The organism is Ochrobactrum sp. PL_is483, assembly GCF_055816855.1.
In genome coordinates, this window is sequence record NZ_JBVPGS010000021.1 from 55,148 (window position 1) to 112,818 (window position 57,671).

Consider the following 57,671-nt stretch of genomic DNA (forward strand, 5'->3'; position numbering starts at 1 on the left):
ACAGTTCATTGTGGTGAGGCATTCGAGCTGTTCGTTGTTTTCAACGCCCTCGACGATAATTTTGTAGGACATTGCTTTCGCCAGCTGAACGATGCCTTCAAACAATTTGCGCTGCCTGTCGTCATCTACGATATTGCAGACAAAGCTTCGGTCGATTTTAACGCAATCACAGGGTATGTTCTTTAAATAAGATAACGCTGAGTAACCAGTGCCGAAGTCGTCGATGGCGATCCTGATTCCATCCTCGCGGATTTCAGAGAGACGACGAATATTTTCATTGTCCTGATCGATCAGAATGGACTCGGTCAATTCCAGTTCGAGAAACTGAGCGGGGAATTTTGTGGTCTCCAGTGTGGAGCGCAAAAAGGACGTAAAGTGGCCCGACACGAGTTGTTTGGCAGACAGATTTACCGAGAGTGTTATGGGCTTGAATCCCTTGTCCAGCCACTCTCGTCCGTCTGCGCATGTTTTCTGAAGCACATAATCGCCGAGACTGACAATTAATCCGGTTGATTCCGCAATCGGAATAAACTCACCGGGTGATATGGGACCCAACTCGATATCGGTCCAGCGCGCCAACGCCTCCGCCCCTTTTAGCTCAAGCGTTCGAGCATCGAACTGTGGCTGATAATAGACTTCAATGGCCCCGTTTTCGATGGCCTTCCTTAATTTGATGCTGAGCGCGGCCTTGCGCTGGCTTCGGATGGTGAGTTGTTCCGAGTAGATGCAAAAGCTGCCTTGGCGAGTATTCTTTGCGTCGTGCAGGGCAGCATCAGCTTCCTCGATGGACGCGGATTTTTGCGAGCCAAACTTAAAACTCACGCCCGCCGTGCATGACATATGCAGGTTCAGGGTACTGGTTACCGGTATGGTTTGGCGAACTATCGCCTGAATAGCCTCTATCGTATTCGTTGCTGAAGTCGCGTCGTTGCAGAGATGCAGAATAGCGAATTTGTCGCCACCTATTCGACAGACCAGATCGTAAGGGCCGATAGTTTTATTGCGCTCGCCCTCAAGCCTGCTCCCGATTGTACGAAGAACATGGTCGCCAGTTTCGTATCCGTAGGAGTGATTAATGTCCTTGAACGCATCAAGATCAATTATGACCAATGCATAGTGTTCTTGTTCGATGTCACGGAGGGATTCTGCCAAGAAGCGACGATTGGGGAGGCCCGTCAGTCGATCATACAGCGCGAGATGGCGAAGTTGTTCGCGCGTTTCTTTCTGCTCCGTTATATCGGTCAGTGAATATACATATGCGCCAATGTCTTCGCCTTTCTCCCGGATTGGCGTGATGGAGAGGATGCCTGTTCGCTCTGCGGCTTTGCCAAAAGACACTTCGTTGCGCCATTGGGTTTCTTGCAGGGTTGGAATTTCCAGCGGAGCGCCGTTATTTCGGAATGCTGTCCGTACATTCCAAAAATTGTTTCTGCCGGCTTCCACCATTTTGTGGAAGGCAGCGTTGGCTTGATGAATGACACCCCTCGCGTCGACGATCGCGAGGCCTTCGGATGCATTTCTGAAGATTGTGTCTCCACGTTGTATATCCCGATCTTTCTCTTTCATTTCCAGTAAAAGGTCGGTGCTGCTGATCGTTAGAAGGCGCCATTGCAGCGTGTCGGCTCGTAGATAATTTCTGAATGCCGTGCGTTGCCATGCCATGAATATGGCCAGCGATATGCTGAATGCAGCAGCCACGATTATCTTCCCGGCAAGCCCTCCAAAAGTAAGCGAAATGATGCCCTTGCTGGAACCGCTTGCAATGATTTCAAATATCGCTCCATCCAGTACAAGCACGGCAACAAAAGCGCATATATAAATAAGCCCGTTAACGAGCTCATCGGCAATGTGTTTTTTGGAGAACTCGAATATCAAGAATAGAATAAGAAGTTCGATTAAAATCATGAATCCACCAATGATGATAAGGTGGGTGGAAACTTCAAATAAATGAAAAGAAACGTGGTGCGGGTTTATAATTCCGATCGTTTGCAGGATTGAACTTGTGAGGAAAGAAAATACAACGTTGAATAAGTTTACGAGGATAACCAAGCGCGCCAGATGCTTTAGAATAAAGGAATCATTTTCAATCCAGACGAACATTACGGCAGTAGCCATAAATGCTCCATAGCAGAGGTTGCCTCCAGAAATGATTATTCCGTCAGCAATCTTCATTGTATAAATATTCCCCATGAAACCTCCGATGAGGAGGAGGAGCGACAGGAAAATATAAAAATGAACTTGTCGTACGGGAGAAATCAGCCGAGTGAAGTAGAGTGGAAACGCTGTTAACGCTGTGATCTGCGCTAGTAATAGAAAATACAATGAGAGAGATTGCGGCCAGCTTGCCATGATTATACGCCAAAGCACCCAGAATGCTCTGCCAGTTGTTTTACCTGGAAAGAAATAGCTCCGGTCAGAGGGTGCGTAAGCTGACGGAGGAAGAGGCTCGACGGCCAAGGCAGCCCCCTCCCGCGCTGAATGGAGAGCGAGGGAGGGGGAGACGTTTCAAGCGATTATGGCAGAGGCGACAGGCTTGGCATCCCATGAGGAAACTGCCGAGAGTCCGTCGTTTTGCTGCCCTTTACCACTTCACGCGGAACCCAACATTACCTTTCAGCGAATAGCTGTCGGCGAAGTTGTTAAGGCTGGTGTTGATCAGGCCTTCACCGTAAATGGAATACTTGTCGTCATTCCAGTTGTAAGATCCGCCCAGGCCGACACCGCCCCAGGCACGGTCATTGCGATTAGCAAAGCTTACATCTGCGACCTCGACCTTCGTACCCTCAAGGAACTCGTAGTAGAGGTTGGCGATGCCATATACATGAGCCCGGTTCAGCATGCCGTTAGCATTCTGCCACGAGCTTTCATGATCGAGTGTGAGGCCAATTCGACCTTGCAGGCTGTCGCCCTTGCTGAGATGAACCGCAGTGCCGGTCATATCTTCACTGAAATCATCGAAATCGACGCTGGAATATACCAGTTGCGCTTGCGGCGTGAGCGACCATGCCGGATCAAGCGCAAAGCGCTTGCCGCTTTCGATGGAAAGCGCGTAGCCAAAGCCGTCATTGCCGTCCACGAGGGACTGATTGCCTCCGGAAAAGCTCAGATCGCTGTTGTACCAGGTAGCCTGCGCCTGCGCATCGACGTAAAATCCGCTCTCGCCATACCAGGTAAGCGATCCGCCAAGGCCATATCCTTCTGTACTGATCCGGCCCCCGCCGACCGACGTGTCGTAAATGGATGCGGTTTTGGTAAGCCCGTGCGCATAATGGACACTCACGCCGCCGATCAGCTTCCCGCTTTCATTCTCCATGAACATGCCGTCAACGCCGGCCTGCAATTTGAAGATATTCTGGTCATAATCGACGTCGGTTGTTGAGCGGCCAGTCTCAATGTGATTGTGCGCCCCTTCCACGCGTCCCCACACCCCGTTTCCTTCGATATGAACGCCGGCTTCTTCGGGTGCGGCATAAGGGGTTTCGATCGCATCGGCCCCTTGAGCAATCACCTTGTTTCCATTGCCAGCCCAGACGCGGTTTCCGACGCGCTGCTGCAGCGTGGAAACACCGTTCAGGGCGAGGAGAGACTGCGGATAGGCCTCGTAGACGGGGACGCCGGCCTGATAGCGGGGAGCGTCGGGTTCTTGCGGCACTCCCGGAGTTTCCGGGTTTGGGATCTGGAGCGGAGGGATGAAACGTGAACGCAGGTACCAGTCGCCATCAGTAGGTGTACTAATGCCATTCTTTTCCAGCGTATAAGCGTAAGCCCCGCCTCTCACAGCCTGCTTGCCGTCGAGCGTCTGGTATTCGCCGAGCAGGGTAAATGTCGCGCCCGAAGCTCCCTGGATATCGATGACTTTGATACCTTCGACAGTCTGCGCGCCGGTACCATTGGTGTTCTTAACGGCCACAATCCCGGTGCCGCTCGTGTTGCCATTTACGAGGAGACTGTCCGTAGCCGAACTGTCACCACCCAGAGCAGTCCACAGAGCAAGTGTGCCGCCGTTGCCAACATAGTCTTCGGTAACGGTGAGTCTGGTTCCAGCCTGGGGGCCGAAATCAACTATGCCTGCATTGCTGAGTGAAGAAATCGACTGGCTGAAGTCGTTAAGGGCAAGTTTCGCTCCCGCCGCCACTTCAAAATCGGAAGCTCCGCTGAGATAGTTTTCTCCCCCTGCAGCGAGAATTCCTTCGTTGACCGTTGTTGCGCCTGAATAGTTGCTCTGAGCGTTGATATTCAGGGTGCCAAGTCCTGTCTTTGTCAGGCTGCCCGCGCCAGTGATCGTGGACGCATAATTGAGTTCTGTTCCTGCGAGGGTTTCAAATGTGCCGCCCAGACCTTGTAATTCCGTCGCTCGATCTATCGTGAAGCTCGCCGTGGTGCGCAACGTGCCGTCATCAAGCGTCACGCCGCCGCCTGCTGCGCCAAGGTTGGAATTGTTAGAAACCTGCACGATACCGCCTTGGATAGCGGTGCCACCCGTATAGGTGTTCGCGCCATTCAAGACGAGAGTGCCTAAATCGCTTTTTACAAGTTGCGTGTTGCCCGTCAGGGCCGAATTGATCGTCGCAGTGAACGCCGCGCCCGCCTCCGTGCCATCCCCAACGCGAATAGTTGACGTTGGTGAACCTACGAGACTGATGGCGTCTCCTTCAACAACATAACCATCGCTGGCGAATTGCATGCCGGAAGCCGTTACCGCGCCCAGACTGTCATCGACAGTTACTGTACCAGCTGTCGCCATGAAAATCGCGATAGCACCGTCCTGATACGGGGCGTTGATCACGCCTGTCTGTTCTGCCCAGTTGGTGTTGAGGCCACCTGACGCCGAGCTTTGCCAGATGCCTGTGCCACCATTGACCTGCCCGTTAAATTGCGGTCCGACGTCCCAGAAATTGAGCGTGAGACCGCTCGTGTTGACAAGGTTGACCTGTTTGTCGACCGACGTCTGGACGTAGTAGTTGCTCGCGGGAATAGTGCCAATGTCAAGGATGTTGTTTGTCAGCGCGCCGTCATAGCTTATAACCCGGTAAACGCCTGTATCGAATGAGCCTCCCGGTGTTGTGACGACGTTGATCGTGCCGTCGAGCACCAGATCACCCTTGACAATCGTATGATCGTTCAGGGCTCCGCCGACGGTATTTGCTTTACCAAAGCTGTACTGCAGCGATGACCCAGCGCTCAGATTCAGATCGCCGTTGATAGTAAGAGTTCCAGGCGTGCTGCCGGCAGGGCCGGGAGACAGCTGGCCATTATCCTGTATCGCGACATCGCCGCCAATAATTCCGGTCCCGCCCAAGGTCGCCCCGGCCTGAACCGTTGTCGTGCCGGTCGCCGCAGTCTGGTCGCCCATAACGTAGAGCGTCCCCGCTGATACCGTTGTCGCTCCGGTGTAATTGTTATTGCCGCGGAGAGTTAGCGTTCCGGAACCAGTCTTGGTCAGACCGCCTACGCCGCCCATGACCGCTTGTGTGCCAACATCGAATGACTGAGTGTCAATGGTTCCACCTTGCGATTGAAACAGGATGGTCCCCGGAACAAACCCCGAGAAAAGTGAGGGTTGACTATTTGCCAGCTGAAAAATGCCGCCATCGAACGAAAGGCTCCCGCCGTTGACGCGCTGGATCTGGAGCGCGGTCAATACACCCGAACTGTTTAGCTGCACATCTCCACGCGAACCGGATTGGTACCCAAGATACAGCTGAGATGTAATCATATGGCCTTGATCACTTATCGTGAGGACGCCATTGCCGCGTTCTCCCACATGGGGCCCGGTGCTTGCGTTCCAGGTACTGCCAGCGCCAGAGATTGTTACCGTGCCTGTAACGCCAGGGCTCAGTCCTATATAAGTTTGACCGTTTGTGGTTAGCCTTCCGCCACCTGTTGCTGTGACAGAACTTGGCCCATCTTCCCCGACGTAAAGATAAGTTGTAGTCAAAGCGGACCCGGCACCGTCAATTGTGATATTCCCGCTCGTTGGAACCGGCACGTGTCCCAATTCTATTGAATTGGCTACAACATTACCGCCATTCGTGATGCGCAGAGTGCCTGTCGCCTTGTAGCCGATGTAAAGATAACCCGCAGTAAAACGCGAGCCGACACCGTCGACGGTCATCAAGCCGTCGCCGCCAAAATATCCTATGACGGCGTTGTATCCTGGTGTGATGGCAACAGTTCCGCCATTTGCTATCGCAAGCGTGCCTGCTGTCCCGTTGCCGACATACAATGAATTAGGAACCGTCCAGGTCGGCGAAGGATTGGGTGTCAATGTAGGGCTGACGGTTCCGGTGACGGTAACCGATTGTGCGTTTACGCCGGTTGCTGTCGCGATAGCTATTGCAAGAGCCGAAACGGTAACTTGCAGGGAGGAAACTGTCGCCTTTTTCGCGGTATGCATTCTCATTTATTCTATTCCCCATAAGAGAAAAGCTTGTATATTCACAATACATCAAGCGCTTTTCGGATTGCATAATTCTAAGAAAGCAAAAATTACTTGCATATCAAATGAATAATACAATTCTTATAAGGATGTGATTACGTATTATTTGGTTTACTGTATTCGTTTTCTTTCTTTTTCTACTATTCCGGCGGTGGTTGCGACCGAGATAAAGTTTGTGGAAAGAACAGAGCTCAAGCTAGTTACGAAATAATCCTCAAAGGAAAATTCTGATGAGGATTGCATTTGATTTTGTTAAGTTATTGTTATTGTTGTATTTTATGCGAATCGCTTCAGCGTCTGTTTCCTTTCACTGCATATACTACATTAGTATTCGCTGAAATAAAGAGGTTTCGTTGTTTGGCGAGGGCAGGTGCATCTCTGAATGCTCCAGCCACCCTGATATCGTGATCGACTTGGGGTTGAGTTTCAGCCGCCATTATACTGGCGGGCGCCCTTCTTCATTGATTTGAATCAATGAACCGAATTAATTCCATCTGGCGCACTGGGGGCCTGACGGTAATAGGCGTGTGAGGCTGTTCCAAATTTGGATATGGCTTTCTTGAGGCGAGGTGGGCGGTGTTCTGCGACAACCGATCACTGCAACAACGACTTTGAAATGCTGTCTCGCAGGATACTGGTGCGAAATCCGGCTCCAGGTATTTCCCATTCGCCGGTCATGTCGGTGAATAAAATCAGATGACCGGCACTACAGTCAGGATTGCCAGAACACTCCAGGCAATGCGCTGGTTATTTTCAAAAATATCCAGCAATCAAAGATGGTAGCTAAGTCTTTGATTTAATGGTCGGAGCGGCGGGATTCGAACCCACGACCCCTTGACCCCCAGTCAAGTGCGCTACCGGGCTGCGCTACGCTCCGAGCCGGGGAAAGCCGTAGAATATAACGACTTGGCACGCAAGGGCTAATTTCCGGAAACTGACAAATTGCACACCGGCGTTAATTCGCCTGCTGAGCGCCGAACAGCTCCTCAACCTGGCGTGGTTCCATTGTGACGGAATTATGAATAAATTGTGACAATCTGTCACCTTCGATGATATGTCTGTCTTTCCTAATAAATTGGGGAAAGGAGAGTCGCCGAGGGATGAGAATCAGTCACCTTTTCAGCACAATGGATTTCTGGCGGGCACATCTGGCCGTTAACCGTGAACCGGTTTGGGAGAACATATTGCCGTTGTTCTTCTACCATCGGGACGGCGTGCTTGCGATCCAGCGGCTGGCGCGTGAATGGACGCGGCTTTATGGGCTTCGGCAGGTCGACGTGTTTCGCGGGAATATCGTCCGCGAGAAATGGTCTAACCGCCGCATAGGTCAGGTTCTCGATCATATGCAGAAAACCAGCGATGCCCGCTCTGCCGGAATACGTGTGCGAACGCAGGAAATGCCCCGTTATGTGGAAGGAAGCCTCGTTGTGGTCCGCACGCAGGAGAGGGACATTCTGATCGACGGGCGGCGTCGCGCGAATTTCTGGTGCAACATGCCCGGCGAATATGATGTCTGGGTTATCGAAGTGGAACCGCGTCCGTCGTGGCTTCTTGAGCTGTTGGGTGCGAATTCCAACGCCCTCGATAAAGAGCAGGGCAGGCTTCGCGGCTGAACGTCACGTTCAGGATCGTGGTGCAAAAAGGATGATGCATGTACCGGCAAATGCTGTGCATGCGCCAACCACATCCCAGCGATCGGGGCGGGCGCCCTCGGCAAACCAGATCCACAGGATCGATGCGATGATATAGATGCCGCCATAGGCGGCGTAAGCGCGGCCCGCTACATTGCTTTCAATCAGGGTCAGAAGATAGGCGAACAAGGCAAGACACGCCATGCCGGGCACCAGCCACAACGCTGGCTTGCCGAGCTTCAGCCATGCCCAGAATGCGAAGCATCCGGCGATTTCAAACAGGGCCGCTGCGGCATATATCGCGAATTGCAAGGTTCTGCTCTCCTGACTGATCCTCGAGCTTGAGCGAAAGCTGATACTTGTATTCCAGCCCCGCACAACCCCAGATGATCCCGAAAAGCAGGTAAAAGTGACGCCAGTGATCAGTGTCGATGACATTCCCGATCAGGACGTGACCGAGATAGGTCGCGTAGGCGACCAGAAGAAACGGCTGCCACGGGCGGTTGCGGAACAGAAGCTTGAAGCCGATCCCGAGGGTCAGGAATGTCAGCGTCAGAAAGGCGATGAAGCCGGTCCAGCCGTAATCAAGCACGGCCTTGAGCCAGATATTGTGCGTGTCTTCCCCGAACATGGGGCCGAATTCCAGCGGGCCTATGCCGAGCGGGTGTTGCGTTGCGAGGATCATTCCGAGCCAATGCCGGGCGAAACGCCCAAGCCGCGCGCTGTCATAGCTTTGTTCAAGCCGCGCGCGCTCACGGAAGAATTCGCCCACACCCGGAATTTGCAGCATGATCAGGATCGCGAGGATGATCGCAACAAGGGCAAGCAGGCCAATTGCGATCAGGCGAAGCCGAAAGCGATTGCTGTTGCTTTGCAGAAAAAGCACGCCGAACAGCAGGGCGAAGGAGAGGGGAACCATCGCCCAAGCGGCGCGCGAGAAGGACACCAGAACGCCGAGCGTGAGCAGGCAGCAGAAAGGCAGATAGACGACAACATCGCGGAAACCTCCGCGCATGATGCGGTAGAGTGTCCAGGTCAGCGGCAATATCAGGAATGGCCCATAGACATTTGAGTCCTGAAATGCGCCCCGCGCGCGGCCATAGCGGGTGAACATCTCGGCACCGGGAAACAGGCCGAGATAACCGGCGATACCCAGGAGCGACGACAGCACGCCGACGAGAAGATAGGCGTTGAAGATCGTCTTGAGACGCCTGTAATCCGCCTCAATGATGGCTGCGAAGAAAACCGATGTGAAAGCCAGAAACAGCGAAACGGCAATATAGAGCGGGGCCTTCTTCACATCGGCCATCTGCATGACGGAGATTATGCCGCCGAAATTAAACACGGCAAAAAGCGCCAGCAGCACCAGGCTGGTGCGGGTCAACCGCAAGCCGAACAGCAGCGCCAGCGCGATCAGGCCGACCATGTAGAGTTCATAAGGCGCAGGCTCGCTCATCACGAAGCCCAGCAGAAAAACGCCGAAACCGATTGCCGTGTTGGCAACGAGGCGGTTGAGTGCACGTTTGCGCGCCACATCTGCCCGCAGCCCCATGGCTGGGGGCAGATTGCCGTCAAAGCTGTGCGCCACGCTGGTCAATAGGCGTTTTCCGTATTGAGAAGCCGTATGGGTGTGAGGAACAGGATTTTGAGATCAAGCCAGAGCGACCAGTTTTCGATGTAATAAAGATCGAATTCCGTGCGCATACGGATCTTGTTTTCATTGTCGATTTCGCCGCGCCAGCCATTGATCTGCGCCCAGCCGGTGACACCCGGCTTCACGCGATGGCGCGCGAAATAACCGTCGACAACCTCGTTATAAAGCACATTGTGCGAATGGGCTGCCACCGCATGCGGGCGCGGGCCGACCAGTGACAGGGAACCTGCCAGAACATTGAAGAACTGCGGCAGCTCGTCGAGGGAAGCCTTGCGAATGAAGCGCCCGACACGCGTGACGCGAGGGTCGTTTTTGGTAACGGCCTGCTTCGCAGAAGGGTCACACATCTCGGTATACATCGACCGGAACTTCCAGACATTGATGATTTCATTATTGAAGCCATGCCGCTTCTGCTTGAAGATCACCGGGCCCTTGCTGTCCAGCTTGATGGCAATCGCCGTGCCGATCATGATAGGCGACAGCAGGGCGATGCCCAAAATGCTGAACACCACGTCGAAGACGCGTTTGGCTACAGAATCCCAATCGTTGATGGGCCTGTCGAAAATATCCAGCATTGGCACCGCGCCCACATAGGAATAGGCGCGCGGGCGGAAGCGCAGGTGATTATTGAGCGCCGAAAGACGGATATCGACCGGGAGGACCCACAGCTTTTTCAGCAGAGCCAGCACGCGGGCTTCGGCGCTGATGGGCAGGGACACGATCAGCATGTCGATATGAGCGATGCGGGCGAACTCGATCAACTCATTGATATTGCCAAGCTTCGGGTATCCGGCAACGATGGGGGGCGAGCGCTTGTCATCGCGGTCGTCGAAGATGCCGCAAATGCGGATATCGTTGTCGGGCTGCTGTTCCAGCGAGCGGATGAGCGCTTCGGCATTCGGACCGCCGCCCACGATGACGGCGCGGCGTTCCATTGTGCCGTTGCGCGCCCAGCGCTTGATTTTCCAGGCGATGAAGAGCCGCGAGAGCAAAAGCAGCACACAGGCGCCCAGTGCCCAGTACAAGAACCAGCCGCGTGAGAAATCGGAGGAGGACTTCATCAGAAAACCGGCGATAGCCAGCGTCCCGAGCACGGCAGCCCAACTGATGAAAAGTCGCCGCAGATAGCGAGCGGGACTGCGCAACACATTGATCTGATAGCCGTCGTTGATTTCCATCAACAGGACAAAAAGCGCGCCGCCGGCAATGACGACGAGCGGGTAATAGAAGATGAGTTGCGTTTCAATGCCGACATAAAGCAGAAAGCTCGCAATGCCCGCCAGGACGATCAGCCCGAACTCCGCAATGCGCATGACGCCGCTCAGCATCAGCGGTGAGAACGTGTCGCGCTGGTATTGCTCGGCCATCTGGCGCGCAAGGGGACTGAGCTCCACCGGGCCTTGCGGCTTGGCCGCCTGCACATCGCTGGCTTCTATGGCTTCGCGGCCAAAAGGAGAGCGCGCATCACTATTTCGCACAACATTGCCCCTGATCGTAAAATGACGGCATAACAATTAGACCGAGAGTCCTAAGCAGAATATAAACGTCGCATGACGAGCTTTTGACCTAGGTAAACACTCAATTAAATACATGGCTGAAGGCTGTTACCATTAGCGATGACTAATATAATATGGTTTCTGTCCATACTGCTGCAGCACTGTTGGCGAAGGCCGATAGCATATCTTTATTACACCCGTCCCGGTTGCCGCAAGTCAGGAAAACGCGAGCTTTGCCTTTGCTTGATAACAATAGGTTATAGAAAAAGTCCCGTTCGACGGTATCCCCAGAGCCTGTTCCAAAAGTCGCCATTTGCAGGCCGACTTGCCGCTTTTTGATTCAGGCTCTCAGTCTGCCGGTGCTGTCCGGTCAGGATGGGCTTCAAAATAGATCGTCTCGATCGAATGTGCCATGGATTGCAGGTTGAAACGCTCGCGCATCCGTGGCGCATCGGGCATCATGGCGCGAAACGCGGTGAGGTCAACGGCGGCAACCAGCATCTTGTCCGAAAGCGCTTCGTCATCCGGCTCCACCAGCGCGGAAGAGCGCGGGCCGAATATTTCGGGAATCCCCCCGACATTGCTGGCGATGACTGGCTTTCCGGCGGCAAGCGCCTCCAGCACGATATAGGGAAATGCTTCGGCGCGCGATGGAACCACCATTATCCGCCCCATGGCGAAGGCTTCCCGCGCTGCCGTTCCCGGTAGAAAGCGGATTTGCGCGGACATTCCAAGCTCGTCGGTCAGGGCTATAAAATCCGGCTTTTCCGCGCCGTCTCCCACCACGGTCGCGGTGAAGGCGCGCTGGTTCTGGTCGCGCAGGCGCGCAAGGGCGCGGATCAGCAGGTCCGGCCCCTTCAGGTCGCGCATCGTGCCGACGAAAAGAAAATCGCTGGCATCAGGCGCGTCGGCGACAGGGATGAACTCGTCTTCGGCCAAGCCATTGTAAACGACGGCATGGAGGCCATAGGGCCGCCCTACCTTTTCTTCATAAATGCGCTTTTCGAAGTTGGAAACGAACAACACCGCGTCGGTCATGGGAGCCAGCATCCTTTCGACCAGAAAGACAGCGCCGCCACGGCGTGTCTTCCGGTCGAAATGCAGGCTACCGCCATGCGGCGAATAGATACGGGCTACGCGAGACCTAAAAACCCGTAAGACTGAGCCGAACAATCGCGCATAGACGCCGCCTTTGGCGCCATGTCCGTGCAATATGTCCGGCCGCAATTTCTTGATGATGCGATATGCTTTGTAGGCTGCCGCTGCGTCGCCCAGTCCGACGTGGCGCTGCATGGCAATGCGATGAAGGCCGAGCGCGAGCTTTGGCCGTAATTCTTCCAGAAGCGCGTCTTCCCGAGGCCCGCCAGTCGTCGCATCGCAGACGATGCCGACCGCGTGGCCAGCGTCCGCCTGCATGCCCACGAGATCGCGAACATGGCGGAACAGCCCGCCTGTCGGCTCACGGAAGCAGTGGACGATGCGTAGTGGGGAGACGTGGGTGTCATCAGCCATCAATCGCCATCAGAACAGACGTTCGCGCACATAGATCGTGTCGCCCGGCAGGATCGGATCGGAAATCAATACGCGGCCGGTCAGAACCTTGCCGTTGAACTGGCGCGTGATATCGACATTCTCCTGATTGGCGCGCGGGCTGAAACCGCCAGCAGCGGCGATTGCCTTCTGCGCGGTCATGCCCGGAACGTAGGAATACTGGCCGGCGGCACCCACTTCACCCATCACGAAGATCGGGCGATAGCGGTCGATTTCCGCGCTCACATCGGGGTCGCGCAGATAGCCGCCGCGCAGTTTCGATGCGATGATGCCTTCAAGCTGCTTGGATGTCTTGCCGCGTGCCGGAATGCTGCCGACGAGCGGGAAGGCGATGTAGCCAGCCTGATCGACGCTATAGGTGTTGGTGAGGCTTGGCTGCTCGAAAACCGTGATGCGCACGCGATCGCCAGCGTCCAGCATATAGGGCTGGTTCAGCGCCTCGTGGAAAGCGGGTGGGGCAGGCCGATAGCTGGAGCAGGCGGAAAGCGTCATGGCGGCAAGGCCCAGCGCCACCAGCAGAGTATGGCCTTTGCGCTTGTTCTGAATTGTCTTCGCCGTCATCTTCCGCCTCGGTTCTTCCGAAAAGCAATAGTCTTAACGCTCGCAATCGGCGCGCTACGCAGCGCGCGATTACGAATATCGGTTGCAAGCGTTATCGATTGATTAGGGTTAATGGCTGGTAAAGAAGACAGGGTTCGGCGGAAAAACTTTGCATCTCGCCAGAGTTGGGAGCTTATCCTGTTTAACCCTCTGGTTACCTTGTTCCTTTACTGTTCCGACTGGAAAACGGGGGGCATTCCCCCACGCGGGCGAGAGCGATCATGCGCACAGGCGCATTCGCAAAGCCCATGGAGAATGGGGAATGGCAGAAGTCGATCCGTTATCAAGGGACGCAGATATCGATATCGGCGCGCTGTTTGCCAGCCTGCGCCGTCACTGGCTGTTCATTGTCGTCGGCGCGCTTCTCATGGCGGCGTTCGCATGGGCCATCTGCCTTCTTCTGACGCCGGATTATCGCGCGGAAGCCCGCATTATCATCGAGGCCCGTGAGTCCATTTATACGCGTCCCAACGGAGAGGCCGGAACCGAGCGGCCCCTGTTCGACGCCGAAGGCGTGAAGAGCCAGGTTGAAGTATTTTCCTCCGGCGACCTGCTGCGGAAGGTTTCCGAAGAACTCAAGCTCACCAGCAACGAAGCCTTCACGACGACGGACGTGAAGCCGTGGACCCGCGTTCTCATCATGCTCGGCATGCGGACTGATCCCGCGCAACTGACCCCGGAAGAGCGCGTCTTGCAGAAGCTGCGCAAGAATATGCAGGTTTTTGCCGTTACCGCCTCGCGGGTCATTGTGGTGCAATATAATTCGGCGAATCCCGAGACAGCCAAAAACGTCGCCAATGCGCTCGCCAGCCAGTACATCCTGTTTCAACGGGCCGCAAAGCTGGAATCGAACGACGATGCCACTGGCTGGCTGGCTCCTGAAATCGATGACCTGCGCAACCGTGTCCGCGATGCGGAAAGGAAGGTCGCGGATTACCGTGCTTCGCGGGGGCTTTTGACCGGGCAGAGCAACAGCACGATTGCGACGCAGCAGCTTTCGGAAGTTTCCACCGAACTCACGCGGGTCCGCACCAGCCGCGCTTCGGCGGAAGCAAAGGCCCAAAGCATTCGCAAGGCGCTTTCCTCCGGCGCGCCCATCGATACGCTGCCGGATGTGCTTGCTTCCGGCATGATGCAGCGCCTCGCCGAAAGGCGCGTCCAGCTCAATGCCCAGATCGCCGATCTTTCAACGACGCTTCTGGACGGCCATCCGCGCATCAAGGCGTTGCGCTCGCAGCTTGCCGATCTCGATCAGCAGATTAGAAACGAAGGCCGCAAGCTTGTCGCCAGCCTCCATAACGAAGTTTCCGCGGCAAAGCTGCGCGAGGACGAACTCAATCGCGAGCTTAATCGCGTGAAGGCGCAAGCCGCGCAGGCAGGCGATCAGGAAGTCGAATTGCGCGCATTGGAGCGCGAGGCGGCGGCGCAGCGCCAGCTTCTGGAAACCTATCTCACGCGCTATCGGGAAGCCGCATCGCGCACCGACCGCAACTATGTGCCGGTCGATGCCCGAATTTTTTCTTCCGCCGAAACCCCGGCAGTGCCTTATTATCCGATGATATTGCCGATTGTCGGTGCAGCCTTTGCGGCTGGCCTGCTTTTGCTGTCGATCTTTGTTCTGCTGCGTGAATTGTTCAGCGGGCGTGCTTTCGTGACGGCAGATGGCCAAAGGGTTGCCGCCGTCGAGGAAATCGAGATGCCGGTAATTGCCGCTGCCGCCGAGGCCGCAGCGGTGCCGCCATCCAGGTCAGAACGTATGGATACTGTTTCCGAGGAAACAATTGTGGCGCCGCGCCGTTCATGGACCATGCCGTTTGCCGCAAAACCGCCGGTTTCCGAGACAAGGAAGGCCGAGGAGGAGTTTCCCATGATCAGGCAAAGCAAGACGAAGCCGCATAATCCCAATGGTGTGGAAGCCGTTGCCGATCTGCTCGCGGACGGACAGCATAAGCGCATCGTGATGGTGTCTCCCGAGGGCGATCAAGCATCGGCTGGAGCGGTGCGCCTGCTGCGCGAATTCGCCGACCGTGGCAAGCGGGCAGTCCTCGTGGACATGACCGCAAAGGGAACCCTTGGCATTGCCATGCTGGACGGTGCGCATCTGCCCGGTATTACCGAGCTTCTGTCCGGCGCGCGCCGCTTCAATGAGGTCATCCACAGCGACCGCTTTTCGCAGGCGCATGTCATTCCGCTTGGAGAGGCCGACCCGGAAATCGCCATGCGCTCCGCCGATCGCCTGCCGCTCATTCTGGATGCGCTGGAAACGGTCTATGATTTTGTTGTTGTAGAGTGCGGTCCGTCGTCTTCGGAACAGATCGCGCGCATTGCCGATGGACCTGCCTCCGTTGTTATGAGCATCGTCGATCCGGACGACAAGGGCGTGGCGCTGGCCGCTCTCGATCTGGATCAGGGCGGTTATGAGGACGTTGTCATTCTGATGGAAGAAACCGATTCAGAAACAACTTATTAGAGCATTTCCAGCAAAAGTGTGAAGCGGTTTTGCGTTCGGAAATGCGGAAAAAACAAATAGATAGAGCGGTTCCAACGATTCCGTTAAAACAGGAACCGCTCTAGGCTGCGTTCCTGAAAGAGGTTGCCAAACGGCGCTAACGCTTTGCAAGCCTGCTCCGCAATGTCTTGGCGAAGCCCCACAGGCGGGGATTGCGCTTGAGCCCCCCGGCAATTCCGTTGCGCACTGATTGAAGAGCGGTGAAAAACCTGCCCTTGGCGGAAAGCGGCACCAGCGTGTCATAGATCGTGCGCTCGATGTCGCACCATTCGCGCTTGTAGGGCTCGTCCCCGATGCCGAAACTGTAGACCGAGCGGCCTTCGTCACAACTGCGGCTGATATCCTCGAAGAAGAGAAACTCACCGGGACTTGCCGCCGTCAGCTCGTCCTCCGCGATTGCACCGAATTCAACGGTCGGTCCCGTATCGCAGAACAGTTTGCCGATGATCGAGCGCACGGTCCCGCCAACTTCGAGAAAGCGCAATTCGTTCAGTTCCTGACCTTTCGCCAGCCCTTCTCCGAAGAGAGCCTTGAAGAAGTTGCGCACATTTTCATCGGCGAATGGATCACTGATCCCCATCTTCTGGAAGCGCTGTGCCTTCATCGCGAAACAAAGATCGAGAATCTTGTCTGACTCCGCCCGGCTTTGCGGCCCGGCAATTCTCCAGCCTCCGCTTTCTTCATAGCGGCGACCATGCTGCCGGTGTTTTTTGAGCTTCCGCTTGCGATTGGCGCGATCAAGCACGGCGTCGAAGCCGCCACCGAGCGACGCAGCGAGCACCGGATTTGGGTTGGGCGCTCTCCCAAGGGCAAGCAGCGGATTGGCCGCGCCTTGCAGTTCTGAAAGCTGGCGTGTCAGCGACAGCGCATCGATGTCGGGCCGCGCCTTGCGGATTGCATCAACTAGCTGCCGGAGCACCTCGCGTCGGAGTGCGCCGCCATATTCCTTCCGCAGCCATGGGAAATTGCAATTGGCGTGGCTTCCGCCGGGATAACGCGCAATTTTCGCGCCGTTCTGGCGGACGACTTCCAACGGCACAGCCAAGATTGGACCATCGCCGTCAAAAAGCCCGACGACGAAACTGTCGGCATTGACGATTGCGCGCCAGTTATCGATCCAGGCGAATGATTGCGGCGCGCCGTGAATGGCGGCGGCGCCGTTCCAGAGCCGCCCGATCTCGCCGAAATCCGTCAGAATGCGCGCCGCGACTTCACCCGCCATCGTCTGCAGCATCCTCGATCAAGACTAATGTTGTTTATTGCGTGGGGGCTGCGCCATCCACCAGATGATGCCCATGGCAGGCAGTACCCAAAGAATGCCGGTCACGAAGAAATAAAGCAGATGCACCCAGGCGCTCGACTGGGCGAGATGCGCCACGGCGATGATGGTCGCAAACACCGCATAGATGATGACCAGTGAAACCAGCAAGAAAGTGCCGATCAGTTTCTTCAGCCGGACGGGCATGCGCATTCTCCTTTTCCCGGTTCATCACTAACCGGTGAAGGGGGCCAGCGAAAGGGCAAAAACGCGGCGGCTTGTCGCGTGACGCCAACTTGTAACTGCTCGGCCTATGCTGCATGTATCCATCGTGTCTGTTCCGAAAATCGCCATGCCGGTCTGCAAATGGCAATTTGTCTGCGTTCCGGTGCTCACGTACCTTTAAGTACGCTGCGCTCCGGTACTCGAAAATTACTATTCTCGCCGCGGCCTGCCGCTTTTTGATTCAGACACTTGAGCTCATTATCGAAGGGTGAATGGCATGACGGCAGCAGCGGCGCAGCGTATGGGGCAGGGTTCGAGGTCATCGAAAGAGGACCGCGACCGCCGCCTTGTGCGTTACTGGCTCTATGCGGTTTTCGTCGTGCTGATCGCCATCGTCATGGTCGGCGGCGCCACCCGCATGACCGGGTCTGGCTTGTCGATCACCGAATGGAAACCCATCCATGGGGTCATTCCGCCGCTCAACCACGCCGAATGGGTGGAAGAATTCGACAAATATCGCCAGATTCCGCAATACCAGCAGATCAACAAGGGCATGTCGCTGGAAGAGTTTCAGTACATCTTCTGGTGGGAATGGGCGCACCGCCTGCTTGCGCGTTTTGTCGGATTTCTGGTTGCCGTTCCGCTGGCCTTCTTCTGGGTGACGGGGCGTCTCAAGGGCGGCCTCAAATATCGTATGCTGGGCCTGCTCGCGCTGGGTGGCTTGCAGGGCGCCATCGGCTGGTGGATGGTCGCATCCGGCCTCAGCGAGCTTACCAGCGTCAGCCAGTACCGCCTGGCAATTCACCTGACGACGGCGTGTATCATCATAACGGCGGTGTTCTACATCGCGCGCGGGCTTGTCACCTATAGCGAGCGACCGGCGGAGCGCTCCATCCAGCGCTTTGCCGGATGGATCGTGTTCGCGGTTCTGGTGCAGATTTATCTGGGTGGTCTGGTAGCGGGCCTGCATGCGGGATTGACCTACAATACCTGGCCGCTGATGGACGGTGCTGTCATTCCGTCCGATCTGTTCATCCAGTCGCCCTGGTGGCGCAACCTGTTCGAAAACCCGAAAACGGTGCAGTTCGTGCACCGCATGTTCGCTTATACGGTTCTGGTTCTGGCGGTCCTGCATGCCTTGCAGGTCTGGAAACAGGCTCCCGGCACCACCCATGCGCGCCGCACCATCGTTCTCCTCGGGCTCGTTCTCGTGCAGGCTGTCATCGGCATTGCCACGCTTTTGATGAGCGTTCCGCTGCATCTGGGCCTGACGCACCAGTTTGTTGCGCTGATCGTGCTGGCTTTCGCGGTGGCGCACTGGCGCGCGGCCAAGGGTGCTTACGAGGGATAAGCGCCGTGGCGCAATTGCCGGAGTGCGGAGGCGATCTTCAGTTCCCGCGCTTCATCCGCGTCGTTGCCGTCTTCACGATGCCATGCCGCTGACAGGCAGCCATAGGCGAAGGCATAATCCAGAATGTAGGCCGGTTCGCGCCCGATGATCGGCGCGAAATGTTCGGCCATGTGCCGGGCACGTTCAAGGTCGAGGCAAAGGTCGTCCCGATCGAGCGGATTATAGAAGATATTGGCCGCGTCGAAGGCGGCATCGCCGACCAGCCCGTGCGGATCGATGGCGAGCCAGCCGCGCGGTCCCTCGATGATATTCTCATGGTGAATATCACCATGCAGCGGAATTGCCTTGTGCGGCGTCGCCAGCAGGCGCTTGGCGACCGCCGTGCCATCTGCATAGATCGGGCTTTCATGCGCCACCGCAAAGAGGCCGGAAAAGTGCTTGTCCAGCGGCTGCAGGTCAGCCGGTATCGGGGCGGGAGAGGGCGTGTGCAGCGCGCTCAGCACCTCGCCGAAGATGCGCAGGCATTCGGCATCCTTGCCGCGTTTCAGGTGCTCATCGAGGTGATAGTCGCCGGCATATTCGAGCAGCATCGATGTACCCTTGAGGCCGTATAATCGTGCCGCACCATGGCCGTCCTGCCAGTCCAGATAATGCGCGCCGCGCAGCTCTTCCATCCCGGCTGGTTTCAACTGTTTGACGACAAAAACCTCGCCCGGATGATCGATGCGTTCGACCTTCCAGACGAGGCTTGAATGTGTATCGGCCAGAGGCTCATAGGAGCCGATATTCCATTCGACAGGAAACACCGGCTGCGTCGGCATCATGCCTTGCCAAGCATGAGGTTCATGTTCTGGACGGCCGCGCCCGATGCGCCCTTGCCGAGATTGTCGAGCAGCGCCACCAGATTGACCTCGCCGTCGCCTTCGGTGCCGAAGACGAAAAGCTTCATGCCGTCCTTGCCTGCGAGCTCTTCCGCATCGACACGCGGCAGCTTCGCGCTTTCCTCAAGCGGCACGACTTCGACAATATCCTGACCGGCATAATGCTCCGTCAGCGCGGCATGAACCGTGGCAAGCGACGGCGTGCCCTTGAGTTCGCTCAGGAACAGCGGAACCTGCACGATCATGCCCTGCGGGAATCGTCCCACGCTGGGCGAAAAGATCGGGCGGCGATCCAGACGGCCATGCAATTGCAGTTCCGGCACGTGCTTGTGACGCAGCGGAAGGCCATAGAGGAAGTTGTTAGCGGCAAGATGCTCCGGATGGTTCTTGTCTTCCATCTGGGCGATGAGCTGCTTGCCGCCGCCAGTGTAGCCGGAAACAGCGTTGACGCTGACTGGATAGTCGGCAGGCAGCAGGCCCGCATCGCGCAGCGGGCGCACAAGTGCAATCGCGCCGGTCGGGTAGCAGCCCGGATTGGCAACGAGGCGCGCCTCGGCAATGCGTTCGCGCTGGCCCTTGGCCAGTTCCGCAAAGCCATAGGCCCAGTCCGGGTGCACGCGATAGGCGGTCGAGGTATCGATGATGCGGGTCGCGTTATGGCCTTCGAGCAGGGAAACCGCTTCCTTGGAGGCATCGTCCGGCAGGCACAGGATCGCAATGTCGGCAGCGCGCAGATAGTCGGCGCGCAAATCCTTGTTGCGCCGCTCGGCTTCCGGGATGGAAATCACTTCGAGATCGTCGCGCTCGGCCAGACGGGTGCGGATCTGCAAGCCGGTGGTGCCGTGTTCGCCATCGATGAAGATTTTCGGTTTCATGCGTTTTGCCTTTGAATTCAGAAAGTTACGACAATGGGTGGAATGGGTGTTCGAGATGCTTGAATCACTTTGTGAGCAAGCGTCTCATCGTCGTTCTTTCCGTTCGGCCACAAGGCCCAGATAGTACATTGCGATCGTCGCTCCCGCGATGGCTGTTATATCGGCATGGTCATAGGCCGGTGCAACCTCGACCACATCGGCGCCCACGAAGTCAAGAGCCGACAGCTTGCGCAGCACCGAAAGCATCTTGGCCGAGGAAGGGCCGCCCGCGACCGGCGTGCCGGTTCCCGGTGCGAAGGCCGGATCAAGGCAGTCGATGTCGAAGGTCAGATAGGCCTTCCTGCCATTGGTGCGCTTCAGGATTTCATCGGCAATCGCCGCCGCCGACATGTCTTCCACCTCGTGGCCGTAAATGATCCTGATGCCGCAATCTTCCGGTGCGTGCGTGCGGATGCCGATCTGGATCGAATGCTCGGGATCGATAATGCCATCGCGCACCGCGCGGGCCACGAAGGAGCCGTGATCGATCCGCTTGCCATCATCGAACCATGTATCCTGATGCGCATCGAACTGCACCAGCGCCAGCGGGCCATATTTCGCGGCATGCGCCTTGAGAAGCGGCCATGTGATGAAATGATCGCCGCCAAGCGTCAGCAGAAATGCGTCGGATTTCAGGATTTTCGCCGCTTCGCGCTCGATGGCGGCAGGGGTCTTGGTGTGATTGCCGTAGTCGAGCAGGCAGTCCCCATAATCGATGACGGCGAGTTTCTCGAACAGATCGCGTTGAAACGGATATTGCGGATCATTGTCAAAGATTGCCGAGGCCCGCCGGATCGCCTGCGGGCCGAAGCGCGCGCCCGGCCGGTTGGAAACGGCGGCATCGAAGGGAATGCCCCAGACAACCGCTTCTGCACCCTTGAGCGACTTCGTGTACACCCGCCGCATGAAGGACAGCACGCCCGCATGGGTAGGGTCGGTCGCGGCGCTGGTCAGGCTGCGGGCCGTGATCGCGTGGTCGATGGTTTTTGAAGGCATGGCTGTTATCCGGATGGTGTTCTGGCTTCTATAGCGCTTTCATTCGCTCTTGGCATCAAATCCATAGGCGCGCTCCACGCGACCGATACGCACGCGATAGGTTTCATACCATTTCTGGCGCCCGAGCTTCTGCGCCACCAGATGATCCACGTCGCGCTTCCATGCGCGGATGCTTTCCTCGTCAGCCCAGAAGGAATTGGTGATGCCAAATCCTTCCGCGTCGCGGGCGCTCTCGATACCGAGATAGCCGGGCTGTTTCGCTGCAAGTTCGCCCATCCGGACCGCCATGTCGCCATAGCCATCGTCTTCGCCAATGACCCGCTGTGAAGCAAAGGTGACGATCAGATAGGGCGGCTCTGGTGTGGCTGCGAAACGGCTGGATGCAGGCGAGGACATGGGCTTATCCGTATGTAAAGATGGCCGGGAGATGCTTCGGTCGTTCATATTCATGACGACTATCGAACCGGCTTGCAACTGTGACGAAGTCGCGCTGTCGCCCAATATATTGCGGACACAGAACAGCAATTGAGGTGCAGGAAGCCTTCAGCGCTAATGGCTCTCTTTCATGGAGGGACATGATGCGAAAGACATTTCTTGTGATCTCGGCCATTCTTGGCTGTTCGGCTTCACTTGCGGGCTGCGCAACGAACCAGAGTGGCGCGCGCTTTCAACTGGAGCAGCAGAATGTAAGCGCGATCAACTGGATGCAACAGTCCGGCGAATATGACGCGCTGGCCTATCAGGCGTTTAATGGCGCCCGTCAGGCCTTCGATGCGGCAAAACCAGCGAAGGGAAGGAAAAAGGCCGTAATCGTCGATCTCGACGAGACGATGATCGATAATAGTGCCTATGCCGGTTGGCGCGTCAGGCAAAGCATGCCCTACACAGAGAAGACGTGGGCGCGCTGGATGGCTGCCGAGCAGGCACGTCCGATTGCCGGCGCTGTGGAGTTTGCAAGGCATGTGAACGCGAATGGCGGCACGATGTTTTATGTCACGAACCGCGACGCGCGATCATTTCAGCCTACCGCAGCAAACATTAAGAAGCTTGGATTTCCCGGCGTGTCGGCAAAAACGCTTTTGCTGAACAGCGGTCAGTCAAACAAGCAGGCGCGTTTCGATAGTATCAAGGCTGAGGGATATGATGTTGTCATCTATATGGGTGATAATCTCAACGACTTCGGAACTGCGACCTATCACAAGAACAATCAGCAGCGACGCGCATTCGTCGAGGCCAATCGAGAAGCGTTCGGCACGAAGTTTTTCATGCTACCCAATCCCAGCTACGGCGATTGGGTCTCAGGCATGGCGCAGGATTATTACAAACAGACGCCGAAAAAGCAGCTTGAGATCAATCGCAAGTCGCTCCGCAGTTGGGTAGGCTGACAAGCAGCACTGCCCGCAACAAAAAAGCGGACCCGAAGGCCCGCTTTTCTGTAAGTTCTGAAGCGATAGATATTAGCGCTTGGAGAACTGGCCCTAAGCGCGTTAGCGCTTGGAGAACTGGAACGAGCGGCGGGCCTTGGCCTTACCGTACTTCTTACGTTCGACGACGCGGCTGTCGCGGGTCAGGAAGCCACCCTTCTTGAGAACCGTGCGCAGGCCCGGTTCGTAGTAGGTGAGGGCCTTGGAGATGCCGTGACGAACGGCACCGGCCTGACCGGAGAGACCACCACCGGCAACGGTGGCGACGATGTCGAACTGACCGGCGCGGTTCGAAGCGACGATCGGCTGCTGCAGGATCATCTGCAGGACCGGACGTGCGAAATACTTTTCGAACTCCTTGTCGTTGACGGTGATCTTGCCGGTGCCCGGCTTGACCCATACGCGTGCAACGGCGTCCTTGCGCTTGCCGGTGGCATAGGCGCGGCCCTGTGCGTCCAGCTTCTGGACGTGAACCGGAGCGGCAGCTTCGGTCTTGGCAACGGTGCCGAGTTCTTCGAGCGAGTTGATGCTCTCAGCCATGATTATGCATTCCCTTTGTTCTTGCGGTTCAGCGCTGCGACGTCGAGGACTTCCGGCTGCTGAGCTTCGTGCTGATGGTTCGGGCCTGCATAAACGCGCAGGTTCTTCATCTGGCGACGGCCGAGCGGACCGCGCGGGATCATGCGCTCGATTGCCTTCTCAAGAACGCGTTCCGGGAAACGGCCTTCGAGGATCTGGCGAGCAGTGCGCTCCTTGATGCCGCCCGGATGGCCGGTGTGCCAGTAATATTTCTTGTCGGTATATTTGTTGCCGGTCAGAACAACCTTGTCGGCATTGATGATGATGACATTGTCGCCATCGTCAACATGCGGGGTGAAGGTTGCTTTGTGCTTGCCACGCAGGCGATTGGCGACGAGCGATGCGAGACGGCCGACGACGAGACCTTCGGCGTCGATCAGCACCCACTTCTTCACCACTTCGGCCGGCTTCTGGGAGAAAGTTGCCATTGAAGTCTTCCTTGACTTGATCCCTGTCCTTGCGAACCGGGCTTTTTTTGTTGCTTGTGTTGGATATTCTCCAACCCGAACGGGCGTGCGAAAGTTGCCTTTCACGCGCTTCCGGCGGGTCGATATACAATGTTGGCGCTTCCGTCAAGCCCTATATTTGAAGCTTCTTTTGAAAAGAATAACAAAATCAATATGTTGCATATTTGGTATTATAATACCTCATCTTTTTGGCCGCTTATCGCGGTGGAATCGAATAGGTGGCGGTGGCATGGGCGACCAGCTCGCCGCTTGCGCCATCGGTCAGGCTGATATCGAGGACCGCAAGGCGCTTGCCGAGTTTCAGGAAGCGCGCCACGGCCTCGACCGTGCCGGGGGAGGGCTTGCGCAGAAAGTTGATATTGAGGTTGGTCGTGACGGCCAGGGCAACCGGGCCGATATGGGCGAGAATGGCGGCATAGGCGGCAACGTCGGCCAGCGCAAACAGCGAAGGGCCGGAAACCGTCCCGCCCGGGCGCAGATGTTGCTCATCGGCGTGAAGGCGCATTGCCGCCGAGCCTTCATCCACGGCCACGACCTCGAAAGCATCGCCAAGCTGCGGAAATTCACGCTTCATGAAGGCCCGCAATTCATCGAGGCTCATGACGGGGCTGACGCTTGTGCGATGTGCGGTATTGATATTCATGCATTCCTCCCAAATTTAACAATCAATAGAGGCTGCGGCGGCTTTCATGCAAGCGCCGGCTCAGGCGATTAAAGAGGACAAGATGCAAAACCCATCCGACGACCAGATCCGCGAAATTCTCCTTTCCGTGAAAACGATTGCGCTTCTCGGTGCATCGCCGAAGCCGGAACGCCCGAGCAATGGCGTGATGGAATTCCTGCTCTCCAGGGGATACCGCGTGATTCCGGTCAATCCGGGGCAGGCGGGCAAGGATATTCACGGCCAGCGCGTGGTGGCGCGTCTGGCCGACATCGAGGAACCGGTGGATATGGTCGACGTCTTCCGCGAACCCTATTCCCTGCCGGGCATCGTGGACGAGGTTCTGGCGATGAAACATCGGCCAAAGGTCTTGTGGACGCAGCTTGGCGTCGTGCACGAAGAGGCTGGAAACCGCGCCAGTGATGCCGGTTTGACGGTCGTCATGGACCGCTGTCCGGCCATCGAATATCCCCGCCTGATTTCTGAATAGGAAGTTTTGGATTTAATTTCTGCGATTCCGCCATTTGGCGGAAAAACCGCCTTTGCTTTCCTGGCGGCAACGCCTAACGTCCTGTCATCATTGGGGCTTAGAGCGACCTTTGTGCATCCTTACGGACGTACAAAGGTCGCTCTAAGTTATTGAATCGACGCATCGTGCTTCCGAAAATCAATTCCGATTTTCGGGCCGATGCTCTAGACGCTGGAGGAAATCATGTCGAAACGTTCGCCCGGAATTGAAACGCTGGCTGTCCACGCAGGCGCGAAGCCCGATCCGACGACGGGTGCGCGCGCAACACCGATCTATCAGACGACTTCGTTTGTGTTCGATGATGCGGATCATGCGGCATCGCTGTTTGGCCTTCAGGCTTTTGGCAATATCTATACGCGCATCACAAACCCGACGACGGCCGTTCTGGAAGAACGCATCGCCGCACTTGAAGGCGGAACGGCGGCGGTCGCGACGGCATCGGGCCATGCGGCACAGCTGCTCGTGTTCCACACGCTTCTGCGGCCGGGCGACAATTTCATCGCCGCGCGCCAGCTCTATGGCGGCTCGATCAACCAGTTCGGCCAGTCGTTCAAGTCTTTCGACTGGCATGTGCGCTGGGCCGACGCCACCAACCCGACCGATTTCGCCAAGCAGATCGATGACCGGACGCGCGCCATCTTCATCGAAAGCTTCGCCAATCCGGGCGGGATTGTCGTGGATATCGAGGCCATTGCCGAAATCGCCCACAAGCACGGCCTGCCGCTGATTGTGGACAACACGCTGGCCTCGCCCTATCTGGTGCGCCCGATTGAGCACGGCGCGGATATCGTCGTCCACTCGCTGACCAAGTTCATCGGCGGTCACGGCAATTCGATGGGCGGCATTCTGGTCGATGGCGGCACGTTCGATTGGGCCAAATCCGGCAACTACCCGCTTCTGACCGAACCGCGCCCGGATTATGCCGGTCTGGAGTTGCACAAGACATTCGGCAATATTTCCTTTGCTATCGCTGCCCGTGTTCTGGGCTTGCGGGATCTCGGCCCGGCCATTTCACCATTCAATGCGTTCCAGATACTGACAGGCGTGGAAACGCTGCCGCTGCGCATACAGCGCCACAGCGACAACGCATTGAAGGTTGCCTCCTGGCTGCACGGCCATGACAAGGTGTCGTGGGTCAATTATGCCGGATTGCCGCATGATAAATTCCACGCGCTCCAGCAGAAATATGCGCCGAAGGGGGCCGGCTCCGTGTTCACTTTCGGTCTCAAGGGCGGTTACGACGCGGGCGTGAAATTCGTCGACAGCCTCGACCTGTTCTCGCTGCTTGCCAATATCGGCGACACGCGCTCACTGGTCATCCATCCGGCATCCACCACCCATCGCCAGTTGACCGACGAGCAGAAGGTGGCGGCAGGCGCGGGACCGGACGTGGTACGCCTTTCCATCGGCATCGAGGATGCCGACGATATCATCGCCGATCTGGAACAGGCGCTGGCAAAGGTCTGATTGATGAGCCGTTTTCTCGCTTTCGACCTTACCGGCATCGAGCCGGAGGAAGGCGCTCCCTTGGCGGAGCGCATTCTTTCAGGCAGCCCCAAATTCCGCACGTGGAATCTGGAGGAGAATGCCGAAGGCACGCTTTACGCTGGCATATGGGAAGCGACGCCCGGCAAGTGGCGGATCGAATATGACGAATGGGAGTTCTGCCACATTCTGTCGGGCCGGTCGGTCATCCACGAAGAGGGCGGCGAAACCCGCGAGGTCAAGGCTGGCGACAGTTTTGTCATACGCCCCAGTTTCAGGGGAAGCTGGGAAGTGATCGAGACGACCCGCAAGGAATATGTCATCAAGTTATAAGGCCGATGAAAAACACCCGCCGAGGGCTTCGGCGGGTGTTTTGCTTGAAATATCCGTTATCAATTATGCGATTCGCGCCTGATCGGGCGGAATGGCGGAACCGTGTTCGGTCCCGGACGCTCCACGCTGGGTGTGTTGAACGACGGACGATCCGGACGCGGCGGGCGAGGGCGATCCGGCCTGTTGTAGCTCGGACGGTTGCGATCCCTGTCACGGTAACGATAATTGTCGCGATAGCGATAACGAGAGTCCCGATAATAGCGCGGATAGCGGCGATAATCGCGATAATAGCCGCCGCTGTCATAGATAACGCCGGTGCCGATATAGCTGCCGCGCGAATAATAGGGATCGTACCCATCGCCGTAATAGCCTTCGGACACACAACCGCTGAGTGTAAGGCTCGCAGCGCCGATGCCGAGCGCCAGTAGAATAGATTTCAATGACATGTCCGCTACTCCAGTAAAGCCGGTGTCAGCGCTGGAATACGCAACAACCACGCGGCGAACCACTATTTAGAGGGATTATGCGCATTTTTGCACCACGCCCATAATCAATAAAGATTGCAGATCGTTAGCTTGGTTAGCTTGCTTCACATCTCCACGTCCACGCTGCTCAATTTCGATCTAATGCTGCAAGCCTGTTAAATAACGCAACAACGTTCCAAAAGTTGCTTCCGGCAGGCGAAAGGCGCCCCAAAAGACAAAACCGCCCCGGAGGGCGGCTTTCTATGCAAAATATGTGTAGCTCTGTCACTTGCTTGCAGTAGAGATTGCAGTCGAAATTTCAGTAAATTTGTCGCGAATGTTGGTTCCCAGTTCCGTCGTTGCTGTGATGATGACAACAGCGATCAGGGCGGCGATGAGGCCGTATTCGATGGCAGTTGCGCCGGATTCGTTTTTACGAAAGCGTGCGATAAGCTTGGTCATGTGTTGCTCCTGAGATCATTCTTGTTTGTTTAGTGGTCGCTGTGACCTGCGAGCAAACTATCCGCCAATTATGTTCACCCTCTTAAGTTGCATGGTAAACGGAAGGTGAGTATTTCATATGATTAATAAAGTGCTGAATATAAAATGAAATTTGAAAGTTCGGCACGAGCCGATCTCAAGCAATATTGAATATGGAGTTGCAGATAGCAAAGAGCCCCGCTTGCGCGAGGCTCCATTTCCATACGGATTGTGATCCGCTTACTGCGGCAGCTGCGCGCCAGCCTGTTTGACGGCATCGGCCATCGTCTGGCAGAGCTTTTCCTCGGAGATGTTCTGCGCCTTTGCGCTGGTGGCGATATCCTGCTCCATACCCATCGCAGAGACCTTGCCCTGCTTGCCGGTTGCTTCGGCAGCATCGGCCTTGGAAGTGTCGGAAGGAGCGGGGATAAGCGCAATCATTTTCGTCTGGATTTCGATAGCGCCGCCATCGGTATAACCCTTTTCCTGGCAGTACTGGAGTACGCCGAGCTGATTGCGGGCGGCGTTATAGGCCATTTCCATCTGCTCCGGCGTTGCCTGAGCGAAGGCCGTGGCAAGATTTGCGCCAAGAAAAAGACCGGTCAAAGAAACACGTACCAGATTGCGCATGATAATTTCATCTCCATGAGTCAAATACACGTTGTGATAGAGCGAAATTTTTCCGCGATGGAAACTCAATAAAAATTAATTAGTGAAATGAAATATAAGGGAAAATGTTTCCCGCAAGGAACATATAGGCGTCATAAATATTTCATCTTGCCTGCATGCGCGATTATCCCGCCGGTTGCATGAGATTTGCGATCAAACGGAAAGCTCCGGGGACGAGCTTGTCGAGTTGATGATGCAGGACGAGGCTTGCATGCGTATGGCGGCCTTTACCAATTCGGGCTGAAACCAGTGCGCCATAGAGCGGCTGTTCTCCGTCGTCGTGCATGGAAAGCAACGGCTGATAAGCATCATCCCATGCGGAGGCGAAATAAAGTCCGCGTTCCTTGTGCCAGCCCTGCCAGTCGCTTTCATCGATGTTGTTGGGATAGGCAAGCAGGGGGTGTTCAGGGACAAGAACCGTAACCGTCGCATGCGGGTTCGTAACGCGCCAGCGCAGTGACGGCGATCCGATGGTCAGTTTTCGCGGCGGCGTTTGGTCTGGATGCCAGCCATCCGACGGCCGGTGATAGAGCGTGACCAGATGCCCGCCATCTTCAACGAAGCGGTGCAGCTTTTCCGTTGCCGCAGCAAGATCGTCGCGCACACCAAAGGCAAATATGCCGACCACGATGGTCGTGAACTCTGATAGATCACCGGCAAGATGATGCGGCTCGATGTCGGTGACATCAAATCCCATGCGTTTCAGCCACAGGCCGACATTGTCGGCACCACCGCCAATATAGCCGATATGCGCGTCGGGCAGCTTCATGTCCAGCGCCAGCACCGGCAGCGCGGCAGGCTCACGCCAGACGGTTTTGCCTGTATGCGGATAGCTGGAAAAATGTGTTTGCCACGCCGGAGTTCCATCGACCAGTGCTGGAAGAACGGTCAGGCCGGGTGCCGGATCGGAGGGACCATGCAAGACGGCATTTTGTCCGTCTTTGGTGACGCTCCAGCCGTTCTGCGACGCGAAGGTGATCTGCCTTGCCGGGCCATCGGCCAGAATCCGGATCGGCAATGGTTCCCATTTGCCCGACAGGATGACGGCTGGCGGGTCGATCTGCAACGAGACAGGCGGCACGATAGTGAGTGGTTCTTCAAGGTCGAAGCTGCACTCCGCCAGATGTTCGTCAAACTGCGCTTTCAGTCGGATATAGGCTTGTCCATTGCCCCCGAGCGACCGCCATGCCGGTTCAAAAAGCGGGGACAGTGCCGCGTCTTCTGCCAGTGCCACATCCAGAATTTCCCGTTCCGGCGTCCGGTGCCCCGGGGCTATTGAACAGCTTTCCGGCAGGACGGGTTGCGCCATTGCTGCAACATCTGCCGCACCCGGTCCATATTCGACAACAAGGCGGGTCTCGCCGCCCGTTGGCAATATAGGGGCTTCCAGATAAGCCCGCTCGAACAGCGAGGCCGCTTCGATCAGCGCGGCATCTATTTCATCCAGCTTGCGTTGCAGCCTGTGTCTGTGGCGTGCAAGAAAATCTTCCGGTGCGCTGGCCAGAACAGTTTTCAGGCTTTTCGCGGCCTCGACCAGGTTTTTGATGATGGCTTTTCTATCGGGAAAAGCTGCGATTGCCGCTTCAACAGACAGATGCGCATCAAGAAGCTGCTTGCGATTTTCAAATGCCAGACTGTCGGCGAGACTGGCTAAGGTTTCCGGGAGCCCGTCAAAAATCGTCTTTTCCGGACGGCTTTCCGGCAGTTTCAGATGCAGCGGCCATTCTGCTTTGGGCTTTTCCGGCCAGCGGCCCATGCCTTGCGTCGCATGGCAGGCCCGCGACGATTCACCGATCCGGTCGTATTCCGCGCCGGTTGCCTCGTCCCGCCCGGTCGCCCTGATCGTCAGCGTTGTATCGGGTGGCGGAAGCTCGTCATCGTAAGTGTCGCCGCCGCCCGGCCAGGCGGGAAGATAGAATTTCGCCACCTGCCACGGCGTCAGCCCTTCGGCAAGATGTTCTGGAAAGGCATGGGGATCAGCGGCAAGCCGTATGGCCGTCTCCGCCGCCCGCGTCATGGCGCGGTGGTGGCCGTGCTGGCCGGGAACATCGAGAAAGGTCGGCAGCACGATGTCGGGGCGCTCGGCGCGATAGGCGCGGACCAGCCGCTCGACGGTCTTCTCCTCGCCCCAATGGGCGAAGGTGCCGTCGCCATCCTTGGAGAAGCCGAAATCGTGGACGGAATCGTCAGGGCCATGCCCAAGCCAATGCACGTCGCAATCGAGAATGCGTGCTGCTTCTTCCATCTCGCGGCTGCGGATCGTGCCAAGCGCGCCGCCGCGTTCGGGGCCAAGCGCATTTTGCCCGCCTTCGCCGCGCGTCGAGCAGGCAATAACCACCTTCATGCCGAGCCCGAAACGCAGATAGGCCATCAGGCCGCTTTGCTCGTCGTCGGGGTGTGCGCCCGTATGCATCAGCGTCACGGTAGAGCGCAGCCTGTTCAGCGCCCGGTGCAGGCGGACAAGGGCGGAAGACGATTTCTGGCGCTCTATGCGCTGAAGGGCGGTAAGCATGGTCAGACTTCCGAATTGGTGTCGAGCTTCGGCGTCATGGCCTCGAACATGGGGAGCGATGCAGCGCCGAGCGCGGCGGTAAACTGTCCCGTCTGGCCGCGAATGACACGTGGAAGCGCGCGGGCGCGGCGGCTTGCGACCGAAATCGGCAGGCCACCCATATGCCAGATCAGGTCGTCGATGATCGCATCGGGCAACATGCCGCCCAGAATGATCGTCTCGGGATCGAGAATGTTTTCGATCATGGCAATCATTGGCGCCAGATGGTCGGCGGCTTCCTGCACCCACCCCATCAGGACCGGGTTGCGGTCTTCGTGCAGTTTCTGGAGCGCGTCGAAATCGGTGTCGTCAATCCCGGCAGCGTGAAGCTTCTCGCGCAGGGCGTGAAGCGAGGCATAGGTTTCAAGGCAGCCCTTCTGGCCGCAGGCGCAGGCGCGCCCATTGGGCGTGATGACGACATGGCCGATTTCTCCGGCATTGCCGAAAGCGCCGCGAAACGGTGCGCCGTCCTGAATCATGCCAAGCCCGATACCGGCGCCGAAATAAATCATCGCGAAACTGGAAATCGCATGGCCCGCGCCGAACAGGCGCTCGCCGACGGCGGCGGCATTGGCGTCGTTTTCGACCAGAACCGGCTCGCCGCAGGCTTCGCTCAGAACCGCTGCCGCATCGATGCCGGACCAGCCGGGCAGGGTGGTCGGGCCAACCGAACTCATGCCTTCAATGTCGAACGGTCCCGGCATCACGACGCCTATGCCGAGCAGGCGCGCGGGAAACGAAGCTTTCACGGCGTCGACTTCTTTTCGCAACTGTGCGGAAAGCCTGTCGGGGCTGACATCGTGGATGGGGCGCACATGCTGCTTGCGCGGCTTGCCGGACAGGTCGAGCACTGTCGTCACCATATGCGTCGAACCCATTTCGACGCCGATGGTCATCGCGCCTTCGGGATTGACGGCAAACTGGATCGGCGGCTGGCCGCGTCCTGTTTTCAGCCGTCCGAGCTGCATGAGCAGATTCTCCGCCACCAGCTCATCGACGATATTGGCGATGGCCTGCGCGGTCAGATGGGTAAGGCGGGCGATATGCATCCGGCCAAGCGCACCGTGGCGGCGAACGACATCAAGCACCACGCGCCGGTTATGATCGCGGATTCGCTCGGGATTCTTGCCAAGGGTGACAGCCTGCGCAGCGGCCCGCATGGTTGCCGATGCATCTTGCGATTTCGATGTCATGGTCCCTCCTGTCTCCCGTCCAAAAGAGATAGCGCGGGCCGCTTTTAACAGCAATATATTAATTCAACTAAATTATCTTATTGACAAAAGGCTCACAACATTGAACCGTAAAGGCAGGGTGGTGAAGGCTGCTCTGGCTCATGTCGGGGAAGTGGGTTCCCGCGTGGGAAAATGGGCGCCGCGCATGTTCTGCGCGGCATGTGGTGGAAGAATATGCGGACGGTGCGAGGCACTGCCGCAGCCGTGCCTGGCGACCGCATTCGAACCGGTGGGCGGGGCATTAGGGAGGTTTAAATGCGTAAGCTGTTATTGGCAGGTCTGGTCGCGGGTCTCAGCACCTTTGCGATCAATGCCGCTCAGGCTGTCGAGATCGAATATTGGCAGTATGTCTTTGAGACGCGCGTCAAGGCGATGGACAAGCTGATCGAGAATTTCGAAAAGGCCAATCCGGACATCAAGGTCAAGCAGGTCACGTTCCCATACGACGACTATCAGACGCGCGTTATCGCTGCGAAGATGGCGGGCAAGAGCCCGGACGTGATGCAGCTTTTCTACGGCTGGCTGGACAAGTTCGTGGCTGGCGGCATCTTGCAGCCGCTGCCGCAGGACGCATTCCCGCACGACAAGATCGAAAGCGAATTCTTCCCGATCGTTTCGGCGATGAAGCGCGGCGATGAATATTACGGCCTGCCGACGGCTGTGCGTTCGCTGGCGCTTTTCTACAACAAGAAGCTGTTCACCGAAGCAGGCCTCGACCCGAACAATCCGCCCAAGACGCTGGATGAAATGGTCGAAGCCGCCAAGAAGACGACGAAGCGCGACGCTTCCGGCAATCTTCTGGCCGAAGGCATCACGCTCGACATGCCGGGACAGGACCAGCATTGGTGGCGTGAGGTTCTGGTGCGCCAGTTCGGCGGCCAGCCTTACACCGACAACGACCGCAAGGTCGCCTATAACGACGCTGCCGGCGAAAAGGCGCTTGCCTTCTACACTAGCCTCCAGACCGAACATAAGGTCGGCGAAGTCAAGTTCATGGATGAAGGTCAGGCTGCTTTCCGCGCCGGCATGGCGGCGATGACCATCGACGGCACCTTCCGTCTCGGTTCGTTCCGCACCATCAAGGACTTCGAATGGGGCGTGACCGAGCTTCCGGCCAACGCCGAAGGCGTGCGCTCCAACTATGCGAGCTACTTCGCCAACGGCATCAGCGCCAAGGCAAGCGGCGAGAAACTCGAAGCCGCCAAGAAGTTCCTGAACTACATCTCCTCGCCGGAAGCCATGGAAATCTGGCTGAAGGATGTGGGCGAACTGCCTGCGCGCCGTTCCGCGGCCCTGACGGAAACGAACCTTGCCGATCCGATCTACGGCCCGTTCCTGAAAGGTTTGGAATATGCGCACACGACCATGTTCGTGGACGAGCTGAAGCAGCGTCAGGTCGCTGTTGACATGGCCAACCGCGTGATCCTCGAAAAGCAGGCGGTCAAGGACTCTCTCGAGCAAGCCGCCAAGTCCGAGCAGGAAGTGCTCGACGCGGCCAAGTAAGGCAATCGTGAAAGAGGAAGTGGCTGGAAACAGTTCTGCCACTTCCTCTCATCCTGCCTTCTAGAGCATTTCCAGCAAAAGTGTGAAACGGTTTTGCGTTGGAAAATGCGACAAAACAAATAGTTAGAGCGGTTCCGGCGATTCCGTTAAAACAGGAACCGCTCTAGGGCGCGGCTCATCCGTAGCCGAAGGATTTTGACACATGACAATGACTGTAGAGGCCGGGATGGCTGAAACAGGCGGTACGGGCAAGGGGCCTTCGGGCAGCGGCCTGACGGACCGCCTTTCCATGCGCACAAGACGGTTGATCTGGGTGTGGAGCTTTCTGGCTCTCCCGATCCTGTTCTATTCGGTCATCCGCTTTTACCCGACGATAGAAGCCTTCTGGCTGTCGCTTACCGACTGGGACCTGATGAACCCGCCAAAGTTCATCGGCTTCGCCAATTACCAGAAGCTTTTCGCCGATCCCGAATTCTGGAAAGTATTCAGGAACACTTTCACCTATCTGCTGGTCGGCACGCCGATAAGCCTCGTGGTGGCGTTCATGATTGCCTATTTCCTGGATCGCGTACGCATCATGCACGGGTTCATTCGTGCGCTCTATTTCCTGCCTTATCTCACCACGGCAGCGGCCATGGCATGGGTCTGGCGCTGGTTCTACCAGCCAGCCCCCATCGGCTTCATCAACAATATCCTGAATGCGCTGGGCCTTCCGCAGCAGGGCTTTCTGCGCTCGGTCGATCAGGGTCTCTACGCGATCATGGCGACGTCCATCTGGGCCGGTCTCGGCTTCCAGATCATCATCTTCATGGCGGGCCTGCGCGCTGTTCCCAACACCTTCTATGAAGCCGCGCGCATTGACGGCCTCGGCGAATGGGCGATCCTGCGCAAGATCACGATCCCGCTTCTGAAACCGACCACGGTATTCCTCGTCGTCTTCTCGTCCATCGGCTTCCTGCGCATCTTCGATCAGGTCTACAACATGACCACGAACGATCCCGGCGGGCCGCTCGGCTCCACCAAGCCGCTGGTGCTGATGATTTATCAGACGGCCTTCTCCTCCTATGCGATGGGTTATGCGGCAGCGCAAACCGTCGTCCTCTTCACCATCCTGCTTTGCGTCTCGCTGTTGCAGCTCTGGATTCTGAGGGAAAAGAAATGACAGCGTCCGCTCAAACGAAACCGCTCCCCTTCCAGAACCTCCGGCCCGGCCGCATCCTGACATGGACGCTGCTGCTCATCGGCGGTCTCATCATGGTCACGCCGCTGGCCTTCATGTTCTCCACCTCGCTCAAGACGGCAGGACAGGTCTATGACCTGCGCCTGATCCCGGCAGAGCCGACATTGCAGAACTATGTCACCATCCTTGCCGATGGCCGCTTCATCCGCTGGTTCCTGAATTCCATGATCGTTGCGGTCGTGGTCACGCTGTCGAACGTCTTCTTCGACAGTCTCGTCGGCTACACGCTGGCGAAATTCCAGTTCCGCGGACGCTATTTCATCTTCCTCGCCATCCTGTCCACGCTGATGATCCCCACCGAAATGCTGGTGATCCCGTGGTATCTGATGTCGAGCAAGCTTGGCTGGCTGGACAGCTACTGGGGCATCATGTTCCCCGGCATGATGACGGCCTTCGGCACGTTCCTCATGAAGCAGTTCTTCGAAGGCGTTCCCAACGACTTTCTGGAAGCTGCCCGCGTCGACGGCCTCAACGAATTCCAGATCTGGTGGAAAGTCGCCATGCCGCTGGTGACGCCTGCGCTGTCGGCGCTTGCGATCTTCACCTTCCTCGGCAACTGGACCGCCTTCTTCTGGCCGCTGATCGTCGCCACCAGCCCGGAGCTTTACACGCTGCCGGTCGGGCTTTCGAGCTTCGCCGTCGAGCAGTCCATCCAGTGGGAAATGATCATGACCGGCGCGGCCATCGCCACGCTTCCCACGCTCGTCGTCTTTCTTCTTCTCCAGCGTTACATCGTGCGCGGTGTCATGCTCGCTGGCCTCAAGGGTTGAACCATGTCCGATCTCGATCCACGGCTGTCCGATAAAAGCGTCTTCCCCGATCCGGTTTACAAGGAAACCGTGCTTCGCCCGCTTTTCGACGGCGCCAAGACCCACCATGTCGACGGCTTTCGCCGCATCGACCGCGCCCATCTCGTCATGCTGGTTGAAACCGGCATTCTCGACCGCGAGCAGGCCGCAGCCATTGCCGGTGCGCTGGAAGCCATCGACAAGGAAATCGATCCTTCAAAGCTCACCTATACGGGTGAAGTGGAGGATTTCTTCTTCCTCATCGAAAAGGAGCTGAAGGCCCGCATCGGTGCCGATATTGCCGGTCGCCTTCACACGGCGCGCTCGCGCAACGATATCGACCACACCCTGTTCAAGCTGGGCCTGAAAGCCCGCATCGACACGCTGATGGCGCAGGCGCGCAATCTGCTGGATAGCATGGTTGCCGCTGCGACACGCGAAAAACAGACGCTGATCGTCGCCTATACGCACGGCCAGCCTGCACAGCCATCGACCTTCGGCCATTATCTTTCGGCGGCTATCGAGGTTCTCGTCCGCGACATGGAACGGATGGAAGCCGCGCGCGCCATCGTCAATCTGTCGCCCATGGGGGCGGCGGCCATCACCACCTCAGGCTTCCCTATTGACCGCGCACAGGTCGCCAGCCTGTTGGGCTTTGCCGCCCCCTTGCCGAATTCCTATAGCTGCATCGCGGCGGTGGATTACATCACCTCCACCTATTCGGCGCTGGAACTAATGTTCGTGCATCTTGGGCGTCTCATTCAGGACTTCCAGTTCTGGACCAGTTTCGAAGTCGGCCAGATTTATGTGCCGAACGCTTTCGTGCAGATTTCGTCGATCATGCCGCAGAAGCGCAATCCGGTTCCAATCGAACATATGCGCCATCTGGCAAGCCAGACCATGGGCCGCGCCCGCACGGTGCTGGATGTGATGCACAACACGCCTTTCACCGACATGAACGACAGTGAAGGCGAAACGCAACAGATGGGCTATGAGGCATTCGCTTCCGCTGGCCGCGTGCTGGATCTTCTGGCCGCGTTCATCGGCGCGATCCGCATCGATCCGGCGCGTGTCGCCGAAAACATCCGCCGCTCCTGCATCACCATCACGGAACTTGCGGATTCGCTGGTGCGCATCGAAGGGCTTTCGTTCCGGCAGGCGCATGAAATCGCCGCCAGGGTTGCGCGGGCGGTCGTTGCCATGGGCGGCGGTCTGGAAAAGGACGGTTTCGAGCCTTTCCTCGAAGCTTTCCGCGAATCCGCCGGGCGCGAGCCGTCCTTCGGGCGCGAGAAATTCGAGGAACTGGTCTCGCCGCAGCATTTCGTGGCGGTGCGGGATCGTCTTGGCGGCCCGGCGCCAACCGCGATGAATGCAGCGCTGGCGCGGCACAAGGCTGAGGCCGACCGCTTCAAGGCGCTGGCCGTCGATCACGCAGCCGCCGAAGCAAAGGCTGCGCGCGAACTCAATGATAAATTCAGTGCACTTGTGGAGACACGCTGATGGCAACCATCGAACTTGAAAAGCTGGTCAAGCGTTATGGCAAGGTCGAGGCGGTCCGGGCAATCGATCTCCAGATCAAGGACGGCGAATTCGTCGTTTTTGTCGGCCCTTCGGGTTGCGGCAAGTCCACGACCCTGCGCATGATTGCGGGGCTTGAGGACATTTCCGGCGGTCATCTGAAGATCGGCGGCGAAGTCGTCAACGAACGCGATCCGAAGCAGCGCAACATCGCCATGGTGTTTCAGAACTATGCAATCTATCCGCATATGACGGTTCGCCAGAATATCGGCTTCGGGCTTTATACGTCGAACCTGTCCAAAGCCGAGAAGGACAAGCGGATCGAAGAAACCGGCAAGGCGCTCGGTCTTGAACCCTATCTCGACCGTCGCCCGGCGGCACTGTCCGGCGGCCAGCGCCAGCGCGTCGCCATCGGTCGCGCCATGGTGCGCAATCCGTCAGCCTTCCTTTTCGATGAGCCGCTGTCGAACCTCGATGCCCAGCTTCGCGCGCAGATGCGCATTGAAATCAAGCGCTTGCATCAACGTCTTAAGACGACGACCGTTTATGTGACGCACGATCAGGTTGAAGCCATGACCATGGCCGACCGCATCGTGGTCATGCGCGATGGCCGCATTCTTCAGACCGGCACGCCGACAGAGCTTTATGAAAACCCGACCGATGTGTTCACGGCGCGCTTCATCGGCAGCCCGTCAATGAACCTCATTGCAGGCCGTCGCAGCGGTGCGGGCGTTGAGCTTGCGCCTGATGGCGACATTCTGGTCGGCGTTCGTCCGCACGACCTGAAAGTCGAGGAGGGGACGGCCAATGGTCTATCGCTCACCGGCACGGTGACGGCGGTTGAGCCGCTTGGTGCGGAAACGCTGGTGCATCTTGATGTCAACGGCGTTTCGGTGATTGCAACGGCTCCGGGCAAGGTCATTCCGGCAACGGGCGGCACGCTTGCCGTGTCTGCGCCTGCCGGTAGCCTCTATCTCTTCGACGCGAAAACCGAGAAGAGTCTGGGCCGCCTATGATGCCGCAACAATTCAAGCGTCCGGCTGTCCTCAGTATCGGACGGATTTACTGCGACCTCATCTTCACCGGGCTGCAATCGCTGCCGCAGCCGGGGCGCGAGATTTTCGCCGAAAACATGAAGATGGCGGCAGGCGGCGGCGCGTTCATTTCCGCTGCTCATCTTGCCCATGCGGGCAGGGCGGTGGCGCTGGTTGCACGGCTTGGCTTTGACGGCCTGTCGCGCGGGCTGGAGCCGGACCTGAAGATCGATGGCGTCGACTTGCGCTTTCTGGAGCGCGCCGACGATGCCGGGCCGCAGGTGACGGTGGCCAGCGTGATCGGCAACGACCGCGCCTTCCTGTCACGCCGCGCCGGTTCAGCGCTTCCCGCCACGCTTTCCGCCGCTTTGGCATGGAAGGATGCCGGGCATCTGCACATCGCCGAATTTGCAACGCTGCACGAAATTCCAGGTCTCGTGCGGCAGGCAAAGGCTTCCGGACTTTCCGTCTCGCTCGATCCGAGCTGGGATGAGACTCTGATCTATGATCCCGGCCTGCTCGCGGCCTGTGAGGGCGTCGACATCTTCCTGCCCAACCGTGAGGAAGCGCAGGCCATCACCGGCCATGACGATCCGGCGAAGGCGCTCGATGCGCTTGCAGGTCATTTTCCCGTTGTCGCGTTGAAGGGCGGCGGCGAGGGCGCGTGGCTTCGCACTGCCGAAGCCGACATTCACATGGCGGCAAAAGACGTGCCGGTCATCGATACGACCGGCGCGGGCGATGCCTTCAATGCGGGCTTCATCGATTCGTGGCTTGAAGGCCATGACGTCCATCGGGCACTTGCCGCAGGGATCGAATATGGAAGCCTCGCCGTGCAAGCGGCAGGCGGCGCATCCATCCTGCGTTCGCCCGAACGACTGGTCGGATAAGACAAGGGCGGGGGCGGCTTTCATCGCCCCTCCCATACAACTCGCGAACCGGCGTTCCATGACGCGATGCATCAAATGCATGAAGTTGGACGCGAGGCAAATTGAGGCATTTTCGTGATTTGCGCGCTTCTGTCGGCTTTGGCGGCAAAAACACACCATTCATGCCGCTAAATCCTTCGAAATTTGTGGCGACGACATGGCATTTTACGCACATTTTTGCGGCAGCAGCGTCCGGCGGCTGCTCTTGATCGTGTGGCGGCCCTATTGGCCTGCGGAAAACCGCAAGAAAGACGCTTAATGCCGATTTTTGCACTTGCGCTTGTCGCACGAATTGCCTAAACGGCTCTCACGACTTGCCGCACACCGGCACACAGTCGGGCGATTAGCTCAGTTGGTAGAGCGCTTCGTTTACACCGAAGATGTCGGGAGTTCGAGTCTCTCATCGCCCACCAGTTTTCTTCAAGGAAATCAATAATTTATAAGGTCGCCTCGAGGGCCTTTGTTTTTACCGCCACGAAAACCGCCACGAAAACCCAAGCTTGAAACACACGTCGCCGGTGGCAATAGTCTGTTCAGGCGGACATCTCCAGTCGTAAAATCGGATGTCCTTTGTGGCCCTTAGGTCTTCCTTGTCGAAGGCCAACCTCAGCAAAATCTGGCTACTGTGAGCTGAGCAAGAGAACCCCGCGCTTGGAGAACCGAGGCGGGGTTTCGGTTTATGTCACATAGAGCAAACATGGCTCTATGTCGTGTAAAGCATGCTGGCTAAAAAATCGGACGCGGGCAATTTTGAACTAGGTCTTCAGCAATTTTCCGTATCATCCCAACTGGCCCCTCAGCATGCGGTTCACGATAATCTACTGAGCACCCAGCTGCTTCGAGCGCAACCTCGGCTATCCCGACACGCCGTCTATCCGCATTCTCCGACGCCGACACGAGCACCTGATCTGCATCCTGAATCGCTTCCACGACAATTCCATACGTGAGCAGCCTCTCCTCCATATCTCTGGGTATGCCGCCCCCGTCGTACGGCATTAAAGCAGGCCATGGTTTGAAAGTGACTTCAAACACGTTCTCGACATCCAAATCTAATGGATCAGGGAGCGAGCAAAAGCGAAGGCCGTCTGAGCCGATTTCGAGTGCGACAGTAGACATCAGTCGATCCTCGTAATTACGGTCTCCGATTGCCACGATCCGCACTTTTTCCATGCTCTGCAACATGCCTTTCTTCCGACGTAGCTCGGCTTGGCTGATATCTCCACGTCCAGCATCTGGGTGTTGCGCTTCTTTCGTGTAAGTCGCCCACGCATCAAAATTGTCGACGATCATTTCGAAACCGTCGTTGCTCGACACGACTGGCCGCACAATCTGGTCGCCGAACTCGTCGAATTCAGGCTCCGGAATTAGGTCGTCTTCGAGCATATAGGCAGAAGTTTCGGACCTTGCGCAGTTCAGTCTCGACTTCGTATGCGCGCGACAGCAGCAGTTCATGGAGAGCGGCGTCGTTTGCCGTCAGATTGTCTTCACCGGAGATTTTGACGCGATCCAGCAACGGGGTGGGGCGGGGACTTTCCGGCGCAATTATTGCGACAGTCTTTCTGGCGCAAAAGCCGACCGGGCAGGGCTGAAGAAGGCGCTGGCAAGCCTGCAGCCGGGCGATACGCTTGTTGTATGGAGACTGGATCGTCTCGGCCGTTCACTCATCAACCTTGTTTCACTGATGAGTGAGCTGGGTAGTCGCGGCATCGAGTTTTACTCGCTGATGGAGAACATCGACACCACATCGGCAGGTGGAAGGCTTGTTTTCCATCTCATGGCAGCCTTGGCAGAATTCGAACGTTCGCTCATCAGCGAAAGAACCCGGGCAGGCATGGAGGCTGCCAAGCTCAGGGCAATTCACGTCGGACGGCCAAGGCGGATAAAGCCTGCGCAAGACGGTTCTTTGACCGCAAAAGCAGCCAGCTAAATTGCCCAAGATTTGAGACTGGAAAAGACGGGTTACCGTTTTGGTCATTGCACCTCTCCTCTGCCGATTCGCAAGCGGCGCATTTTGCGGCTTTCCGTTGTGTTTCAGATTGAGACGCTGGCTCGATTTATTCACAGGTGCTGTTCATGGCTCCTGTGGCTTTTGTGTAACTTAAGTCTAATAAGGCTTCCAGTTCTGCTATTTGCGGTTGACATCGCCACGCGCATTTTGCACTCGGCACATATTATTTTGATTGAGGTGCCTGCATCCCGACGTGTGGCGGCAGGAGAAATAGGTCGTGGCGATGCAGCCGCGGCATCAGCATTTGATTGAAGTCGTTTGCTCATCCAGAACGTTGTCTGGAGGGGCGGTGAACCGGACCGGTTATGGCGGGTTTCGGTTGAAGTGGGGACATTGTCATGCATTTGGCGAGGAAAGCAGTGCCTTTTAGCGCTGTTGTAGGGATTTTTGCGTTTGGCATTCTGGCGGCTCAGGCTGAAGAAGCCAAGGTTGCTGCCCCGGAAGCGCCAAAAATCCAAACGACCCGTTTCGATGACTGGACCTACCGTTGCGCCGAGGTAAAGGCCGCGGATGGCAAATCCATTGCGCAATGTGAGGTTGCACAGGTCGCGCAAGTGAAGCAGGGCGAACAGGACGTCAACGTCCTGACGCTGGCAATTGCAAAGACTGCGGCGGAAGCTGGTAAAAAGCCCTCCAATAGCGATTTGCTGCTGACAGCGCTTGTGCCGCTCAATGTCGTTTTGCCTGTCGGTTTGGGCCTCGCTGCCGACGGCAAGGATGTCGTCACCATCCCCTACCGCAATTGCAATCAGGCGGGTTGCTGGGCGCAACAAAAACTGGACGGCAAGATGCTGTCTGCGCTGCAGAAGGGCTCTGCAGGTGAAGCTCGATTGCGTCTGATGAACGGCCAGAACATCAATCTCAAATTCTCGTTGAAGGGGCTGAGCAAGGCTCTCGCAGAACTTCAAAAGCCAGCCAAAGCCTGATCGGGAGCAGAGAATGACGTATTCTGTTCGCCCGGCGAAGCTTTGCCTTGCGCTGAGTATTGCCTGCCTCGCGGTGGGAACGTCCGCCTTTGCGCAGGCTCCGTCTCCGGTTTTGAACCCTGCCGCATCGCCTGCCGATGACTTCATGCGCCGTCAGGCCGAGCAGAATTTGCAGCAGCGGCTCGATGCCCTGGAGGAAGCCACACCGCGCGCCACACCGTCCGTCAGGCCAGAGCAGCCAGCAACAGAAGCGGGCGCTGCGAAAGGCCCATGCTTTTCCATCAGCCATGTCGATGTGGAAGGTGTGACGCTGCTTTCGAAAGCGGCACTTGATCCTGTCCTGACGCCCTATCGCAACAAATGCATCGGCCTTGCCGATATCAATGTTCTGCTGAAAGACCTCACCAATCTCTACATGGATGCGGGATATATCACGTCGCGCGTCTATGTGCCCGAACAGGATATTGCAGGCACAAAGGTTCTGCGGCTTGTCGCTGCCGAAGGTACGCTTTCCGATATCTATCTCAATGGAAAGCCCGCTGATTATCCGGGATTGCTGGCAACGGTCTTTCCGGGCTTAAAGGGCAGGGCGGCGAATATCCGCGATGTTGAGCAGGGTCTCGACCAAATCAACCGCCTGTCATCGAACAATGCCAAGACGTCGATGTTGCCGGGCAAGGAGCCGGGCGCTTCCATTCTCAATGTCGAGAACAAGCCCGATCTGCCGTGGCATTTTTCCATTGCGAATAACAATCTCGGCCAGAAATCGACGGGTTATTCCCGATCATCGGTATCGTTCCGCATGGACAATCTGGTCAACCTGAACGATCTCGTTTCGCTGACCTACGAACATAGCGGGCCGGACTACCCATGGCCCGATGACGGTGTTGGTCAGAGCAATAGCATTTCAGGTTCGATCAGCGTTCCCTACGGCTATTGGACCTTCACGCTTAATGGGTCTTACTACAAATATCGCAGTTCCGTTCCGGGGAATGTTGAAGACGACATTACAACATCAGGCGACTCCAGCCAGCTTGGTTTCAATGTCGACCGCGTCATCCTGCGCGACAAGGATTCAATCACGACGCTCAATGCAGGCATTGCCTATAAGGAAACCAACAATTTCCTGATGGGTAATCTGATCGAGGTCGGCAGTCGGCAATATTCTGTTGCCAATCTCGGTATTTCCCATTCACGCCGCATGCTGGGTGGGCTTTGGGTGTTCGATCTGAGCTATAATCAGGGGCTTGGCCTCTTTGGCGCAACGAAACGCGGCGCTCCCGGCGCGGGCGATGCCGAGCCGGAATTCTCAAAATTCACCGGTACGATCAATGTGACCAAGCCGTTCCAATTGGGACAGCAGAATTTTCAGTTCTCGACGCTGATCAACGGCCAATATTCGCCGGATAATCTCTACGGAGCCGAACAAATATCGCTTGGCGGTTATTCCAATGTGCGCGGCACCCGTGACAGCATCCTATTCGGCAATAATGGCCTGTTTACCCGCAATGAGATCACATGGCGCACAGTGCCATGGAAAGATAGCGAGCTTCTGACCAAGCGTCTGGGCGAATTCCGACCTTACGCGGCCATCGATTACGGTCACGTGTTCGAGCAGGACCGTTTCGGCATCGAAGGTGGTGATGTCTCAGGCTGGACCGTCGGGGCACGTCTGGCAGGCGGCAATATCGGTGCCGATATCGGCTATTCGCGCATCATCAAGGCTACAGCCAATACCAGTTCAAAAGATTTGTTTTTTGTCAGCACGTCACTGCAGTGGTGATGTGCAATGTGGGGGAGTACATGTTTTCGAAAGTGAGTTTGAAGGGGCAGGGATTGATCAAGGCGGTCCTGATCGTCGTTGCAGGCGTCTTCGTTCTATCAGGTTGCGCCAGCCGCGACCCACGTCTTTTGGAGGCTTTGAAAGGTACCAGAGTTGCTGAGGTCAGGGTCGAAGCAACGCCGGACGTCGGCACAGGCCTGCCAATGATTAATGGCAAAACGCCCGAACAACAGGTTGCCATTGTCACCGCTGCCTTGCGCAAAGTCGCAGCCCGCGACCTGACGGGTTATCCAGGCGGTTCCACCCCGGCGCGTCTGGTGATCACATTGCAGCAAGCCGATCTCGCATCCGAACAGGGCCGTGTGATCTTGAGCAGTGACAGCTGGATCAGGGGCACGGTTCGTCTCGAAGACATCAAGACGGGACGTCTGATCGCCCAAAACCCGCGCATTGTGGGCCAAAACCGTGGTGTGAAGGGTGACGGCTTGGGCATCGTGGTCGCCATGGCCATCAATGCGGCAATGACAAAGAGCCAGGAACATCTGGCGGAAAAGCTCGCAGAGGATTTCACCGTCAATACGAAGACGTGGCTGACGCCAAAGTGAGTTCATCTCAAAGGAGATGATGGAGCCATTGCCGAAAGGTAAGGTGTTTATGTTTTGTGGGACAAGACTTTTATGAACAAGTTCAAATTTGCAGCTGCCGTTGTCGGTTTGAGTGTGATCCTTGCGGGTTGCGGCGGGCGCGAAGCCAAACCGATTGCTGTCACGAACCCGACCGACAGTGCCTTTGATTGCGCGGGAGTCTCGCGTGAGTTCGCCGCGAACGAACGGCAGATTATGTCGACCCTGAAAGAGCGTACGCAGGCGCAAGGCAAGAATATCGCCCTGGGTGCAGCCGGGGTGTTCTTTTTCCCGGCATGGTTCTTCCTTGATCCGAAGTCGCCAGAAAAAGTCGAGATAGACGCCCTGCGCAATCGCAACAAGGTGCTGGAAGATATCGCTCGCAACAAAAAATGTCCGGCACCGAAGTCGCAGCTGACCGAGATCTACAAGAAGCTCGACAACCCCGGCAGCGCACAGTCTGCAAACGTCCGTAATTGATGCTGAAGCGACCCTGATCGCTTCCCTTTAGAAACTAAGTCATTTTCCGGCAGGATCGGCCATGAAGAATTTTGCATATCGTCATTATTTTTCGCATGCAGCCCGCGCGCTTCACATGGGGACGCGGCGTCATATCCGGTTTGATCCTGCCGTTTTGGCGCGCAAGGGCGTCGCCACGCTTTTGAGTGGTTTGCTGGTGTTCCAGCCAATGCTGGTTCAGGCACAGGTGGCACCCGATATCAATGCACCCATCGGCAATCAGCCGGGCATCGGAGCCGCACCCAACGGCGTGCCTCTGATCGATATCGTGACACCGAACGGGCAGGGGCTGTCACATAACAAATATCATGACTTCAATGTCGGTAATCCGGGCCTGATCCTCAACAACCACAATGGCGAGCTGGGAACCTCGAAGCTCGGCGGCGTGACACCGGGCAATCCGAACCTGAAGAATAGCGGTCCCGCGACGGTTATCCTCAACGAAGTGACAAGCGGCAATCGCTCGGCTCTGCAGGGTGCCACGGAAGTGTTCGGCGGTCGCGCCGATGTCATCATTGCCAATCCGAATGGCATCACATGTGATGGCTGCGGTTTCATCAACACGCCGCGTGCGACACTGACCACAGGCACACCGGACATTGACGGCACCGGACGGCTTTCCGGTTTCACGGTTCAGGGCGGTGACGTCACCTTTGGGTCCAGGGGCGGCAATTTTGCTTCCGGCGATGGCGCTGTCGATCTGTTCGACATCGTCTCGCGCCGCGTCCAGATCGACGGACCTGTCAACGGCAAGACCTTGCGCCTTTCCGCTGGCCGTCAGAAGTTCAACTACGCCACTGGTGAAGCCACAGCACTGGATGGTGCCGACGATGCAGGTGAATTTGCCATCGACGGCTCGGCCCTGGGTGCCATGCAGGCGGACCGCATCAAGATCGTCGTCACCGACAAGGGGGCTGGCGTGCGCATGCGCAACGATATGGCGGCTCATGCCGGAGAGCTGACGCTTTCCGCCGATGGCAAGATATCGCTTGGCAATGCATCCGGTCGTGATGGTGTTTCCATCCAGTCGAAAAGCAAGCAGGTCGAAGCGAAAAAAGTCACCTCCAAAAAGCGTGTGATCGTAAAGGCAGCCAAAGGCATCACACTGGAAGCGGTCGCGGCTGACGAGGATGTCATTTTAGGCAGCGGCGACGGACTGCTTTCGGTTGCAGGGGACGTCGCATCCCTTGGCAATATCGAGCTGACTTCGTCCGGTGCGATTGTGACTGGCAATGTTGCTGCGGGACAGAATGCAAAGCTGCAGTCCGGCCAGGGGATTACGGCTGGTTCGGTCGTGGCCGATGGTGCGGCAAGCCTCACTACGGCATCCGGCAACATCGCGCTCTCGGGAACCGCCAAGGCAGGCGGCGGCGCGCTGACGATTGAAGCCGCATCTGGCTCGATCAGCGCGGCCTCGCTTGTCAGCTTCAACAATATGGCGCTGACCGCAGGAAGCGATATTGCCTCCGGTGACATTCTGTCTGGCGGTGCACTTGTTGCCTCCGCGCGCTCGCTAAAGGCAACGAGCGCCGTTTCTGGTATGGATTTTGCCGCGACCACTACGGGCGGTGCAATCACGCTCGGTACGGCTGGCGATATGCGCCTGCAAATGTCCGGCGGCGCAATTGATGTCGGCATGCTTCTGTCGGCAGGCAATCTTGTTGGCGATGCCGCTACGTTCAAAGCCACAAATGTCACCAGTCATGGTGCGACCAATATCGCCGGCGCGACCACGATCAGCGGCCAACTCCTGTCTGGTTCGGACATTACCATCAAAGGTTCTTCCATCGATCTTGGCACGGTTGTCGCCGGTGTCGATCTGGCGGCGCTCGAAGAGGGCAACGTCGTTCTTGCCAACACGGCCCATGCGCTCAATCTGACGGCAACCGCTGGCAATCTGACGGCGGAGCGCCTTCTGTCGGCGGGCGACACGATTGCCTCGGCAACAGACAATCTTTCTGCCAATGCGACCGCGCACGGCGATCTTAACCTGACGGCTGGCGGCACGCTCACGCTGTCCGGCCAGTCTCTGGCTGGCGGTAATGCCACCCTCAATGCGGGTTCGATCAATCTTGGAACGCTTGTGTCCGGTGTCGATTTTGCGGCGACGGAACAGTCGGGCGGTTCGCTCATCCTCAAGACCGGAGCGTCTGGCACCGGGAAAATGGCGCTCAAAGCGTCCAGCGGCTCGATCACTGCCGATCAGTTGTTGAGCGGCGGCGATCTCAAAGCGAAGGCCCAGCAGGATATCAGCTATAACAGCCTGCAAAGTTTTGCCGCAGCTGATCTCAATGCGGTTCTGGGGACAATCAGCCTGGACAAGAATACGGTTGCAAAGGGCGATATCACACTTACCCTGCAAAGCCTCGATCTCAGCAACAACCGTTCGAAACTCGCAACTGCCGGAACACTGATCGTCCATGCGGCATCGGCCAATCTTGCCAATTCCACGCTGACCTTTGGCGGCATTGCCCTGAACCTCACCGGTTCAGCCGACGCCTCGGGCACAAAGCTGCGCGCGGTGACGGCTGATGGCGGCTCAGGCAACATTGCGATTGCCGCGACAACGATCGCCACGACGGCCGCAACCGCACTGCTTGCCGCCAATGACCTGACCCTGACATTGGCCTCGCTCACCAATTCCGGCCAGCTTGCCGCCAACAACAATCTGACCTTCACGCTCACAGGCGATCTGACCAACACCGCGACAGGCCTTATCTATGCCGGGCGCGATGGGAGTCTGTTCGTCAACGGCGATATTCTCAACGATCAGGGCGCGATCCTCGTTGGGCAGGATTTGGCGATTGCTGCCAATGCCAGCGGCGGACGTAACAATTCGATCACCAATGTTTCCGGCCTGATCAAGGCCGAACGCGATGCGACAATTACAACCGCTAAATTGACCAACACGCGCAGCACGGCTCCAACATGGTCGGATGTTGTTGTGAGCAATGACGAGATCGTCAAATTCATGCTCAATCCGGCAACATGGGGCAAGCCGCTTGGCGCTTTGTTTAATGATCCGCGAACAGGCGTGCCGCTCGATATGTATGGGGATGATGTAGAGCGTGCCGTCGCTGCGGAATGGATGGCACAACTTTATGGCGTCATAACTTTTGCTGACGGCACGTCCTATCGCACGCAAAGTCTCCAGTCCTATGAGGAAAACACGCCGTGGAAGTGGGGTAAGAGCCTCGACAGCGTCTCGGAAATGCAGAACTGGCTGCGCAAACGCTATCCAACGTATGCAAACGGCAACATCATCCTGACGCCGGACCTTCAGAGCAAGTCGGTCATCGTCGTCAATCGTAGAGATGCGTTCGCGTGGACATTTACCTGGGATGAAGCGACGCAGATGCGTCAGACAATCCGTGAACAAAAGTTCGACGGGCAGCTTGCACCTGAAGCGCTCATCCAGACAGGCCGCAATCTCAATATCGATGCGACGACCCTCAACAATGCCTACAGCTCGATTGAAGCAGGCGGCAATGCAAAACTGACCGGATCAGTTCTCAATAATGAAGGCGTCGCTCTCTATCGCAGCGTTACTTCCACCTGCGAAGCGAAAGGCGGATGCGAAGCCTATGATGCCAATGGCAATCGCGATGGTGCCAACGATCTCGACAGGGGCAATTCACGCGTTACCAGCCAGACAATTGTCGACGGTGCCTTTGGCAATATCAAAGCCGCTGGCAATATGGATATCAGCGGGTTTGCCACTGTCAACTCGAACGCTGCGACGGGTTCTATTGCAGGTGGTGCCCAGCTTTCGACCGCGCCGACGACGGATGATCCGACCAAAGCGCTAAACGGCATGACAGCAGGCGGTGCGCTTTATACCCCGAATGCTGCTCTTGGCGGACTGTCGCCCAACGGCACGCCGCTAACCGGTGCCGAGCTTATTGCAGCGCTTGGCAATTCAGCACCAAAGCCCAATTCGGGCGGCTTCGGCGGCACGATCCCCGGTCAGGTTTTCCTTTATGAAACCCGGGCCGAATTCCTTGATGTCGGCAAATTCTACGGTTCCGGCTATTTCCTCAATCGGATCGGCTACAATCCGGATCGCGGCGTTCCGTTCCTTGGCGACGCCTATTTTGAGAACCAGCTGATTGATCAGCAACTGCGTCAGCTCGTCAATCAGGGGCTTGGCAAAGGTTCCTTCATTCCGGGCAGTGATGCCATCGAGCAGATGAAGACGCTGCTTGATCGCGGTGCCGACTTTGCAGCTGCCAATGGTTTGACCATCGGCGAAAAGCTCTCGCCGGAAATGATCGCCAATCTGACTGAGACAATGGTCTGGTATGACAAGAAGACGGTCAACGGCATCGAGGTGCTGGTCCCGACTGTCTATATCGCCAATGCCGACAAGGCCAATCTGACGGTCGCCGGTGCGATCATCTCCGGCGATACTGTCAATATGAATGTCGGCGAGGTCAATAATTCCGGCATTATCTCCGCGAAGACTGACCTCAAGCTTGAAGCAAGCAACATCACTGCAACTGGCGGCAGCTTTACGGCTGGAAACAACGTGTCGCTGTCAGCTTCGCAGAACCTGACCATTGCGAGCGCCAACATGCAGATCGGCGGCGAGATTTTCGTCAAATCCGGCAGTGGTGTGCAGGCGGGCGGCAACGCGAGCCTTGCAGCGGGCAATGATCTGACCCTGCGGGGTGCCGAGGTCAAGGCAGGTAATGATGTCAGCCTGACGGGGCAGGATGTAACGCTCGACACCGCCAAAGCCATCAACAAGGGTTCCGACAATGTCATCGGCACCACCGTGCAGTCTGGCAGTGATACGACGATTGCCGCCAAACAGGATGTGAACATACTCGGTTCCGATATCGCGGCTGGCGGCAATCTCGACATTGAAGCAGAGCAGGGCTCGGTCAATGTTGTCGCGGCAGGCGTTGAGAAAAAGGTCAACGGCGTTGCTGGCACACGCCTATCGCAGACGGATTCCACCTTTGCGCAAGCATCGAACCTGTCATCCGGCGGCAATACGAGCGTCAAGGCGGGCGATGATATTCTGATATCCGGCTCAAAGGTGAAGGCAGGCGGTGACGTTTCGCTCGAAGCCAAGGGCGATATCAATATCACGGTGGCCCAACAGCGCACCGAAACTATCGGCTCCGAAGTCAAACAGGGTTCCGAGACCCATATAGGCTCGGAAATCAGCGCAGGCGGTTCTGTCAATATTACAGCAGGCGACAAATCGGATGCCGATAATGCGCACGACCTCAACATTATCGGCTCGAAGATCGATGCGAAAGGCAAGGTCGATCTGAGCGCCACGGACAATGTCACCATCGCGGAGGCGCGGGATACAGGCTATTCGCAGCTTGATACGAGTTCAAAGGGCATCTTCAGCAAGAAGGAAAGCCATAGCCGTACCGAAACCGAAACGGCGGTTGGATCGTCCATTAGCGGCGGCGGCGGTGTCGATATCAGTTCCGGCAGGGATACGACCATATCGGCCTCGAAGGTTCAGGCTGGAACGGCAGATAACAAAGCCGACCTGAATATTAATGCAGGCGGCGATCTGATCATCGCGTCCGGCAAAGACACCTCTGAAACTGACGCCTCCAAGTCAAAGTCAGGACTTCTGTCGAAGAAGAGCGACAAGTCTCATGAGTATGATGAAACGACTATTGCATCCGAGCTTGGAGCATCCGGTAATGTGAATCTCAATGCTGGCGACACAGTTGCGATCTCGGGATCGAAGGTCGCGGCAGGTGAGAATATCGCCATTGAAGGCGACAGCGTTTCGATCATCGGTGCACAGGAAGTACACGATGCTTCATCCGCCAGCAAAAAGTCCGGGCTTGGTGCCGGTTCCGGCGGCGGCTTCTATTCAGTCTGGGGCAAGGAAGAAAAAAGCAGCAAGGAAAGCATCGTCGCCAATGTCGGCTCGGAGCTTTCGGCAGGCAATGATGTTTCGATCAAGGCACGCGAAACCGACGTCAATATAGTCGGCTCGAAAGTGGAGGCGGGCAACGACATTGCGCTCGACGCGGCACGCGACGTCAATATCCTGCCGGGCGCGGAAAGCTATGCTTCCGAGGACAAGGAAAAGCGTTCCGGCATCGGCATTCAGCTGAAATCCAGCGAAGGCAGCGCCTCCATCGGTATTGGCTTTGGTTCATCCAAGGACGAAACCCGACAGGGTGCCGAGACCAATGCGGTTTCAAGCCTGAGTGCTGGCAACAACGTCACCATCAATGCGGGTCGTGATGCAAACCTTCAGGCTGCACGTGTCGAAGCTGAAAACGATGTGGCCATAACCGCTGAGCGCGATGTCAATCTTCTGGCGGCGCAGGACAAGACCAATTACGAGCATATGCATGAGGAACTGTTTGCCGGGATCACTGCGACTGTTTCCACGGGTCTGGTCAGTTCCGCGAAGAGCATTGCCGATGCGGCAGGCAAGGTTGCGAATGTTTCAGACGGCTATTCCGCAGCCAATGCGGGCTTTGCTGGCCTTAAAGCCTATGATGCGATCAACAATCTCTCATCTATGGTGATGCCAGATGCCAACGGCAACTATGGCAATATTGCCTCAGCCTCCATCGGGGTAGGCTTCGAATATTCGAAATCGAAGGAAAATGCCGAAAGCTCGATACCGGTTGTGACGGGTATTCGCGGCGGCAACAGCGTTTCCATTGAAGCAAAATCGGGTGACATCAACAGTCACGGCGCACAGATTGTTGCTGGCTATGACGAAAATGGTCTGCTCTCCGGCGGTGCTGGCGATATCAGCCTGAAAGCTGGTAACAACATCAATCTGGAAAGCGCGCAGGCAACCAACAGCTCCTCGTCGTCCAGCAAGTCTGCCGGGGCTAGTATTGGCTATTCTGTTGGGATTGGACTTGGCAGTACGACAGGTGGCTGGACCGGAAGTGCCCATGCCGGTTCTGGAAAATCGAACAGCAATGGCACGACGCAGGTTAACACTCACGTCACCGGTTCGGGCAACATCAATATTGAATCCGGTCGTGACACCAATCTGAAGGGTGCGGTTGTCGAAGGTGAGACGATCACCGCCAATGTCGGGCGCGATCTCAACATCATCTCTGTTCCTGACACTGGCGAAAGCTCGAACAAGTCGTCATCAATCGGCGTCAGCGGCTCTCTGACTGGTGGAATGCCGAAGGTCACTGGTGTTTCGCCGGGCTATGGCACAGGATCAGGCGAAACCAACTGGATCAGCGAGCAGTCTGGTCTCGTATCGAAAGGCGAGATGGATGTTCGCGTCGAGGGCAACACGCATCTTGGTGCCGGAAAGATCATCTCTGAAAGCGGTGATCTGACCCTCGATACCGGTACGCTCACGCATGAAGATTTCTCCGGCTCGAAGAAATATGAAGGCTTTGACATTCAGGCCAATATCGACCTGACGCCGAAGGATGCAGAAGGCAACAAGCAGCAGCAGCCGGATCAGACGTCTCAGCCGAAAACGACAGCAGAAGGCACCTATCAGCTTGACGATACGCGTCAGGAAGTACGTGCCACCGTCGGACCGGGTGAGATCATTATTCGTGACAAGGACAAGCAGGCTGAACTGGAAGCCAGCGGCCAGACCGAAGACCTCGCCGCTCTCAACCGTGATCCTGACAAAGCTTACGAGATCACCAAGGATAAGCACGTCGAGATTGAATACTATCTGTCGGATACCAGTCTTGGAGCGGTGAGAGACCTCGCAGAAAAGACGGTTAATTATATTGACCGCTTGGTCGAAAAGGGCACGTTGAACGAAAATAGCGCGCGGGAAGCGCGTGAGCTTGCAAGGCGGCTGGAGGATATCGACCCAGACTCGCTGGCAGTTTGCTCAGGTCCTCAAAATGGAAGTCTGTGGGATTTTGTTGTTGGTCGTGCCTATGCGGCTAATGGCTGTACGATACGGTTTAAAGGTGAATTGGCTGGGAAGACGATAGGCTCGGAAGCCTATGAAGCGGCTCGACAAGGCATCCTCGCCAGTGCGGAACAGCAAATCAAAGAAAACCTGGGCACCATCCAGAGGCTTAACAATATTCTGAAGTCAGGTGAGAGCCTGACGGCGTCGCAGCAGCAGCAACTTTTCGATGCACAAGGGCGCTTGCAGCAGCAGATGTCATATTATGTACTTTGCAGCAACAATGTGAATGATCTGCGGAACTCAGGTATCGTTCCCAACACACCCGACTTCAATTCCTATTTTAACGTAGCAGTTGCCTATCGTCAGGGAGGCGATGCCATTGCGCAGCAGCTCGAAGGACTAAGCCAGCATTCTCAGGAGAAGTTAAAGGAACTAAGAAAATCGAATTCAAGTCAGTTTAATGGCTTGATGCACCTGGCATATAATTCCAGTACCGCAACGTTGGACGCAGCGTTTCTGCTAAATGGAATTTCGCAACAAACAGGATTGTCTCAAGCGGAACGAAACCGTGCGATCAACAGGGCGGCTGGAAACCTCGCAAAGGGTCTGTTCCAGACGGGAGTTGCTGGGATTAACGGTCCTGGTGGAGGGCAGCTCAATCAGATTGTAGCAGCTGTCCAGGTAGCTAGCGCCAACATGAGTGCGGAAGACCGCCTTGTATTTGCGAACACATTGAACAGCTATGCGAATACCCACGCCAATACAGTGGAAAATAATGTCAGTGCGGCTCGTATCGCGACCGTTGTCGCTCTGGCGGCTGGCCCCTTAGGAGAAGCATCGCCTGCAATTGCCGCATGTATAGGAAATAAGCTTTGTCTAGCTGAAGCTGCGAATCTCTTTACCGATCTGATCGGTGCCGAAGCTGTCGGCGGAGGCTCGCTTTTTGCGGGAGGCGCTGCCGCAAGCGTTAAGGCTGCAGAGGTTGCACTTGAACAGGCTGCTGTCAAAACCGTTGCGAAGAGCGCCCCAACGGCAGGCTTGGGGCCGTTGCGTCGGCAGGTGGATGACCCGATACTGGATGCCATCCTTGATTCTAACTATGGCGTTCGCAGTAATAGTGGAGTGCGTGTTGGAAATGGCGGAACTGCTGATGCATTACGATATGAGAAAGCTACAGGAGAATTATTGTCTCCAAATGGGCATGGCCAAAAAGCCTCAGATCTAAAATCACGGCTTGAAAAATATGTTCAAAAAGCTACGAACAGCCCAAATCCCAACAACAACGGAACCATTTATACTGCCAGAGATATTGAATATGCACGAGAACTGATAAGGGATTTAAATGATGCTCTCAAAAGGTGAAAAATTTCTGGCATTTCTGTCGACGCTCAAAAATCAAAACATTATTGACGATTCTGATATCTTAACCGCATTTCAACATTTAGATGGATTGGAAGGAGTATTAAAGGAACAGTATTTTATCTTGGCGTCAGAGGCGCTTGGCCGAGCTATTGCAAGACGACTTTCGTTAGACGACATTATACGTTTTATAGAGAGAAATAGTAACCTTCTCTCTGAGGATGAGGAAATGGGTGGTTATTATTTTTTGGAAGCACTTTTAGATCAATGGGTTTCATTGAAGTCAAACGAGGAGTCCGATCTTGTCAGAATAATTAAGATCTCTCCTGAGGCGTATAGATCTTTTTTAAGAAAGAAGTTTCTTTTGTAGATTTTTGGTGCTGTTGCTAAATTTGGGTCGGGAAGGAGCGTGCCTATCTACAGAGGTAATTGCCCGAGAGTTCTGTGAATTGCTGTTTGAACAAGAGCGTTTTGATTTGCGCCATGAAGTGCTCCAGTTTTCCATCTGCTCGTAACCCAGATTATTGATTACAAGCCCCTGATAAAACGTGGGATTTTACCCAATCACACAAATTTGGCATCAAAATGAATAAGATACAACTTTTTCTATGAGATGGGTTGGGAATTGTTCGATTCACTGCGGTTTGGTTGGTGGCGGTAATCAAGTGTACTTCGATAAGAACATAAACCCCTTAAACCCGGAATGGATCAAATGATGACTAATTGCGGTTGGGAAGAGATAATTGCCTTCGCATCGTCGGGAGAATATCGTCGCTTTGTAAAGTGGATTGAAGAACAAGCTGAAAGAGGCGAGTGCAACGAAATTTTAGGATCATCAGAAGTTCTTGCTCAAAGGAGTGATCGGCGATTTCAAAGTAAAGAATCCGGCCAAATCTGGAAGTTATCTTGTCCTGACCCCGGTTATTTCGCCGGGTCGTGGCTACCTGAGAGTCGGCTTTGAAAGGCATTGATGTTGAGCCAATCGTCTCGCGAGTAACGTCACGGGAGCGGAATAGCGGCAGATTTCGTTCAACATGGCACGCGGGCTCTCGAGGATTCTCGGGCAGACCTCGCAGCCAAAGAACTCAGCTGAAGGCACCTATCAGCTAGACGATACACGTCAGGAAATCCGCGCCACCGTCGGACCGGGCGATATCTTCGTTCGTGACAAGGAAAACAGGCAGAGCCTGAAGCAAACGGACAGAATCGCAACATCGCCGATCTCAAGCCATGCCCGAAAGGTAGGCTGCACCGCCTCAAACACCCGCCATATACGGCGTTCGCTGTAGTAGGGATAGGAGTGCAAGCGCCCCATTTGTGGTAAGGGGCTGATTTGAACGTGACCGCATTTCAGGCTTCTTCGCGTAGTTGGGACAGGCTGCCGAATTCAATGGAATTTTCGATTTCACCAATGCCAGCTTCCGGATGGGCAAACATGTGCTTTCTCGCATTTTCTTCCGTGTCGCCGCCTGCACCGTTTTCGCTATACTGATCACCAAAGTCCCGCTCTCGCCATGATACTGAGCCGTCTCCGGCGATCTCGTAAGCATTACCGTCAAGGTTCAGGCGCTCTGCTGCGTCTTCCGTAAGCCAGACAACGATATCACCACTGCTGATATGCAGCCCATGCTCAATGCGTTTGATCTCAGCATGTCCGGGCTCATAGCTGAAACGTTCGCGCCTGTTTTCCCGAACCCAGTCTCCAAGGCGCTCGCAAATCGCATCGCGTATTGCTTCGCTGAAATTATCGTCGAGGCGATATTGGACCGAACCGTCACCGGATTGACGACCGAGAGTGCCGTCGCTATCGAGGAATTCAGAATACTCATCGCCATTGACCGCAAACGTCAGGATGTCGCTGTCTGCATCTTCATCGTAGTTCGGTCGAATATCCGTAAGGGATCTGCAAGCCTCCCACATAGCCTCGTGCTCTTCGAGGAACGCCCATGCTTCTTCGTTCTCTCGGATATAAGCATTGATAATGTGGTAATTCGCGTCAATTTCGTCGTCCATGAGACCGCATTCGCAATTCTTGAGATTTGACTGTCCTAGACCGACGCTACACTTGTAGTCTTCGTAGTTGACGAATTCGACCAACTCTTTGCCGTTGAGCGTAAACCAAGCCCAGACGTGGCCGTTCGTGTCAGCGTCGGATTTCAGTTCAAGACCGTTTTCACGCATCAGTCTCGCCGTGCGGTGACGACCTGCCCGAATGCCTTGTTCGTTCAGTTCGACATGCGTTCGAGGGCTACCATAGGTTTCACGTGACAGTGCAAACTGATTGCGAATATGCGCCAGAATAACCATGTCATCAAGCTGGCGGCGGTTAGGGACGCGATGCTTCCATGCATGCTGACACCTGCGAAGGCGCACAAACGCGACAGAGACATATGGACCTTCTCCGTATCGATGAAGGCAAACTTCATCGACTTGTCTCTCGAGCGAAGAAGGCCGTCGCCTTTTTTTAATAAATCGCGTTCCTGTCATAGAAGCTCGTTTTCTTTGCGAAGCCGAGCAAGCTCCTGGCTCATGTCTTCATGCGGACCGGAGAGTAAATCTATCTCAGCAAAATTACGCCGCCAGCGGTCAAGTGTCTATTTGCCAATGCCAAGGTCCTCGGCAACCGATGAAATGCTTCGACCACTCGTCGTTAAAATCCGAACGGCTTCGCGTTTGAACTCTTCTGTAAATTCTCGCTGCTTCAATTCTAAGTCTCCTGTCAGTCTGTTCTAACAGAAGTCCTCCACTTTTAAAGGGGAAGTCCAGTCCTGGAAAATCCCGGTTCGCCCTTAGTTGCTACGAATCAATCGATAATGCCATAGGCAGTCAGCCAATCTCGCACATGGCGGCGCATTTCGTTGGTCGGCATACTGGGGTTGGCGTCGACTAACAAGTAATCCTCATCATAGATCTCGACAACGCAATAAGAGATCTGACCGCCGCGGCATCCAGCCAGGAGTTGTTGCCCTCTTTTGATCAAGGAGCGACAGATTATTCGTCACCGTCGCATATTGGGCCAGACGTTGGGAAAATTGGCATACGTCATGGGAAACTGCTCTGTTAGCTAAGTCCTGAGCCTAGACACCAGCCTCATGCCAGACAGAATGTCCGTCGCCAAGCGCCACATGTTCGAGATGCGGTGCCACATAGTCAAGCGACTTCACCGGGCTTGGAAGCTCGCCTTCATTGGCCACAAACAAACGACGCTCA

43 protein-coding genes, 2 tRNA genes and 2 pseudogenes (2 of these 47 running past the window's edge) are annotated in these 57,671 nt (G+C 56.4%); 22 read left to right on the top strand and 25 right to left on the bottom strand.

What is annotated here, in order from left to right; all coding sequences use genetic code 11:
• From AC0TNJ_RS02395 to AC0TNJ_RS02405, 3 genes are all read right to left on the bottom strand, one after another.
• Positions 1-2,349 carry the 5' portion of a putative bifunctional diguanylate cyclase/phosphodiesterase gene (locus AC0TNJ_RS02395; RefSeq protein WP_473770113.1) on the bottom strand. Its footprint begins 105 nt before the window's first position, so 2,349 of the gene's 2,454 nt are visible here — the first part of the coding sequence; the start codon lies at positions 2,347-2,349; its stop codon lies off the left edge, out of view.
• A 232-nt stretch (positions 2,350-2,581) separates the two neighbouring features.
• The gene (locus AC0TNJ_RS02400) at positions 2,582-6,403 is read right to left on the bottom strand and encodes an autotransporter outer membrane beta-barrel domain-containing protein (protein ID WP_473770114.1); all 3,822 of its coding nucleotides are present in this window, start codon (positions 6,401-6,403) and stop codon (positions 2,582-2,584) included.
• Between the two features lie 836 nt (positions 6,404-7,239).
• A tRNA-Pro gene (locus AC0TNJ_RS02405) sits at positions 7,240-7,316 on the bottom strand.
• Between the two features lie 223 nt (positions 7,317-7,539).
• On the opposite strand from AC0TNJ_RS02405, the gene AC0TNJ_RS02410 reads away from it, so the two are divergent.
• Positions 7,540-8,052 carry a hypothetical protein gene (locus AC0TNJ_RS02410; protein WP_473770115.1) on the top strand — a complete coding sequence of 171 codons (513 nt, stop codon included), beginning with the start codon at positions 7,540-7,542 and terminating at the stop codon, positions 8,050-8,052.
• Positions 8,053-8,061: 9 nt separating this feature from the next.
• On the opposite strand, the gene AC0TNJ_RS02415 is transcribed toward AC0TNJ_RS02410, so the two are convergent.
• The 5 genes from AC0TNJ_RS02415 to AC0TNJ_RS02435 form a co-directional block, all read right to left on the bottom strand.
• Positions 8,062-8,382 (bottom strand): YnfA family protein, encoded by a 321-nt coding sequence (locus AC0TNJ_RS02415; RefSeq protein WP_473770116.1) that lies wholly within the window; start codon positions 8,380-8,382, stop codon positions 8,062-8,064.
• Entirely contained in the window at positions 8,345-9,667 is a 1,323-nt protein-coding gene (locus AC0TNJ_RS02420; protein ID WP_473770117.1) for an O-antigen ligase family protein, read from the bottom strand. Before AC0TNJ_RS02420 ends, AC0TNJ_RS02415 begins: the two co-directional genes overlap by 38 nt.
• Positions 9,664-11,202 (bottom strand): undecaprenyl-phosphate glucose phosphotransferase, encoded by a 1,539-nt coding sequence (locus AC0TNJ_RS02425; protein WP_473767255.1) that lies wholly within the window; start codon positions 11,200-11,202, stop codon positions 9,664-9,666. Before AC0TNJ_RS02425 ends, AC0TNJ_RS02420 begins: the two co-directional genes overlap by 4 nt.
• Before the next feature lie 366 nt (positions 11,203-11,568).
• Positions 11,569-12,732: a glycosyltransferase family 4 protein gene (locus tag AC0TNJ_RS02430; protein ID WP_473770118.1), complete on the bottom strand. Its 1,164-nt coding sequence runs from the start codon at positions 12,730-12,732 to the stop codon at positions 11,569-11,571.
• Positions 12,733-12,741: 9 nt separating this feature from the next.
• The gene (locus AC0TNJ_RS02435) at positions 12,742-13,332 is read right to left on the bottom strand and encodes a polysaccharide biosynthesis/export family protein (protein WP_473770119.1); all 591 of its coding nucleotides are present in this window, start codon (positions 13,330-13,332) and stop codon (positions 12,742-12,744) included.
• A 301-nt stretch (positions 13,333-13,633) separates the two neighbouring features.
• Here AC0TNJ_RS02435 and AC0TNJ_RS02440 point away from each other — a divergent pair, with 301 nt between their 5' ends.
• Positions 13,634-15,841, top strand: a complete 2,208-nt coding sequence (locus AC0TNJ_RS02440) for a Wzz/FepE/Etk N-terminal domain-containing protein (protein WP_473770120.1) — start codon at positions 13,634-13,636, stop codon at positions 15,839-15,841.
• Positions 15,842-15,977: 136 nt separating this feature from the next.
• Here the strand turns inward: AC0TNJ_RS02440 and AC0TNJ_RS02445 are convergent, their stop codons facing one another.
• Both AC0TNJ_RS02445 and AC0TNJ_RS02450 read right to left on the bottom strand, forming a co-directional pair.
• Positions 15,978-17,102 carry a GNAT family N-acetyltransferase gene (locus AC0TNJ_RS02445; protein ID WP_473770121.1) on the bottom strand — a complete coding sequence of 375 codons (1,125 nt, stop codon included), beginning with the start codon at positions 17,100-17,102 and terminating at the stop codon, positions 15,978-15,980.
• Positions 17,103-17,126: 24 nt separating this feature from the next.
• The gene (locus AC0TNJ_RS02450) at positions 17,127-17,345 is read right to left on the bottom strand and encodes a DUF2842 domain-containing protein (protein ID WP_122003485.1); all 219 of its coding nucleotides are present in this window, start codon (positions 17,343-17,345) and stop codon (positions 17,127-17,129) included.
• Between the two features lie 159 nt (positions 17,346-17,504).
• On the opposite strand from AC0TNJ_RS02450, the pseudogene AC0TNJ_RS02455 reads away from it, so the two are divergent.
• A pseudogene (locus AC0TNJ_RS02455) lies at positions 17,505-17,614 on the top strand (flagellar basal body P-ring protein FlgI); the annotation flags it as partial.
• A gap of 26 nt (positions 17,615-17,640) precedes the next feature.
• Entirely contained in the window at positions 17,641-18,714 is a 1,074-nt protein-coding gene (locus AC0TNJ_RS02460) for a COX15/CtaA family protein (RefSeq protein WP_473770122.1), read from the top strand.
• Here AC0TNJ_RS02460 and AC0TNJ_RS02465 read toward each other — a convergent pair.
• The 4 genes from AC0TNJ_RS02465 to AC0TNJ_RS02480 form a co-directional block, all read right to left on the bottom strand.
• Positions 18,702-19,535, bottom strand: a complete 834-nt coding sequence (locus tag AC0TNJ_RS02465) for an aminoglycoside phosphotransferase family protein (protein WP_473770123.1) — start codon at positions 19,533-19,535, stop codon at positions 18,702-18,704. The two genes, AC0TNJ_RS02460 and AC0TNJ_RS02465, sit on opposite strands and share 13 nt — an antisense overlap.
• Positions 19,535-20,470: an N-acetyl-gamma-glutamyl-phosphate reductase gene (gene argC / locus AC0TNJ_RS02470; protein ID WP_473770124.1), complete on the bottom strand. Its 936-nt coding sequence runs from the start codon at positions 20,468-20,470 to the stop codon at positions 19,535-19,537. Before argC ends, AC0TNJ_RS02465 begins: the two co-directional genes overlap by 1 nt.
• 84 nt (positions 20,471-20,554) lie before the next feature.
• Positions 20,555-21,505 (bottom strand): agmatinase, encoded by a 951-nt coding sequence (speB, locus tag AC0TNJ_RS02475; RefSeq protein WP_473770125.1) that lies wholly within the window; start codon positions 21,503-21,505, stop codon positions 20,555-20,557.
• 39 nt (positions 21,506-21,544) lie between these two features.
• On the bottom strand, positions 21,545-21,901 hold the full coding sequence (locus tag AC0TNJ_RS02480; protein ID WP_473770126.1) for an antibiotic biosynthesis monooxygenase family protein: 357 nt from the start codon (positions 21,899-21,901) through the stop codon (positions 21,545-21,547).
• A gap of 182 nt (positions 21,902-22,083) precedes the next feature.
• On the opposite strand from AC0TNJ_RS02480, the gene AC0TNJ_RS02485 reads away from it, so the two are divergent.
• Positions 22,084-22,890, top strand: coding sequence for a 5'-nucleotidase, lipoprotein e(P4) family (locus AC0TNJ_RS02485; RefSeq protein ID WP_473770127.1), 807 nt, complete (start codon positions 22,084-22,086; stop codon positions 22,888-22,890).
• Positions 22,891-22,992: 102 nt separating this feature from the next.
• On the opposite strand, the gene rpsI is transcribed toward AC0TNJ_RS02485, so the two are convergent.
• The 3 genes from rpsI to AC0TNJ_RS02500 form a co-directional block, all read right to left on the bottom strand.
• Positions 22,993-23,469 (bottom strand): 30S ribosomal protein S9, encoded by a 477-nt coding sequence (rpsI, locus tag AC0TNJ_RS02490; RefSeq protein WP_002963925.1) that lies wholly within the window; start codon positions 23,467-23,469, stop codon positions 22,993-22,995.
• Between the two features lie 2 nt (positions 23,470-23,471).
• Positions 23,472-23,936 carry a 50S ribosomal protein L13 gene (rplM, locus tag AC0TNJ_RS02495; RefSeq protein ID WP_122003425.1) on the bottom strand — a complete coding sequence of 155 codons (465 nt, stop codon included), beginning with the start codon at positions 23,934-23,936 and terminating at the stop codon, positions 23,472-23,474.
• A 235-nt stretch (positions 23,937-24,171) separates the two neighbouring features.
• Entirely contained in the window at positions 24,172-24,618 is a 447-nt protein-coding gene (locus AC0TNJ_RS02500; RefSeq protein ID WP_473770128.1) for a PaaI family thioesterase, read from the bottom strand.
• Between the two features lie 82 nt (positions 24,619-24,700).
• Between AC0TNJ_RS02500 and AC0TNJ_RS02505 the strand changes: the two genes are divergently transcribed.
• The 3 genes from AC0TNJ_RS02505 (at position 24,701) to AC0TNJ_RS02515 (ending at position 26,983) form a co-directional block, all read left to right on the top strand.
• Positions 24,701-25,126, top strand: a complete 426-nt coding sequence (locus AC0TNJ_RS02505) for a CoA-binding protein (RefSeq protein ID WP_473770129.1) — start codon at positions 24,701-24,703, stop codon at positions 25,124-25,126.
• Positions 25,127-25,348: 222 nt separating this feature from the next.
• On the top strand, positions 25,349-26,632 hold the full coding sequence (locus tag AC0TNJ_RS02510; RefSeq protein WP_121982980.1) for an O-acetylhomoserine aminocarboxypropyltransferase: 1,284 nt from the start codon (positions 25,349-25,351) through the stop codon (positions 26,630-26,632).
• A 3-nt stretch (positions 26,633-26,635) separates the two neighbouring features.
• Complete coding sequence (locus tag AC0TNJ_RS02515) at positions 26,636-26,983, top strand: cupin domain-containing protein (protein WP_473770130.1); 348 nt, start codon at positions 26,636-26,638, stop codon at positions 26,981-26,983.
• A gap of 59 nt (positions 26,984-27,042) precedes the next feature.
• Here AC0TNJ_RS02515 and AC0TNJ_RS02520 read toward each other — a convergent pair whose 3' ends face one another.
• From AC0TNJ_RS02520 to AC0TNJ_RS02540, 5 genes are all read right to left on the bottom strand, one after another.
• A complete protein-coding gene (locus AC0TNJ_RS02520) occupies positions 27,043-27,429 on the bottom strand; it encodes a hypothetical protein (protein WP_473767244.1) in 387 nt (128 codons plus the stop codon).
• Positions 27,430-27,732: 303 nt separating this feature from the next.
• A complete protein-coding gene (locus AC0TNJ_RS02525; RefSeq protein ID WP_122066969.1) occupies positions 27,733-27,909 on the bottom strand; it encodes a Flp family type IVb pilin in 177 nt (58 codons plus the stop codon).
• A 258-nt stretch (positions 27,910-28,167) separates the two neighbouring features.
• On the bottom strand, positions 28,168-28,557 hold the full coding sequence (locus AC0TNJ_RS02530) for a pore-forming ESAT-6 family protein (protein ID WP_122003418.1): 390 nt from the start codon (positions 28,555-28,557) through the stop codon (positions 28,168-28,170).
• A gap of 163 nt (positions 28,558-28,720) precedes the next feature.
• Positions 28,721-31,108, bottom strand: coding sequence for a PIG-L family deacetylase (locus AC0TNJ_RS02535; RefSeq protein ID WP_473770131.1), 2,388 nt, complete (start codon positions 31,106-31,108; stop codon positions 28,721-28,723).
• Between the two features lie 2 nt (positions 31,109-31,110).
• The gene (locus tag AC0TNJ_RS02540) at positions 31,111-32,340 is read right to left on the bottom strand and encodes an ROK family protein (RefSeq protein ID WP_473770132.1); all 1,230 of its coding nucleotides are present in this window, start codon (positions 32,338-32,340) and stop codon (positions 31,111-31,113) included.
• A gap of 294 nt (positions 32,341-32,634) precedes the next feature.
• Here AC0TNJ_RS02540 and AC0TNJ_RS02545 point away from each other — a divergent pair, with 294 nt between their 5' ends.
• The 7 genes from AC0TNJ_RS02545 (at position 32,635) to AC0TNJ_RS02575 (ending at position 39,804) form a co-directional block, all read left to right on the top strand.
• Entirely contained in the window at positions 32,635-33,882 is a 1,248-nt protein-coding gene (locus AC0TNJ_RS02545) for an extracellular solute-binding protein (RefSeq protein ID WP_122003415.1), read from the top strand.
• Between the two features lie 289 nt (positions 33,883-34,171).
• Positions 34,172-35,044, top strand: a complete 873-nt coding sequence (locus tag AC0TNJ_RS02550; RefSeq protein WP_473770145.1) for a carbohydrate ABC transporter permease — start codon at positions 34,172-34,174, stop codon at positions 35,042-35,044.
• Positions 35,041-35,892, top strand: coding sequence for a carbohydrate ABC transporter permease (locus AC0TNJ_RS02555; RefSeq protein WP_122003414.1), 852 nt, complete (start codon positions 35,041-35,043; stop codon positions 35,890-35,892). The genes AC0TNJ_RS02550 and AC0TNJ_RS02555 overlap by 4 nt, the downstream gene beginning before the upstream one ends.
• 3 nt (positions 35,893-35,895) lie before the next feature.
• On the top strand, positions 35,896-37,410 hold the full coding sequence (gene argH, locus AC0TNJ_RS02560; protein ID WP_473770133.1) for an argininosuccinate lyase: 1,515 nt from the start codon (positions 35,896-35,898) through the stop codon (positions 37,408-37,410).
• Positions 37,410-38,444: an ABC transporter ATP-binding protein gene (locus AC0TNJ_RS02565; protein ID WP_114215646.1), complete on the top strand. Its 1,035-nt coding sequence runs from the start codon at positions 37,410-37,412 to the stop codon at positions 38,442-38,444. The genes argH and AC0TNJ_RS02565 overlap by 1 nt, the downstream gene beginning before the upstream one ends.
• Positions 38,441-39,352 carry a carbohydrate kinase family protein gene (locus AC0TNJ_RS02570; protein WP_473770134.1) on the top strand — a complete coding sequence of 304 codons (912 nt, stop codon included), beginning with the start codon at positions 38,441-38,443 and terminating at the stop codon, positions 39,350-39,352. The genes AC0TNJ_RS02565 and AC0TNJ_RS02570 overlap by 4 nt, the downstream gene beginning before the upstream one ends.
• A gap of 376 nt (positions 39,353-39,728) precedes the next feature.
• Positions 39,729-39,804: transfer RNA gene (locus AC0TNJ_RS02575), tRNA-Val, on the top strand.
• 313 nt (positions 39,805-40,117) lie between these two features.
• On the opposite strand, the gene AC0TNJ_RS02580 is transcribed toward AC0TNJ_RS02575, so the two are convergent.
• Entirely contained in the window at positions 40,118-40,774 is a 657-nt protein-coding gene (locus tag AC0TNJ_RS02580) for a hypothetical protein (protein WP_473770135.1), read from the bottom strand.
• Positions 40,775-40,841: 67 nt separating this feature from the next.
• Here AC0TNJ_RS02580 and AC0TNJ_RS02585 point away from each other — a divergent pair, with 67 nt between their 5' ends.
• The 7 genes from AC0TNJ_RS02585 to AC0TNJ_RS02615 all read left to right on the top strand — a co-directional run bounded on the left by AC0TNJ_RS02585 (position 40,842) and on the right by AC0TNJ_RS02615 (position 54,831).
• Positions 40,842-41,318, top strand: a complete 477-nt coding sequence (locus AC0TNJ_RS02585) for a recombinase family protein (RefSeq protein ID WP_473770136.1) — start codon at positions 40,842-40,844, stop codon at positions 41,316-41,318.
• Positions 41,319-41,737: 419 nt separating this feature from the next.
• Positions 41,738-42,325, top strand: coding sequence for an invasion associated locus B family protein (locus AC0TNJ_RS02590; RefSeq protein WP_473770137.1), 588 nt, complete (start codon positions 41,738-41,740; stop codon positions 42,323-42,325).
• A gap of 13 nt (positions 42,326-42,338) precedes the next feature.
• Positions 42,339-44,108, top strand: a complete 1,770-nt coding sequence (locus AC0TNJ_RS02595) for a ShlB/FhaC/HecB family hemolysin secretion/activation protein (RefSeq protein WP_473770138.1) — start codon at positions 42,339-42,341, stop codon at positions 44,106-44,108.
• A gap of 20 nt (positions 44,109-44,128) precedes the next feature.
• The gene (locus AC0TNJ_RS02600) at positions 44,129-44,713 is read left to right on the top strand and encodes a hypothetical protein (RefSeq protein WP_061345510.1); all 585 of its coding nucleotides are present in this window, start codon (positions 44,129-44,131) and stop codon (positions 44,711-44,713) included.
• A 72-nt stretch (positions 44,714-44,785) separates the two neighbouring features.
• Positions 44,786-45,211 (top strand): hypothetical protein, encoded by a 426-nt coding sequence (locus tag AC0TNJ_RS02605; RefSeq protein WP_473770146.1) that lies wholly within the window; start codon positions 44,786-44,788, stop codon positions 45,209-45,211.
• Between the two features lie 115 nt (positions 45,212-45,326).
• Entirely contained in the window at positions 45,327-54,464 is a 9,138-nt protein-coding gene (locus AC0TNJ_RS02610; RefSeq protein WP_473770147.1) for a hemagglutinin repeat-containing protein, read from the top strand.
• A complete protein-coding gene (locus AC0TNJ_RS02615) occupies positions 54,445-54,831 on the top strand; it encodes a hypothetical protein (protein WP_473770139.1) in 387 nt (128 codons plus the stop codon). Before AC0TNJ_RS02610 ends, AC0TNJ_RS02615 begins: the two co-directional genes overlap by 20 nt.
• A 1,784-nt stretch (positions 54,832-56,615) precedes the next feature.
• Here AC0TNJ_RS02615 and AC0TNJ_RS02620 read toward each other — a convergent pair.
• Positions 56,616-57,184: pseudogene (locus tag AC0TNJ_RS02620) on the bottom strand (IS3 family transposase); the annotation flags it as partial.
• 354 nt (positions 57,185-57,538) lie between these two features.
• Positions 57,539-57,671 carry the final stretch of an ABC transporter ATP-binding protein gene (locus AC0TNJ_RS02625; RefSeq protein ID WP_473770140.1) on the bottom strand. 1,670 nt of this gene lie beyond the right edge of the window, so the window shows 133 of its 1,803 coding nt (coding positions 1,671-1,803); its start codon lies beyond the right edge, outside the window; it ends in the stop codon at positions 57,539-57,541.

Coding starts and splice junctions, on each gene's coding strand:
- AC0TNJ_RS02400 (WP_473770114.1), bottom strand. CDS start 6,403: ATGAGAATGCATACCGCGAAAAAGGCGACAGTTTCCTCCCTGCAAGTT.
- AC0TNJ_RS02410 (WP_473770115.1), top strand. CDS start 7,540: ATGAGAATCAGTCACCTTTTCAGCACAATGGATTTCTGGCGGGCACAT.
- AC0TNJ_RS02430 (WP_473770118.1), bottom strand. CDS start 12,732: ATGGCTGATGACACCCACGTCTCCCCACTACGCATCGTCCACTGCTTC.
- AC0TNJ_RS02435 (WP_473770119.1), bottom strand. CDS start 13,332: ATGACGGCGAAGACAATTCAGAACAAGCGCAAAGGCCATACTCTGCTG.
- AC0TNJ_RS02440 (WP_473770120.1), top strand. CDS start 13,634: ATGGCAGAAGTCGATCCGTTATCAAGGGACGCAGATATCGATATCGGC.
- AC0TNJ_RS02445 (WP_473770121.1), bottom strand. CDS start 17,102: ATGGCGGGTGAAGTCGCGGCGCGCATTCTGACGGATTTCGGCGAGATC.
- AC0TNJ_RS02450 (WP_122003485.1), bottom strand. CDS start 17,345: ATGCCCGTCCGGCTGAAGAAACTGATCGGCACTTTCTTGCTGGTTTCA.
- AC0TNJ_RS02460 (WP_473770122.1), top strand. CDS start 17,641: ATGACGGCAGCAGCGGCGCAGCGTATGGGGCAGGGTTCGAGGTCATCG.
- AC0TNJ_RS02465 (WP_473770123.1), bottom strand. CDS start 19,535: ATGCCGACGCAGCCGGTGTTTCCTGTCGAATGGAATATCGGCTCCTAT.
- argC (WP_473770124.1), bottom strand. CDS start 20,470: ATGAAACCGAAAATCTTCATCGATGGCGAACACGGCACCACCGGCTTG.
- speB (WP_473770125.1), bottom strand. CDS start 21,505: ATGCCTTCAAAAACCATCGACCACGCGATCACGGCCCGCAGCCTGACC.
- AC0TNJ_RS02480 (WP_473770126.1), bottom strand. CDS start 21,901: ATGTCCTCGCCTGCATCCAGCCGTTTCGCAGCCACACCAGAGCCGCCC.
- AC0TNJ_RS02485 (WP_473770127.1), top strand. CDS start 22,084: ATGCGAAAGACATTTCTTGTGATCTCGGCCATTCTTGGCTGTTCGGCT.
- rpsI (WP_002963925.1), bottom strand. CDS start 23,469: ATGGCTGAGAGCATCAACTCGCTCGAAGAACTCGGCACCGTTGCCAAG.
- rplM (WP_122003425.1), bottom strand. CDS start 23,936: ATGGCAACTTTCTCCCAGAAGCCGGCCGAAGTGGTGAAGAAGTGGGTG.
- AC0TNJ_RS02500 (WP_473770128.1), bottom strand. CDS start 24,618: ATGAATATCAATACCGCACATCGCACAAGCGTCAGCCCCGTCATGAGC.
- AC0TNJ_RS02505 (WP_473770129.1), top strand. CDS start 24,701: ATGCAAAACCCATCCGACGACCAGATCCGCGAAATTCTCCTTTCCGTG.
- AC0TNJ_RS02510 (WP_121982980.1), top strand. CDS start 25,349: ATGTCGAAACGTTCGCCCGGAATTGAAACGCTGGCTGTCCACGCAGGC.
- AC0TNJ_RS02515 (WP_473770130.1), top strand. CDS start 26,636: ATGAGCCGTTTTCTCGCTTTCGACCTTACCGGCATCGAGCCGGAGGAA.
- AC0TNJ_RS02520 (WP_473767244.1), bottom strand. CDS start 27,429: ATGTCATTGAAATCTATTCTACTGGCGCTCGGCATCGGCGCTGCGAGC.
- AC0TNJ_RS02525 (WP_122066969.1), bottom strand. CDS start 27,909: ATGACCAAGCTTATCGCACGCTTTCGTAAAAACGAATCCGGCGCAACT.
- AC0TNJ_RS02530 (WP_122003418.1), bottom strand. CDS start 28,557: ATGCGCAATCTGGTACGTGTTTCTTTGACCGGTCTTTTTCTTGGCGCA.
- AC0TNJ_RS02535 (WP_473770131.1), bottom strand. CDS start 31,108: ATGCTTACCGCCCTTCAGCGCATAGAGCGCCAGAAATCGTCTTCCGCC.
- AC0TNJ_RS02540 (WP_473770132.1), bottom strand. CDS start 32,340: ATGACATCGAAATCGCAAGATGCATCGGCAACCATGCGGGCCGCTGCG.
- AC0TNJ_RS02545 (WP_122003415.1), top strand. CDS start 32,635: ATGCGTAAGCTGTTATTGGCAGGTCTGGTCGCGGGTCTCAGCACCTTT.
- AC0TNJ_RS02550 (WP_473770145.1), top strand. CDS start 34,172: ATGCGCACAAGACGGTTGATCTGGGTGTGGAGCTTTCTGGCTCTCCCG.
- AC0TNJ_RS02555 (WP_122003414.1), top strand. CDS start 35,041: ATGACAGCGTCCGCTCAAACGAAACCGCTCCCCTTCCAGAACCTCCGG.
- argH (WP_473770133.1), top strand. CDS start 35,896: ATGTCCGATCTCGATCCACGGCTGTCCGATAAAAGCGTCTTCCCCGAT.
- AC0TNJ_RS02565 (WP_114215646.1), top strand. CDS start 37,410: ATGGCAACCATCGAACTTGAAAAGCTGGTCAAGCGTTATGGCAAGGTC.
- AC0TNJ_RS02570 (WP_473770134.1), top strand. CDS start 38,441: ATGATGCCGCAACAATTCAAGCGTCCGGCTGTCCTCAGTATCGGACGG.
- AC0TNJ_RS02580 (WP_473770135.1), bottom strand. CDS start 40,774: ATGCTCGAAGACGACCTAATTCCGGAGCCTGAATTCGACGAGTTCGGC.
- AC0TNJ_RS02585 (WP_473770136.1), top strand. CDS start 40,842: ATGGAGAGCGGCGTCGTTTGCCGTCAGATTGTCTTCACCGGAGATTTT.
- AC0TNJ_RS02590 (WP_473770137.1), top strand. CDS start 41,738: ATGCATTTGGCGAGGAAAGCAGTGCCTTTTAGCGCTGTTGTAGGGATT.
- AC0TNJ_RS02595 (WP_473770138.1), top strand. CDS start 42,339: ATGACGTATTCTGTTCGCCCGGCGAAGCTTTGCCTTGCGCTGAGTATT.
- AC0TNJ_RS02600 (WP_061345510.1), top strand. CDS start 44,129: ATGTTTTCGAAAGTGAGTTTGAAGGGGCAGGGATTGATCAAGGCGGTC.
- AC0TNJ_RS02605 (WP_473770146.1), top strand. CDS start 44,786: ATGAACAAGTTCAAATTTGCAGCTGCCGTTGTCGGTTTGAGTGTGATC.
- AC0TNJ_RS02610 (WP_473770147.1), top strand. CDS start 45,327: ATGGGGACGCGGCGTCATATCCGGTTTGATCCTGCCGTTTTGGCGCGC.
- AC0TNJ_RS02615 (WP_473770139.1), top strand. CDS start 54,445: ATGATGCTCTCAAAAGGTGAAAAATTTCTGGCATTTCTGTCGACGCTC.